Annotated in this window: 32 protein-coding genes and 2 pseudogenes; 14 read left to right on the forward strand and 20 right to left on the reverse strand. The window is 72.0% G+C overall.

Going from position 1 to position 46,073, the window contains the following annotated elements; translation table 11 throughout:
- Positions 1-240: pseudogene (locus ACFVH0_RS15250) on the forward strand (hypothetical protein); the annotation flags it as partial.
- On the opposite strand, the gene ACFVH0_RS15255 reads toward ACFVH0_RS15250, so the two are convergent.
- Positions 224-844 carry an L-threonylcarbamoyladenylate synthase gene (locus ACFVH0_RS15255; protein WP_266692419.1) on the reverse strand — a complete coding sequence of 207 codons (621 nt, stop codon included), beginning with the start codon at positions 842-844 and terminating at the stop codon, positions 224-226. The pseudogene ACFVH0_RS15250 and the gene ACFVH0_RS15255 sit on opposite strands and share 17 nt — an antisense overlap.
- Positions 845-1,024: 180 nt before the next feature.
- Here ACFVH0_RS15255 and ACFVH0_RS15260 point away from each other — a divergent pair, with 180 nt between their 5' ends.
- The gene (locus ACFVH0_RS15260; protein WP_385820236.1) at positions 1,025-1,495 is read left to right on the forward strand and encodes a GreA/GreB family elongation factor; all 471 of its coding nucleotides are present in this window, start codon (positions 1,025-1,027) and stop codon (positions 1,493-1,495) included.
- Between the two features lie 24 nt (positions 1,496-1,519).
- Here the strand turns inward: ACFVH0_RS15260 and ACFVH0_RS15265 are convergent, their stop codons facing one another.
- Positions 1,520-3,571: a DUF4157 domain-containing protein gene (locus ACFVH0_RS15265; protein ID WP_385820238.1), complete on the reverse strand. Its 2,052-nt coding sequence runs from the start codon at positions 3,569-3,571 to the stop codon at positions 1,520-1,522.
- An 80-nt stretch (positions 3,572-3,651) separates the two neighbouring features.
- On the opposite strand from ACFVH0_RS15265, the gene ACFVH0_RS15270 reads away from it, so the two are divergent.
- Positions 3,652-3,936 carry a hypothetical protein gene (locus ACFVH0_RS15270; protein WP_385820240.1) on the forward strand — a complete coding sequence of 95 codons (285 nt, stop codon included), beginning with the start codon at positions 3,652-3,654 and terminating at the stop codon, positions 3,934-3,936.
- A gap of 4 nt (positions 3,937-3,940) precedes the next feature.
- Here ACFVH0_RS15270 and ACFVH0_RS15275 read toward each other — a convergent pair whose 3' ends face one another.
- Positions 3,941-4,576 (reverse strand): DUF1345 domain-containing protein, encoded by a 636-nt coding sequence (locus ACFVH0_RS15275; RefSeq protein ID WP_385820242.1) that lies wholly within the window; start codon positions 4,574-4,576, stop codon positions 3,941-3,943.
- 243 nt (positions 4,577-4,819) lie between these two features.
- Here ACFVH0_RS15275 and ACFVH0_RS15280 point away from each other — a divergent pair, with 243 nt between their 5' ends.
- Entirely contained in the window at positions 4,820-7,132 is a 2,313-nt protein-coding gene (locus ACFVH0_RS15280) for an FdhF/YdeP family oxidoreductase (RefSeq protein WP_385820244.1), read from the forward strand.
- Positions 7,133-7,201: 69 nt separating this feature from the next.
- On the opposite strand, the gene ACFVH0_RS15285 is transcribed toward ACFVH0_RS15280, so the two are convergent.
- The 7 genes and pseudogenes from ACFVH0_RS15285 to ACFVH0_RS15315 form a co-directional block, all read right to left on the reverse strand.
- Positions 7,202-8,980: an FUSC family protein gene (locus ACFVH0_RS15285; protein WP_385820246.1), complete on the reverse strand. Its 1,779-nt coding sequence runs from the start codon at positions 8,978-8,980 to the stop codon at positions 7,202-7,204.
- 208 nt (positions 8,981-9,188) lie between these two features.
- The gene (locus tag ACFVH0_RS15290) at positions 9,189-9,434 is read right to left on the reverse strand and encodes a MoaD/ThiS family protein (RefSeq protein ID WP_385820299.1); all 246 of its coding nucleotides are present in this window, start codon (positions 9,432-9,434) and stop codon (positions 9,189-9,191) included.
- Between the two features lie 119 nt (positions 9,435-9,553).
- A complete protein-coding gene (locus ACFVH0_RS15295; RefSeq protein ID WP_385820248.1) occupies positions 9,554-10,105 on the reverse strand; it encodes a molybdopterin-binding protein in 552 nt (183 codons plus the stop codon).
- 1 nt (position 10,106) lies between these two features.
- A pseudogene (locus tag ACFVH0_RS15300) lies at positions 10,107-10,648 on the reverse strand (GTP 3',8-cyclase MoaA); the annotation flags it as partial.
- Positions 10,649-10,712: 64 nt separating this feature from the next.
- The gene (locus ACFVH0_RS15305; protein ID WP_385820250.1) at positions 10,713-11,771 is read right to left on the reverse strand and encodes an NAD(P)/FAD-dependent oxidoreductase; all 1,059 of its coding nucleotides are present in this window, start codon (positions 11,769-11,771) and stop codon (positions 10,713-10,715) included.
- Positions 11,771-11,935 (reverse strand): hypothetical protein, encoded by a 165-nt coding sequence (locus ACFVH0_RS15310; RefSeq protein WP_385820252.1) that lies wholly within the window; start codon positions 11,933-11,935, stop codon positions 11,771-11,773. The genes ACFVH0_RS15305 and ACFVH0_RS15310 overlap by 1 nt, the downstream gene beginning before the upstream one ends.
- Positions 11,936-12,015: 80 nt before the next feature.
- The gene (locus ACFVH0_RS15315) at positions 12,016-12,582 is read right to left on the reverse strand and encodes a YciI family protein (RefSeq protein ID WP_385820254.1); all 567 of its coding nucleotides are present in this window, start codon (positions 12,580-12,582) and stop codon (positions 12,016-12,018) included.
- On the opposite strand from ACFVH0_RS15315, the gene ACFVH0_RS15320 reads away from it, so the two are divergent.
- On the forward strand, positions 12,565-13,353 hold the full coding sequence (locus ACFVH0_RS15320; RefSeq protein WP_385820256.1) for a LysR family transcriptional regulator substrate-binding protein: 789 nt from the start codon (positions 12,565-12,567) through the stop codon (positions 13,351-13,353). The genes ACFVH0_RS15315 and ACFVH0_RS15320 overlap by 18 nt on opposite strands.
- A gap of 29 nt (positions 13,354-13,382) precedes the next feature.
- Here ACFVH0_RS15320 and ACFVH0_RS15325 read toward each other — a convergent pair whose 3' ends face one another.
- From ACFVH0_RS15325 to ACFVH0_RS15360, 8 genes are all read right to left on the reverse strand, one after another.
- Positions 13,383-14,804, reverse strand: coding sequence for an MDR family MFS transporter (locus ACFVH0_RS15325; protein WP_385820258.1), 1,422 nt, complete (start codon positions 14,802-14,804; stop codon positions 13,383-13,385).
- Positions 14,801-24,769 carry an amino acid adenylation domain-containing protein gene (locus tag ACFVH0_RS15330; RefSeq protein ID WP_385820260.1) on the reverse strand — a complete coding sequence of 3,323 codons (9,969 nt, stop codon included), beginning with the start codon at positions 24,767-24,769 and terminating at the stop codon, positions 14,801-14,803. Before ACFVH0_RS15330 ends, ACFVH0_RS15325 begins: the two co-directional genes overlap by 4 nt.
- A gap of 1 nt (position 24,770) precedes the next feature.
- Entirely contained in the window at positions 24,771-25,556 is a 786-nt protein-coding gene (locus ACFVH0_RS15335) for an ABC transporter ATP-binding protein (protein ID WP_385820262.1), read from the reverse strand.
- Positions 25,553-26,482, reverse strand: a complete 930-nt coding sequence (locus ACFVH0_RS15340; RefSeq protein WP_385820301.1) for a FecCD family ABC transporter permease — start codon at positions 26,480-26,482, stop codon at positions 25,553-25,555. The genes ACFVH0_RS15335 and ACFVH0_RS15340 overlap by 4 nt, the downstream gene beginning before the upstream one ends.
- 62 nt (positions 26,483-26,544) lie before the next feature.
- Positions 26,545-27,567, reverse strand: a complete 1,023-nt coding sequence (locus tag ACFVH0_RS15345) for a FecCD family ABC transporter permease (RefSeq protein WP_385820264.1) — start codon at positions 27,565-27,567, stop codon at positions 26,545-26,547.
- Complete coding sequence (locus tag ACFVH0_RS15350; RefSeq protein ID WP_385820266.1) at positions 27,564-28,562, reverse strand: ABC transporter substrate-binding protein; 999 nt, start codon at positions 28,560-28,562, stop codon at positions 27,564-27,566. The genes ACFVH0_RS15345 and ACFVH0_RS15350 overlap by 4 nt, the downstream gene beginning before the upstream one ends.
- 103 nt (positions 28,563-28,665) lie before the next feature.
- Positions 28,666-29,517, reverse strand: a complete 852-nt coding sequence (locus ACFVH0_RS15355) for a siderophore-interacting protein (RefSeq protein ID WP_385820268.1) — start codon at positions 29,515-29,517, stop codon at positions 28,666-28,668.
- Complete coding sequence (locus ACFVH0_RS15360) at positions 29,514-29,753, reverse strand: phosphopantetheine-binding protein (protein WP_385820270.1); 240 nt, start codon at positions 29,751-29,753, stop codon at positions 29,514-29,516. Before ACFVH0_RS15360 ends, ACFVH0_RS15355 begins: the two co-directional genes overlap by 4 nt.
- Before the next feature lie 404 nt (positions 29,754-30,157).
- On the opposite strand from ACFVH0_RS15360, the gene ACFVH0_RS15365 reads away from it, so the two are divergent.
- The 6 genes from ACFVH0_RS15365 to ACFVH0_RS15390 all read left to right on the forward strand — a co-directional run bounded on the left by ACFVH0_RS15365 (position 30,158) and on the right by ACFVH0_RS15390 (position 38,306).
- Positions 30,158-30,988, forward strand: coding sequence for a 2,3-dihydro-2,3-dihydroxybenzoate dehydrogenase (locus tag ACFVH0_RS15365; RefSeq protein ID WP_385820272.1), 831 nt, complete (start codon positions 30,158-30,160; stop codon positions 30,986-30,988).
- Positions 30,989-31,056: 68 nt separating this feature from the next.
- Positions 31,057-32,262, forward strand: a complete 1,206-nt coding sequence (gene dhbC, locus ACFVH0_RS15370) for an isochorismate synthase DhbC (RefSeq protein WP_385820274.1) — start codon at positions 31,057-31,059, stop codon at positions 32,260-32,262.
- Positions 32,259-33,896 (forward strand): (2,3-dihydroxybenzoyl)adenylate synthase, encoded by a 1,638-nt coding sequence (locus ACFVH0_RS15375; RefSeq protein ID WP_385820276.1) that lies wholly within the window; start codon positions 32,259-32,261, stop codon positions 33,894-33,896. The genes dhbC and ACFVH0_RS15375 overlap by 4 nt, the downstream gene beginning before the upstream one ends.
- A 39-nt stretch (positions 33,897-33,935) precedes the next feature.
- Positions 33,936-34,568: an isochorismatase family protein gene (locus ACFVH0_RS15380; RefSeq protein WP_385820278.1), complete on the forward strand. Its 633-nt coding sequence runs from the start codon at positions 33,936-33,938 to the stop codon at positions 34,566-34,568.
- Positions 34,569-34,653: 85 nt separating this feature from the next.
- The gene (locus ACFVH0_RS15385; protein ID WP_385820280.1) at positions 34,654-36,735 is read left to right on the forward strand and encodes a DUF4139 domain-containing protein; all 2,082 of its coding nucleotides are present in this window, start codon (positions 34,654-34,656) and stop codon (positions 36,733-36,735) included.
- 8 nt (positions 36,736-36,743) lie between these two features.
- Complete coding sequence (locus ACFVH0_RS15390) at positions 36,744-38,306, forward strand: mucoidy inhibitor MuiA family protein (protein ID WP_385820282.1); 1,563 nt, start codon at positions 36,744-36,746, stop codon at positions 38,304-38,306.
- A gap of 40 nt (positions 38,307-38,346) precedes the next feature.
- Here the strand turns inward: ACFVH0_RS15390 and ACFVH0_RS15395 are convergent, their stop codons facing one another.
- Together ACFVH0_RS15395 and ACFVH0_RS15400 are read right to left on the reverse strand one after the other, a co-directional pair.
- Positions 38,347-39,444, reverse strand: coding sequence for a hypothetical protein (locus ACFVH0_RS15395; protein WP_385820284.1), 1,098 nt, complete (start codon positions 39,442-39,444; stop codon positions 38,347-38,349).
- Complete coding sequence (locus tag ACFVH0_RS15400) at positions 39,435-40,694, reverse strand: hypothetical protein (RefSeq protein WP_385820286.1); 1,260 nt, start codon at positions 40,692-40,694, stop codon at positions 39,435-39,437. The genes ACFVH0_RS15395 and ACFVH0_RS15400 overlap by 10 nt, the downstream gene beginning before the upstream one ends.
- Before the next feature lie 241 nt (positions 40,695-40,935).
- Between ACFVH0_RS15400 and aspT (ACFVH0_RS15405) the strand changes: the two genes are divergently transcribed.
- Genes aspT (ACFVH0_RS15405) through ACFVH0_RS15415 form a run of 3 tightly spaced genes read left to right on the forward strand, consistent with a single transcriptional unit; the run spans position 40,936 to position 46,024 of the window.
- Positions 40,936-42,612: an aspartate-alanine antiporter gene (gene aspT, locus ACFVH0_RS15405; protein WP_385820288.1), complete on the forward strand. Its 1,677-nt coding sequence runs from the start codon at positions 40,936-40,938 to the stop codon at positions 42,610-42,612.
- A gap of 21 nt (positions 42,613-42,633) precedes the next feature.
- On the forward strand, positions 42,634-44,337 hold the full coding sequence (aspT, locus tag ACFVH0_RS15410) for an aspartate-alanine antiporter (protein WP_385820290.1): 1,704 nt from the start codon (positions 42,634-42,636) through the stop codon (positions 44,335-44,337).
- A 37-nt stretch (positions 44,338-44,374) separates the two neighbouring features.
- The gene (locus tag ACFVH0_RS15415; protein ID WP_385820292.1) at positions 44,375-46,024 is read left to right on the forward strand and encodes a bifunctional aspartate transaminase/aspartate 4-decarboxylase; all 1,650 of its coding nucleotides are present in this window, start codon (positions 44,375-44,377) and stop codon (positions 46,022-46,024) included.
- Positions 46,025-46,073 lie beyond the last annotated feature (49 nt).

Here is a 46,073-nt window from a genome sequence, read left to right on the forward strand (position 1 = left end):
CCTCCCCGGGGGGTGGCGGTGCGTCACCACCGGGGGCGGGCCACCCGGGGGGGGCGGGGGCCCCGCCGCCTGATGGCCCCCGGTCACTTCGCCCGCCGCGCCCTGGAGGCCGGGGGCTGTTTCGTCTCGGCGCCGCTCGGTGCACACCCCGATGTGGCGCGCCTGGTCCCGGAGCGCTTCGACGGGGCGTCCGCGGAGCCGGTGCGGCGTACGGCCGTGGCGGCTACTCGAACCGCGTGACGTCACCGGCGCCCCGGCGGACGATCTCGGGTTCGCCGCCGGAGAAGTCGATGACCGTGGTCGGCTCGGTGCCGCAGTCACCCGAGTCGACCACGGCGTCCACCACGTGGTCGAGGCGTTCCTTGATCTCCCAGCCCTGCGTCATCGGCTCGTCCTCGTCGGGCAGCAGCAGGGTGCTGGAGAGGAGCGGCTCCCCGAGTTCGGCGAGCAGCGCCTGAGTGACCACATGGTCGGGGATCCGGACTCCGACCGTCTTCTTCTTCGGGTGCAGCAGCTGGCGCGGCACCTCTTTCGTCGCGGGAAGGATGAAGGTGTAACTGCCGGGCGTCGCCGCCTTGATCGCACGGAACACATCGTTGTCGACCTGCACGAACTGACCCAGCTGGGCGAAGTTCTGGCAGACGAGCGTGAAGTGGTGACGGTCGTCGAGGTTCCGGATCGAGCGGATCCGGCCGATCCCGTCACGGCTGCCGAGTTGGCATCCCAGTGCGTAGCAGGAGTCCGTCGGATACGCGACGAGCGCCCCGGACCGGATGCTGTCGGCAACGCTGCTGATGGTGCGCCGCTGAGGATTCTCGGGGTGCACGTCGAAGTACTTCGCCATTCGCGGAGTCTAAGGGCTGTCCGGTATCCGTCCCTCGCTTGGAGGCGGACACCGCCGTATCGGGTGAGTGGCGGGCCGCTCCCGGCTCACCTCCACAGCGTGTGGATATGCCTGATATCTTACGAATGTCACTTATGACCTGCGGTGCTGGACCGTGCCGCCCGCGCGACGGGAGCAGGAATGAACGGTGGACCCGAACCCATGAGCGCTGCCGCCCGCAGGGCCCTGGAACAGGAGCTCGCCGACCTGCGCACCGAGCGCGCCACCGTCGCCGCCACGCTGCGCGGCGGGGAGCAGGTGGGCGACCGGGCGGACGAGGCGGACGAGTTGCAGCGCGGCACGGATCTCGACCATCTGGACACCCGTATCGCCGAGATCGACGGCCGGCTCCGCGAGGCGGACGTCGCGGGGCCGCCCTCGACCGACACGGTCGGCGTGGGCAGCACGGTGAAGGTGCGGTTCGCGGACGCCACGGAGACGACCATCCGGATCAGCGAGTTCCCCGAGGCACTGGACCTGACGCTGGTCACCGCGGACAGCCCGCTCGGCAGCGCGCTGCTCGGCCGTCGCGCCGGCGAGACCGTCACCTATGACGCGCCCGGGGGACGTACGACCGCTGTCGTGGTGTCGGTGGGCGACGAGAGCGCCTAGGTTCCTCGGCGGAACCGGAGGACCCTAGCGGTTGGTTCGATTCGAAGACCGCTCGGACAGTGCCCGCCAGGCCTGGGTCATGGCATGGAGCAGTGTGATCCTGCTTCGGACCGCCATGTCCACCACCTGATCGCCGAGGCCCGCCAGTTCCGCGGTCTCCTTGATCTTCTTCTTGAGGCCGCTGGCGTACTTGGGGTCGTCGGCGCCGAGGTTCATGGCGGCCAGCTTCCCGAGCACGCCCACGTCGGTCACCTTCCCGTAGACGAGGTCGGCCAGGGCCAGTTTCTGACCGGGGGCCAGTCCGTACGCCGCGGCGACGCGGTCCCGCCACTCCTGCTTCCTGGCGTGGCTCTGGGCGAGGTCGAAGAGCTTCTTGAGGGTGGCTTCGGTGACGGCCGCACCGCGCTCGTGTCCGCCCACGCTCTCGCCGACCCGGCTCATGTCGGTGGTGATCGCGTAACGGGAGTCGAAGCCCTGCGTCACGTCCGAGCGCGTGGAACGCAGCGACTCCACCAGCTGCTTGCCCTCCAGCTTGCCGGTTCCGAAGGAGATGCCGTCCTCCAGCTCGTGCATGTCCCAATCCGTCTTCACCTTCACGAAGGTGTTCGGCTCGGGGTAGTAGACGGCACTCGGGTCCACCTCGGCCATGGCGTCCCGGACGGCCAGGTCCACCTGGCCGGCGTGCCAGATCAGGATGCCGTCGTCGGTGTCCTTGATGCTCCCGGGAGCCGTGTAGCCGCCGCTGAAGAGGTCCGTCTCACCCGTGCCGAGGGCCGTGGCGGCCGCGGAGAAGAGCGGTCCCGCCGCCGTGGCGAACGACTGGGTGTCGGAGTCGCCGATGTGCAGGTAGACGTGTTCCCTGCCCCGGTTCTTCAGCCCCTCGACCAGTTCGGCCACCTTGGGGTCGCGCTGGATCCGGTCCCTTATCTCGCCGTAGGGGATGGTGGCCTGGTTGATGCCCGCGGCGGAGGTGACGCGGTGGTCGGCCCAGGTGAATCCGATGATCTCGACCCGGAACCGGGTGTTGTCCCAACGGCCCGTGAAATTGCTGATCTTGTTCCTCAGCAGGGTTTCCGGGTCGGTCCCCGGGGCGCGCCAGCAGTTCACCCCGATCACCAGGGCGAAGCTGTCCACCGGCGAGGTGTCCTCGTCGAATCCCGTGTTGTATGTGTCGGCGATCGCGAAGAGGTCCAGGTCGTCGCTGAGCACGGCGGGGACGAGCGCCACCGTCCCGACACCGCCCTCCTCCGCCTGGTCCTGCCCGAACGCCCCGGTGCTCGCTGACGCGTTGAGGGCAGTGAGCGTCGCTGTCCGCTGTACTGCCGCGGGCCCCGCCGCCGTCGCGGACCGGGGAGCCGAACGCCCGGCCGTCCGTTGGATCCGTGCCGCCGGGGTGGTACCGAGACCCATGGCGTACGTGGCACTCGCCTCGGCCTCGCGCTCGAAGCGGTCGGACGGGTCGCTGACCTTGAGGCCGTCCCCCCGGTCGGTGCCGGCTACGGGGCCGTGGCGTTGCTGGATGACATGGGTGAGTTCGTGGGCGAGGGTATGGCGGTCGCCGCCGCCGGTGCCGATCACGATGTGGTTGCCGCTGGTGTAGGCGTGGGCGCCGACTTCGGCGGCGGAGGCCCTTGCCGCGGCGTCGGTGTGGATGCGGACGTCGGAGAAGTCCGCGCCGAGGCGGGCCTCCATGTCGGTGCGGGTCTCCTCGTCCAGCGCCCGGCCCGAGGTGCGCAGCACGTCGTGGACGGTGGACCGCTGCACCGCGGGTCGTACGGGGCTTCGGGGCGTACCGGGTGGCCGAGGCCGGCTCGGCCGTTCGGACTGCTGCGGCTGCTCGGCATGCCGGTGGTCGTCCTCGGCGGTGTACGCGGGCGGCTCCTGGGCCCAGGGGTGACCGGCCGCACGGAGCATCCGGACGACCATCGCGTTGCCCGGACCGGCCTGGAGTGCCGCCAGTCCGGTGGGCGGTGCCTCGGTCCGGGTGCTCGGCGTGGTGCGGACCGCGGTGATGACGGGCGTAACGGCCGACTTCTCCGTGCTCCGAGGGGTGTTGTGGCGGTGCGCGTGTGTCATGCCGCTGCTTTCCCTGTCCATGGCCGCCTTCCGGTCCTTGCCGAGCATAGGGGCCGGTCCGTCGTCATGGCGACGCGTTCGTGTCACGTGCCGTGGAGGACCCGTGGACCGCCGCGAGAGGGTTCCGGCCCGCCGGGGCCCCGCCCTCGCGGCCGGACGGTGTCCTCCGCATCGGTCCGGGCGGCGTGGACACGGAGAAGACGGTGATGCGGCACCCCGCACCGGCCAGGTCCACGGAATCCAGGATGTTCGCCGGGAACCCGGCCTGCGTGAACGGCCGGATCGTCGTCACTCCGTCGGGTGTGAACGGCTCCGGCAGCGAGCACGAGGCCCGCATGCTGTCCTTCGCCCCCGCGAAGCCGTGAGGAATCAGCCGGTGACGATCCCGGTGACGAGGTTGATGGTGGTGGCCAGGATGCTGGCGCCGAACACGTACGACAGCAGGCAGTGCCGGAGGGCGATCGCGCGGATCGTGGAACTGGAGACGTCGGTGTCGGAGACCTGGTACGTCATCCCGAGGTTGTAGCTGAAGTAGAGGAAGTCGACGTACTTCGGCCGGTCCTGCGAATTGAAGTCGATCCCGCCCTCGGAGGGGAGGTAGTAGAGGTACGCGTAGCGGGTGGCGTACATCAGGTGGAGCGACGCCCAGGCCATGAACACGCCGCACAGTGCCGTCGCGGCCGCGGCGTGGCCCAGGTCCGACTGGCCGACGAGCAGCATCACCACAATGCCGAACAGTCCGCACACGGCGGCCGCCACGACGACCAGCTCTTCGAGGACCGGCCGGAACTCCTCGCGCCGGACGTTGCGGTGGGTGGTGTCCGCGTCCATGGGCCACAGCGCGATCCAGCCCGCCACGACGAAGATCGTCTCCGCCGCCGCGATCCCGGCGAGGATGCCCAGCGGCCCGTTGGCCAGTACGCCGGTGACCGCACCGATCACCGCACCGACGACCACCGAGGCGACGAGCCGGGGAACGGCGGAGAGCTTCGGCAGACGGTTCATGGACGTCAAGGGTGACCACCTCGATGGCCCGGTGGATCACCGTGCCCGGCCGGAATGCCGCCCTCGGTGAACGGGGCGGGCTGCGCCCCAGGCTAACCGCGCGGGCATCGCGGTGCAGCCCGGTCGTGCCCTGCGGACACACCGGGCACCGGGAGCCGAGTGGCGGGTGCCGATCGGGCTGCATAGCCTGCCCGAAAAGGATCGTTTTTCACCCGTGCCCGAACGGTGGAAGGGTTGAAGGCCTTGAGCACCAACCAGGACGAGCAGCAGCCACTGGAGCCCGCGGTCGGCCCCGCACCCGAGGGAGATCCGGAGTTCCACCCCTACCACCACCCCGCGGCGGGCTGGGGCGCGGCGAAGAGCGTGACCGGTTTCCTGGTGCGCGAGGGTGCTCTCGTCGACGGTCCGCGGGCCATCATGCGGATGAACCATGAGAACACCGGGTTCGACTGTCCCGGGTGCGCGTGGCCGGACGACACCAAGGGCCTGCACCTGGACATCTGCGAGAACGGGATCAAGCACGTCACCTGGGAGATGACCCGCAAACGGGTCGGGCGCGAGTTCTTCGCCGGCCACTCGGTGACCGAGCTGTCCGGGTGGAGCGACTACGACCTGGAGAACCAGGGCCGGCTGACCGAGCCGATGGTCTACGACCCCGAGTCGGACCACTACGTCCCGATCAGCTGGAAGGACGCGTTCGAGCTGGTCGGCAGCACCCTGCGCGGGCTGGACGACCCGAACCGGGCCGCGTTCTACACCTCCGGCCGGCTCGGCAACGAGGCCACGTTCCTCTACCAGTTGATGGCCCGTGAGCTGGGCACGAACAACCTGCCGGACTGCTCCAACATGTGTCACGAGGCCAGCGGCCGCGCCCTCCAGGCGTCCCTGGGCACCGGAAAAGGCACCGTCGACCTCAAGGACTGGGAGAGCGCCGACGCGCTGTTCATCATGGGGGTCAACGCCGCCTCCAACGCGCCCCGGATGCTCACCGCCCTCGCCGAGGCGTACCACCGCGGCGCCCAGATCGTGCACATCAATCCGCTCGTCGAGGCGGCGGCCACCCGCACCATCGTCCCCCATGACTTCACGGACATGGCGCTCTTCAGGACGACCCGGACCAGCACCCTCAATCTGCAACCGCGCATCGGCGGTGACATGGCTCTGCTGCGTGGCATGGCCAAGTCGATCCTGGAGCAGTCCGAGTCCGATCCCAAGGCGCTGGACCGGGAGTTCATCGACCGGCACACCGCGGGCTTCGAGGAGTACCGGGCGCTGTGCGAGGCCACACCGTGGGAGGAGATCGAGACCCAGTCCGGGCTGAGCCGCGCCGACATCCTCAAGGCGGCGCGGGTGTACGGCGAGGCCGACCGGTCCATCGTCAGCTGGTGCCTGGGGCTCACCCAGCACGAACACGGGGTCGACACCGTCCGGGAGATCGTCAACCTGCTGCTGCTCCGCGGCAATCTGGGGCGGGAGGGCGCGGGCCCCTCCCCCGTACGCGGGCACAGCAACGTACAGGGCAACCGCACCTGCGGCATCGATCACCGCCCCTCCGACGAGTTCCTGGACCGTCTCGCCGAGGTCTGCGAGATCCGGCCGCCACGTGAGCACGGCCTGGACACCGTCGACACGATCAAGGCGATGCAGCGCGGCGATGTGAAGGTGTTCATCGGCATGGGCGGCAACTTCGCGCTCGCGGCGCCCGACACCCCGGCCACCTACGCGGCGCTGCGCACCTGCGAACTCACCGTCCAGGTGAGCACCAAGCTCAACCGCAGCCACCTCGTCCACGGCCGCCGGGCGCTGATCCTGCCGTGTCTGGGCCGTACCGAGAAGGACCATCAGCGCAAGGGCGTCCAGAGCACGTCCGTCGAGGACTCGATGAGCATGGTCCACCTGTCCATCGGCATGAAGCGCCCCGCCTCCCCGCACCTGCTGTCCGAGCCGGCCATCGTCGCCGGCATGGCCCACGCGGCGCTGCCGGACAGCAGGACGCCCTGGCACTGGTACATCGAGGACTACGACCGGATCCGCGACACCATGGCCCGGGTCCTCGACGGCTTCGAGGACTTCAACCGCCGGGTGCGCCTTCCGCTCGGCTTCCGGATCAAGCAGCCGGCCCGTGAACTGGTCTTCCTGACCCCGTCCGGACGCGCCGAGTTCTCCGCCGCCGCACTGCCCGACGTCGTGCCCGCCCCCGGCACACTGGCGCTGGGCACCATGCGGTCCCACGACCAGTGGAACACCACGATCTACTCCGACAACGACCGCTACCGCGGCATCAAGAACCTGCGCACGCTCGTGTTCATGAACCGGGCCGACATGCGTGAACGCGGCATCGCCGATCTCGGTCCCGTCGACATCACCAGCACCGCCGGGGACGGCAGTCGGCGTTCCGTCACCGGCTACCTCGCCATCCCCTACGACATCCCCCGGGGGTGCGCGGCCGGCTACATGCCGGAGATGAACGTGCTGTGCGCGCTCGGTGACTACAGCACCCAGAGCGACCAGCCGATCATGAAACACGTCAAGGTCACGATCGACCCCGCGGCCTGAGCGGGTGGTGAAGCGGTCCTCGCCGGGGACCGCTTCACCACGTCACAGCGTCACCACGTCACAGCGCCGTCACCGCCACCGGCCGAACCGCTCCAGGAGCAGGTAGGCCCGCTGTTCCGCGGCGGCGAGTTCGGTGGGGTCGATCTCGGCCGGCCAGAGTTCGCCCGCCGCGGCGTCATCGGCCTCGCGCAGTTCCACCACCGCTGCCGCCAGATGCGTCTGGACGACCGGGAACGACGGCTCCACACGGTGGTCCAGGGTGTGCTCCGCATGCTCGGCCGCCTGCGTGCACGCGGCGAGCGCGCGTTCCGCCCGAACCGCCGCGTGGTCGTGGACCACCAGCAGCGCACAGCCCAGCGCGATGACGATCCCGAGGACGCTGCCCAGCGCCCGGTCCAGGACCAGGGCCCCGGCCGGCGAGGGCGCGGCCAGGTCGGCCAGCAGCAGCGCCAGCGGGGTGAGGAAGACGACGCCGAGGCCGTAGTTGCGGGCCACCACGTATTCCAGCAGGAACTCCAGCAGCACGATGACCAGGACGAGCACCAGCGGATCGGGGCGCAGTGCCAGCACGCCGAGTGCGAGCAGCAGTCCGGCGACCGTGCCCAGGGTGCGCTGCACCGCCCGCTGGGCCGCCGTACGGACGTTGATCGAGTGCAGAACCGCGGCGGCCGAGATCGCCGCCCAGTAGCCGTGGCCGAGGCCCAGCAGAAGGCCCGTCGATCCCGCCAGACCGGTGCCGAGGGTCATCCGCAGGGCGGGCACGTACAGGACCGATCTGTGGCCCTGGCGCCCGTGGTGCCGCCCCGTCACCAGTTCCGCGGCGCGCAGCTCCGCGGCGCGCCGGGTGGCGGGATCGGCCGAAGCGGGCTCGGGGCCGGCCACGGGGACCGGCCCGGCCCTGGGGGTGACGGGCGGGAGCGACAGTTCGGGCAGCAGGTACGGATCGCGGCGACGGCTCACCAGCAGCCGGACCTGGCGGCGCAGATGGCGCTCCAGTCCGGCGGGTACGTCGGGAGGCCGGCGGGCGGAGCCGATGAGCAGCGACCAGGAGAAGTCGGTGAGGCGCAGGCAGGTGCCACCCCGGACGCCCCGCTCGGCGGCCGTCGGAGGCAGCACGCCGAGCGTCCGGTACGCCTGGAGCACGGCGGCGGTCGCCCGGTGTCTGCCGGGGCCACCGCCGTACCCGGCGTCGGCCGCCCCGCGCAGCTCGGCGAGTTCGCGGAGTGCCGCGGCGACGGCGAGGCGCTGCGGGCGGTCCGGGTGCACGAACCAGCCCGCCACGGCCAGCGTCCAGGCAACGGCCGCCCCCGATGCGGCCAGCGCGGTCCGCGGAAGGACGTCGGCGGGGGTCGGGGAACCGTTGGCCGACACGGCGAAGGAGAAGAGCAGCAGCACGGCGCCCAGCCCGCTCAGACGTGCCGCGTCACAGGCGAGCTTCGCGGCTCCGGCCACCACGGCCATGGCCACGACCACCACCGCGGCGCCCGCTCCCCCATCCCGTGGATGGGCCCACGCGGCAAGCGCCGAACCGCAGCCCACACACGCGGTCATGGCCACCGCGACCAGGGCGAGGACCCGGGCCCGGCGTGCGTAGGGCAGATTGCGGCCGAACGTGGTGGTGAAGGAGCCCAGCATGGCGTAGACGGCCTGGTCGGCCCGCCCGGCGAGTGCCATCGGCAGCGCCGGCAGCGCCATGGCCAGCGCGGCACGCAGGGCGAAGGAGAGGGCACCGTCCACGGTGTGCAGGGCGAGCGCGCCGCGCGGGGAGAGCGCGCGCCCCAGACGGGCCGCCGAACGCCGCACTCCGCCCCCGGTCACCACGGGGAACGGAATACGCGAACGGGGCATACGCGGTGTATACCACCTGCTCCTGCGCCCGGCCGGGTCATTGATCCGTGCATCCGCCCACGCGTCCATGCGTGCGTCCGTCGGTGCGTCCGTCTGCGCGCGCATCCGGGGGCGCAGGAGTGGTGGACGGAGGTGTCCGGGGCGAGCGTCATGGTTCAGGTCCTCGGGGAGGGGCGGGCGTGGGGCGGGTCCGGTGTCGCGCGGGGCGTCAGCCGCCCGCGAACGGGGGCAGTACCTCGACCGTGGCCCCTTCGCGCAGGGGCACGGCGGCGTGGTCCCGGTCGCCGGCCTGGTAGCCGTCCACCAGGAACGAGCAGTGTCCGAGCACCTGGGCGAAGCGCGGCCGGCCGGCGTGGCGGGCCCGGGCCTGTTCCATCGCCTCCGCGAGCGTGCTCGCCCGGCAGGGTTCCTGCTCCGTGCCGGCCGCCGCCTTCGCCGCTGCCCAGTAGCGGATGGTGCCGGCCGGTGTCGGTGGTGTTGGTCGTGTCTGAGGTGTGGGCGGTGACTGCGGTGTCTCCATGGCTGTGTCCGATCGCTTCCTCGGGCAGACGCTCGTGGTTCCCGGGTGTGCGGTCACGGTCCGCTGATCTCCAGAACCCCGACGTGGGTTGTGGCGGGCACGCCGCCGGGCGGAACCACCGCGAGTCCGTCGGCGCAGGCCAGCCCGCACAGCATCGCCGGTCCGTCGATCGGGAGCGGCACGACCCGGTGCCCCGTGCGGCGCACCGGCAGCAGTCGGGTGTCCCGCGGGTGCCCGGGCACTGCCTCGGCGACGGCCGTGCGCGACGGCTCCGCGTCCGTGTGTCCGCCGAGGCGTCGCAGCAGCGGTACGGCCAGGGTCACCGCTCCGGCCACGGCTGCCGGGCGGTTGCCGGGCAGGCCGGCCAGTCGGCGGCTGCGGCCGTCGGCCGCCGGTGGCAGCTCGGCGAGCAGCATGGGGTGGCCCGGACGTACGGCGACCGAGTCGACCAGCGGCCCGGCGCCCACCTCGCGGAGGACGTCGCGCAGGAAGTCCACCGGTCCGGCGGCGGTGCTGCCGGTGGTCACGACGACATCGGCACGGGAGTCGCGTACGGCTGCCCCCAGCGGTCCGGAGTCGTCCGACACCATGCGGCGTCCGGTCACGTTGCTCCGGGCGCCGGAACTCCGGGCCGTTGGTGGCGTGACCGGGCCCTTTCCGCGCGACGGAGGTCCGCCGGGCCGCCTCCAGGGCCGCATCGTCGGCGCCGCCGCGGACAAGGGCCCGTGGATCGGACTCCTCGGTGGCGAAGAGGCAGTTGCGCAACTGCCCGTCCGCGGTGAGCCGGACCCGGTCACAGCTGCCGCAGAACGGGCGGGTGACACTGGCGATGACCCCCATCACCGTGTCCGTACCGGCGATCCGCCACTCCTCGGCGGGCGCGTTGCCCCGCCGCCCGGCCGGGACCAGCTCGAAGCGTTCGGAGAGGTGGCCCAGGATCTCCTCGGCGGTGACCATCCGGCCCGGTCCCAGGCGCCCTGCGCGTCCAGTGGCATCGACTCGATGAACCGCATCCGGTGGCCTTGCTCGACGGCGAAGGCGGCCAGATCGGCGATCTCGTCGTCGTCGACGCCGCGTACCGGCACCGCGTCGACCTTGACCGGGGCGAGGCCGGCGGCACACGCGGCGCGCAGTCCGTCGAGCACGTCGCCGTGGACAGGGCCGTCGGCCACGCCCTGCGACCGGGGCTCCTCCCGCTGCGCGGGACGGTCCTCATACCGGGCGGTTTCCCGGGATGACGAACCGCTGCTCGGGGTTTGCGAGTTGTTCGGCCGCGCGCAGCGCCAGCAGGGCCGCGAGAGTCACCCCGGGGTGCGCAGCCAGTGCGACGACCCCCGGAGCACTCGCCAGCGGTGCGCAGAGCACGCCGTCGCCCGCCGGTATCGGGCGGACCCCTACGGCCAGGTCCCCCAGCACCGGTTCCCGCGGCAGTCCGAACGCCTCCCTCACCGCGCCCAGGGACTCACGCACCCGCGACCGGGTCGCCGCCTCCGGCTCGCCCGGGACCACGTCCTCAGCGCCGACGAAGCCGTGCCGGTCGGACGGCCGGATCTCGAAATCCGGCGTGGACACCACCCGGTCCAGACGTAGTTCCGGCGCGGAGAAGGTGAAGCGCGCGGCCGGGACACCGGGCACTTCGATGTGCTCGCCGAGCTGCTCCGCGAGGGTGGGCAGGCCCGTCCCGCAGGCGAGCACGATCCGGTCGACGACGAGTGCCTCTCCGCCGCCCCGCAGCTCGTAGCCGCCCGCCCGCCGCGCCCGGATGCGATCCACCCGAGCGGCGAAGACGGTGGCCCCGCCGGCCCGCGCGCGGGCGAGGAACCCGTGCCGCAGGGCGTCCGGCTCGACCATGCCCTCGTCACTCGCGTACGCGACGACCGGTGGCGGTGCCGACAGGCCGGGAAGGATCTGCCGCAGAGCCTCCGCCTCGACGGTCGCGACGCCGGGGCCCGATCGCACGGCGAATCGATCCGTCCCGGCGGCGGTCGATGCCCAGCTCACGGCGCCGTTCCAGGTGATGACGCCGCGCAACGGCGGCGTCGCCGTGACATCGCGCAGCACGCCGAGCGACCGGGCGAGCTCGCCCCGGTCGCGTGCGCCCGACGGCGGCTCCGCCGCCGACCCGTGCGAGTTGAGCCAGCCGAACGCCACATCCGTGACGGGTGGCCGGGACTTCTCCGCCGTGCAGACCACGACGGACAGGCCGCGGCGCACGAGCTCGTCCGCCACCGCCGCTCCCAGCACGCCCGAGCCGACCACGGCGACGCGCATCACCGACGGGCCTCCCGCCAGGTGCGGGTGAGGCGGGCCGCCGGCGGGCAGGCGGCAAGGGCGACGGTGTGGCCGAGGGGCACAGGGCAGGCGGCAACGAGCGCCGGCTCACCGTGGAGCCGGGCCATACCGACTTGGCCGTCGACGGCCGCGGGGATGGTCATGAAGCCTCTCTCCTCACTACCTGGGTGGCGCGGACAGAGCGTTCGACGCGGGGACCGAGATCCGCTTTCACCACGGACCCTCAGTTGCGTCCGCCGCGCTGCCAGCGCTGGGCCGTGAGGGGCGTGGGGCCGTCGGCGATCCGGTCCGCCAGCCCCTGGACCAGGCTCTGCGCCTCGTCCGGGAGCGCTCGCACGGCCGCGACCATGCCCGTCGTGCTCTCCTGGTCGTCATCGACCAGGACGGCCACGAAGCTCAGTCGGCCGTCCGGTTCCGCCCCCAGCAGCCGCTGCTCGGCGTCGCCCGGGGTGCGGGCATGCGGGGGCCACTGGGCGGTGACGAGCGTGTACGGGGCATCCGCCGCCGGCTCGCGGCTCAGCAGCACCACCGCCGGGACGGCTGTGAACTCCCGGTAGAGGCCGGCCTTCCAGTACGGCTCCTGAGTCGCGAACCGCTCCGCGGCTGCGCGGTCGGCGAGGTTGACGATGTGGACGCTGCCCGTGTGCTCTTCGCCGTCGTCGGACAGGGTGGGGCCGCGGAGTATCAACCGGCCGTCGAACCGGTCCATGTAGGACCAGTGCTCCTCGGCGAACTCCAGCAGTTGGTCGGCGACGCCCGGCTTGTCCTGCGCATGAACGTAGAACGGCATGCCGAGACGGTACCGGAACGCCCGGGATGGGGGCTCAGCAGCCATCGACGCCCGCCCGGCGCCCGGCACGCGCTCCGGAGCGAGGTCGGCGCGCTGCGCACTGAGCTGAGCGGCCGGATGCGGATCGGCTCGGTGCCGACCTCGTCCGGCGCCGTCGCCCAGCTGACCGGCCCGTTCTGTGCGGCGCATCCCCTGGTCACAGTGGAGGTGATGGCGGACCTGCGGTCGGAGGAGATCCTCCGGCAGTTGCAGAACTTCGAGATCGACGCCGGGATCACATATCTGCGCAAGGGTCTCTCCGACGCCTTCCAGTCGGTCCCGCTGTACGAGGAGCGGTACGTACTGCTGACCGACGCCGCCGACAGCCTCGCCCACCGGACGACCGCGACCTGGGCGGAGGCCTCGCGGCTGCCGCTCTGTCTGCTGACCGAGGCCATGCAGGGGCGCCGGGTGCGGGACGAACTGTTCGCCGAGGCCGGGGTGCGGCCGTCGCCCCGGGTGGAAACGGATTCCGTGGCGGCGCTCTTCGCCCATGACAGGACGGGCCGGTGGGCCGGCATCGTGCCGCACACCTGGCTCCATGTCTTCGGGGGGCCGCACGGGATGCGGGCGGTGCCGATGACCGAGCCCGCCCGGACGGTCCAGGTCGGTCTGGTGACCACCGCCCGGGAGCCGGGCTCCGTCATGGCCCGCGCGCTCACGGAGGTCGCCCGCCGCACCGATGTGGCCGCCGCTCTGGAGCACCTTCCCGCAGCCCCCGGATCCCAGTAGCGGTCAACCGGAAAGCAACTGCTCGGGGCTCATGGCTTCCTGCCCTCGGTCCGGGGCAGCCGTGTGGCCCCGGCCGCGGCGACCAGGCAGAAACCGAGCACCCACCAGAAGGTGTCGCCGAACGCCGCGGAGATGTCCGGGCCGCGGGCGGACAGCCGGCTCTGCAGGACCACGGCGAGGGCGGCGGTGCCGACCGAACCGCCCACCGTGTTGAGCAGGTTGAGCGCTCCCGAGGCGCGCGGGAGCTGCGCGGGCTCGATGCGGCTGTAGACGATGTTCATCACGGGCGCGCCGACCATGGCCATCCCGAAGCCGCGTACCACCAGCGCCGAGACGATCGCGAGGTCCGGGAGCCCGTGGCCGAGCCGGGTGAACGGCACCGTTCCGGCGAGGATCAGCACGACGCCGGTGACGACCAGGGTCCGCGGCGCGACCTTGTCGATGGTCCGGTTGACCAGTACCGACCCGGCCGCCGCGCCCAGCCCCTGGGGGGCGAGCAGCAGCCCGGCCTGCCATGCCGACATTCCGCGGCCGGTCTGGAAGTACAGCGGCAGCAGGAACGTCGTCCCGAAGACCGACGCGCCCAGTACGAGCAGGGCGACGGCGGCTGCTCCGAAGGGTGGCCGGGCGAACAGCCGGGGGTCGACCAACGGTGTGCGGCGGGTCCGCAGCCCGTGCAGGGTGAATCCGGCCAGCATCGCCAGCCCCGCGGACACCCCGATCACGGCCGGGACGGTGCGGTGATGGGCGACCTCGGTCAGCCCGAACACCAGCACGGCCAGGCCGGGCGAGAGCAGCAGGGCGCCGCGCAGATCGAACGCCGTCCGCCGCGTCGACGGCGGCACCGCGGGCACATGGCGGCGGGCGAGCAGGGCCGCGACCGCTCCGATCGGCAGGTTGACCAGGAACAGCCAGGGCCATGGGGCCACGCCGAGGATCGAGCCGCCGACGAGTGGCCCGAGCACCGGTGACAGCAGCGGGACGACCGCGACGACGCTGATCACCCGCCCGGTGCGGGCGGGTCCTGCGACACGGGCCAGCAGCGCCTGCCCGGTCGCCGGCAGCAGCCCACCGCCGAGGCCCTGGATGGCCCGGAACACGACCAGGCTGGTCACCGACCAGGCCGTCGCGCACAGCACCGAGCCGAGCAGGAACACCCCCACGGCGGCGAGCCAGGTCCGCCGGCCGCCGAACCGGTCGGCCAGCCAGCCGGACGCGGGCACGGCGGCGACGACGGCCAGCAGGTAGGCGGTGGTCACCCACTGGATCCCGGCGACGGAGGCGTCGAACTCCTCGCTCAGGCTGTCGATGCCGACGCTGACGATCGTGGCGTCCAGCGTCGCCATGAAGGTGCCGAGCACCAGGATGAACGCGATCCGCAGCAGTTGTCCGTCCACCCGCCGGTCCGGCGGGTGGACGGTCCCGTCCTTCGGTGCGGTGTCCCCGCTCATCGGCCCTCCAGGAGATCCAGCACGTCGTCGTCCAGGTGCTTGTCCAGGGAGCGGAGCAGGTCGAGCAGTTCCTCGGCGAGCCCGTCGACGGCCGCTCCGGCCCGGTGGGCGAGCACGCCGGTCCAGCCGTCCCCGTCCGGCATGACGGTCAGGGTCACCGGGTGGTGGGTGGCCTCGCGGAAGCGGGTCGCGAGGACCGTGAGCCCGGGGGCGGGTTCACGGAGGCGGTCCGGGTCGACCGGGTAGTTCTCGAACACCACCAGGCTGTCGAAGAGCCTGCGCCGCCCGGTCAGCCGCTCCAGGTCGGACAGAGCCACGTGGTGGTGGTCGACCAGTGACCGCTGCCTGGACTGCAGGTCGGTGAGCGTCTCGGCGAGCGTGCCGTCGAGCCGTGCCCGTACGGGGACGGTGTTGGCCAGCAGCCCGATGATCTCCTCCACACCTTCGAGCTCCGGGGGACGGCAGGAGACCATGGCGCCGAAGCAGACGTCCGTATGCCCGGACCGCCGCGCGAGCAGCACCGCCCAGGCGCCCTGCACCAGGGTGTTCCGGGTCAGGCCGCGCCGGGCGGCGAGGCCGGTGAGCTCGGCCACCAGTGCCGCGTCGAACTCGATGACCTCGGGTTCCTGCCAGGCCGGGCCGGGTTCGCCGGTGCCCAGGTAGTCGCCCTCGGGCAGGCCGTCCAGTTCCGCCGCCCAGGCGCCGAGGTCCGGCTCGTGGTCGGCGTACCAGTTCAGGTAGTCGGCGAACGGCACGGGGGCGGGCAGGCCGGGGTCCTCGCCGCGGACCCTCGCCGTGTGGAGCGCGAACAGTTCGGTGAGGATGCGCGGCGCCGACCACCCGTCGGAGAGCACATGATGGCTGGTCAGGACCAGGTCGGCGCGTTCGGGTCCGCGCCGGATCACGGTCAGGCGCAGGAGCGGGCCCCGGGCGAGGTCGAACGGTTCGGCGAGGTCGGCCGCCAGCGCCTCATCGGCTTCCCCGTCGACCACGCGGAACTCCGGCCGGGACGAGGCGGGGATCACCGCCAGATCGGCGGGGAACACGGCGCCCAGGTTCGGGTGACGGGCCAGCAGGTCGGCGCCCGCGGCGCGCAGGGCGCCGATGTCGAGCGGGCCGGCGAGGGTGAACGCCGACTGCACGGTGTACGGGTCGGGGAGCTCGGTGCGCGAGTGCCGCAGCATCACCTCCTGCAACGGGGTGAGCGGTTGTACGTCGGCGACCGGGCGGTCGTGGTCGAGCGCCCCGATCTCCGGTGCGGCGGCGACCCGCAGCAGCGCGGCCCGCAGCTTCTCGGCCAGGTCCTCGGCCTCGGCGGCGGTGTACAGCGCGGACGGCCGGGTGATCCGGACCCCGAGCAGGTCGTCGCGTACCAGGGCGTTGACCATCAGGCCGTACGGCAGGGGCATCGCGTCGGAGCCGCCCGAGCCGAGCGGGTCGGCGTCCGGGGGTGTCTGCCAGGGCGTCTCCCGGTCCGGGGCGCCGGGGTAGCGGCCGAGGTAGTTCCAGGCGATCTCCGGTGCCACCGGGTCCAGGAGCCCCGCCGAGGTGAGGATGGCGTGGCCGAGGCCGTCGCCCTGTGCCCGAAGCCGGTCCGCGACCGCCCGCACATCGTCGTCCGCTTCGAGCCGGACGGGGTGCACGGCGGTGAACCAGCCGACGGTCTGGGAGAGGTCGACCTGGCGCGGGCGGCCGTGGCTCTCCAGCGCGACCAGCACCTCGGAGGTCCCGCGCCAGTCCCGTACCGCCCTGGCGAGTGCCGTCAGCAGCACGGCGTCCGGTGTGGTGCGGTAGGCGGCCGGCAGGGTCGTGATCAGGGCGCGGGTCGAGTCGGCGTCGAGCCGGATCTCGTGGTGCGTGGCGGTGGCCACGGTGTCCCGGGCGGGGTCGAGCGGGCGGGTGGCCGGTGCCGGGGTGGCGTTCATCCGCCGCCAGTGCGGCAGTTCGGTCCGCCGGTCGGCTTCGCGCAGCGAACGCGCCCAGCCGAGGAAGGACTGCCCGTGCCGGGTCAGCGAACCACCGGAGTACGCGTGCTCCAGGTCGTCCAGCAGGACGCGCCAGGACACCCCGTCGACGATCAGATGGTGGGCGATCAGGACGAGCCGGCCCGGCCGGTCCGGTCCGGCGTCCACCCACACCGCGCGCAGCAGCGGACCGGTACGCGGATCCATCGCGTCCTGGGCGTCGGCGATCGCGGCGTCCACCGGGGCCCGCAGGTCGTCCGGGGCCCGTACGCATGTCAGTACCTCGGTGCCGGTCACCGTGCCGGCCGGCGGGATGCGCAGCGCGTCCCCGGCCAGGTGGGCTCGCAGTACGTCGTGCCGGGCGAGCAGCGCGTCGAGCACCGCCCGCCAGGTCCTGGCGTCGCCGCCCGGCGGGACGCAGATCTCCACCCACTGGCAGAAGCCGTCCGCGGCGGCCCCCGCCCGGCGCAGCAGGTCCCGCATGATCGGAGTCAGCGGCGCGTCCCCGACGGCCGGTGCCTCGTCGGCGTCGAGCGCGCGGGCCCGCGCCGCGATCCCGGCCACGGTCGCTCCCTCGAACACGTCCCGCGCGCTCAGGCCGAGCCCGCGGCGGCGGGCCCGCGACACCACTTGCAGCGACACGATGCTGTCCCCGCCGATGGCGAAGAAGTCGTCGTCGGGGCCGATCCCGTCGGTGCCCAGGACGTCCCGGAACACATCGAGCAGCAATGCCTCGGCCTCGGTGGCGGGTTCGCGCCGTGCGGCGGCGACGGTCTCGGGGGCCGGCAGCGCGGCGGAGTCGAGCTTGCCGCTGGGGCTCAGCGGCAGCCGGTCGATCGGCACGAGTGCCGTGGGCACCATGTGGTCGGGCAGTTCGCCGGCCAGGTACTCGCGCAGTCGCGCGGTGTCCGGGTGGGCGCCGTCGGTCGGGATGACGTAGCCGACGAGCCTGCCCTCGCGCATGATCACGGCGCAGGCGCGCACCTCGGGGTGGCCGGTCAGTGTGGACTCGATCTCGCCCAGCTCGACCCGGAAGCCGCGGACCTTGACCTGGTGGTCGGCACGGCCGAGGAACACCAGCTGTCCGTCCGGCCGCCACCGCACCAGGTCGCCCGTGCGGTACATCCGCTCGCCCGACGGGCCGAACGGGTCGGCCACGAAGGTGCCGGCGGTCAGAGCGGGGCGGCCGAGGTAGCCGCGGGCCAGGCTCGGCCCGGCGAGGTACAGCTCGCCGGTGACGCCGACGCCGACCGGCTGGAGCCCGCCGTCGAGGACGTAGGCGCGGACGTTGGGGTCGGGGCGGCCGATCGGCAGCGGTCCCTCGTCGTCCGGGTCGTAGTGCCAGGTCGTGGAGTTGATGGTGACCTCGGTCGGCCCGTAGGCGTTGAACAGCGCCCTGCGGCCCTCGCCCCAGCGCCGTGCCAGCTCGGGGTCGAGCCGTTCGGCTCCGACGACGAAGAACACATCGGGGTCGACGGTGCGGTCGTCGGGCATCGCGGCCAGGAACGACGGGAGCAGGTTCACCCCGGTCACCCGGTGCTCGACGATGTAGTCGAGCAGTTCGTCGCCGGGTACGCGCACCTCCTCGGGCGCGATCACGGACGTACCGCCGGAGAGCAGCGGCACCATGGTCTGCCAGAACGCGACGTCGAAGCCGGTCGACGCGAAGTGCAGGTACCGGTCGCGCTCGGTGACCCCGACGACCTCCTCCTGCAGTGCGATCAGATCGGGCACGCCGCGGTGGGTGACGCCGACCCCCTTGGGACGCCCGGTGGTTCCCGAGGTGTAGATGACGTAGGCGAGGGCGTCCTCGGTGAGCGCGGCACGGGCCTCGGCCGGGTCGGTGTCCGGTACGGACGCGAGGGTGGCCGGGTCATCGAGGCGCAGGACCGGTATCTCACGCTCGACGGGCAGTTCGGCGCCGGTCGACACGACGGCGGCCGGTGCGATGTCGTCGAACATGTATGCGAGGCGCTCCTGCGGGTAGCTCGCGTCCATCGGCACGTACACCGCGCCCGCCTTGACCACGCCGAACAGGGCCACGGTCATCTCGATGTCGCGGCCGAGCAGGACCGCCACCGGGTCCTGGGGGCGTACCCCGCGCGCGATCAGCGCATGGGCGAGGCGATTGGCCTCGCGGTCCAGCTCCGTGTAGCTCAGGCTGCGTTCCCGGCAGACCAGGGCCTCGGCGTCGGGCCTGCGGTCCACCTGGGCGGCGAACTCGTCGAGCCAGTGGCCGCGTTGCCCGGCGGGGACGGCGGCGGTGCCGGTCCGCAGCATCCGCGCCCGCTCGTCGGGGTCGAGGGCGGGCAGCCGGATCGCGGGCCGTGCCGGGTCGTCGACGATCTCCCGCAGCAGGTTGTGCAGCCAGCGGCCGTAGTCGCGCACGGTCGCCCCGGTGAGGGCGCGCGGCTGGTGGCCGAGGCCGATGGTGATCTCCTCGTCCGGGATCACTATGACGGTCAGCGCGTAGTGCGTGGCGTCGGTGATGTCCACCCCTGCCAGGTCGAGCCCGGGGGCGAGCGGGGTGCGCTTCCGGCTGGAGAGCGGGAAGTTCTCCATGACCAGCATCGTGTCGAACAGTTCGCCGATGCCGGCCGCCCGCTGGATCTCGGGCAGGCCGACGTGGTGGTGCTCGGCCAGTACGACGCTCTCGGCGTGCACCTGTGCCATGAGGTCCAGCGCGGTCGCGTCCTGGGTGTGCCGTACGCGCACCGGGATGGTGGTGCCCAGCTGCCCGATCATCGACTCCACACCGTCGACCTCGGCGGGCCGCCCGGAGACCGGGCAGCCGAACACCACGTCGCGGCGGCCGGTGAGCCTGCCCAGCAGCAGTCCCCAGGCCGTCTGGAACACCGTTGTCAGGGTGACGCCGTGGTCGCGGGCGAACGCGCGCAGCCGGTCACTGAACTCACGGCCCAGACCGACGGTCTCCCGCCCGGGCCGCTCGACGGAGGTGCCGGTGCTCGCGGGTGCCAGCCGGGTCGCGTCGTCGACGCCGGCCAGCGCCTCCCGCCACGCGGCGAGCGATGCCTCCCGGTCGCGGCCCGCCAGCCACCGGAAGTACTCCGACAGCGGCGGGGCGGCGGGCGCGGCGGGGCCGCCGCCCAGTTCGGCGTAGACGGCGAGCAGGGTCCGGCCGACCAGCGGCATCGACCAGCCGTCGAGCAGGGCGTGGTGGTTGGTGATCACCAGCTTGTGCTCGGCGGGCCCGACCCGGGAGAGCAGGAAGCGGATCAGCGGCGGCCGGGCCGGGTCGAACGGGCGCTCCAGATCGGCGCGGGCCGCTTCGGGGAACCGGTCGTCCTCCCGCCAGTCCAGGGCGACTTCGGCGGGGATCACCTGCACCACCGTGTCACCGGCGGTGCTCAGGTGGACCCGCAGTGCGGGGTGGCGGCGCAGCAGTTCGCGCGCGGCCTCGGCCATCCGGTCCGGCTCCAGCTCGCCGACCAGGGTGGTCACGGCCTGGACGACGTAGACGTCGGTGTCGTGGTCGTCGCGGACCTGGGTGTGGAAGGACAGCCCGATCTGGAGGGGGGTGGCGGGCAGTACGTCGGCGATGCGGCCGGTGCGTTCCAGGGTGTCGATGGCCCGCTGGTCGAGTCCGACCAGCGGGAGGTCCGACGGGGTGAGCCCGCCCTCGGTGTGGAGCGCGTGCGCGGCCAGCGCGTCCAGCGCCGCGGCCCAGGACTGCTGGAGGGCGGCGACGGCTTCGGTGCCGAGCACCCCGGTCGCGGCGGTCCACTCGACGGCGAGCCGGGGCGCGCCCTCCTCGTGGATGAAGCAGTTGAGTGCCAGCACCTGTTCCAAGGCCTTGGCGCCGGGCTCGATCACCGAGAAGGCGTCCTGCTCCGGCAGGCGCCATCCCGTTCCGGGCAGGGGGGTGAACCGGCCCAGGTAGTTGAGCAGCACGTCCGGTGGCGGGGTGGCCGCGAGTTCGCGGCCGGCCGCCGGGTCGAGGTGGCGCAGCACGCCGTAGCCGACGCCGCCGTCGGGGACGGCGCGCCGGGCCTCCTTGGCGGCCCGCAGTGTCCGCCCGACGTCGTCGGAGGCGGGCACACGCACCGGGTACTCGCTGGTGAACCAGCCGACGGTACGGGCCAGATCGAGGTGTTCACGGCCGTGGCCCTCCATCGACACGGTCACCGCGTCGTCGCGCAGGCCCCAGCCCCGCAGGGCGAGCACCAGCGCGGCCAGCAGCACCTCGTCGACCCCGGCGCGGTACGCGGCAGGCAGGGTGGTCAGCAGTGCCTCGGTGGCCTCGGCCGAGGCCACGGTGACCGACAGGTGGGCGGTCGACACCTTGTCGCGCGACCGGTCCAGCGGTCTGGCGCCCAACCGGGCCGCGGAGCCGAGCGCGGTCCGCCAGTGGTCGAGTTCGCCGCGTCGCGCGCCGGATTTCCCCTGGTCGGCGAGGAGTACGGCGTGCCGCCGCCAGGACGCCCCGACGGGTTCGAGCGTGCCGCCCGTGCAGGCGGTGTGCAGGTCGGGCAGCAGGACGCGCCAGGACACCCCGTCCATGGCGAGGTGGTGCACGACGACGACCAGCCGGTCCGGTGTGTGGTCGCCGGTACGGAGCAGGGCCGCGCGCAGCAGGTCGCCGGAGCGCGGGTCGAGTTCGCCCGCCAGCCGCCGGGCCAGGGCGGTCACGCCGTCGCCGTGCACCTCGTCGACGACGGCCCGCACGAGGCCGCGCGGCAGTACGTCCAGCCCGTCGCCGGCCCGCAGCCGCAGCGCGTCGTGGTGGTCGAGCACGGCCTGTACGCCGGTGACCAGTTCGTCGTGGCCGAGTCCGTCGACGTACAGGGCGGTCCACTGCGCGTATCCGGCGACGACGTCCACGTCGGAGTGCGGGTCGAGCAGTCCGCGCACGATCGGTGGGGCGGGCACCGGTCCGGTCGGGTCGTCCACCGGTTCGGGTGCCTGTGCCAACAGCTCGGCGGAGGCCGCCAGGGCGGCGAAGCTGCGGCGCGCCAGCAGGTCCCGGGGCCGCAGTCCGAGACCCGCCGCCCGCAGTCTGCTGCTGACGGTGATCGCGGTGATGCTGTCCCCGCCCAGCGCGTAGAAGTCGTCGTCCACGCCGACCCGTTCGACGTCGAGCGCCTCCGCGAGGACCGCGCACAGCAGCCGCTCCCGCTCGGTGCTCGGCTCCCGGCCGCCGCTGTGCAGCGCGGGCGCGGGCAGGGCGGCGCGGTCGAGCTTGCCGTTGGGCGTGACCGGCAGCCGGTCCAGTACCACGACCGCCGCGGGCACCATGTGTTCGGGCAGCCGCTCGGCCAGGTGGGCACGTGCCTCGTCCCCGGTGACCGAGGCGGACACGACGTAACCGACCAGTCGGGACGACCGCACGGCGGCGGCCGCGGCGGTGACCCCGGGCACGGCGGCGAGCGCCGTCTCCACCTCGCCGGTCTCCACCCGGTGGCCGCGGATCTTGACCTGTCCGTCGCCCCGGCCCCGGTACTCCAGGCCCCGGCCGGGCACCCAGCGGGCCAGGTCGCCGGTGCGGTACATCCGCTCGCCCGGCGCGCCGAACGGGTCGGCGACGAAGCGCTCCGCGGTCGCCCCGGGCCTGCCGAGGTAGCCGCGGGCCAAGTGCGGCCCGGCCAGGTACAGTTCGCCCGCCGTGCCGTGCGGCACCGGTTGCAGCGCGCTGTCCAGCAGGTAGATCCGGGTGCCGGCGAGCGGGTGGCCGATCGTCGGCTCGTCGCCCTCGATCCGTGCGGTGGTGCTGTCCACGGTCGCCTCGGTCGGTCCGTAGATGTTGCGCGCGGTGATCCCCGATCCGGCGACCCGCCGCCACAGCGCGGGCGGGGTGGCTTCCCCGCCGAGGACCAGCAGGGTGGGCCGCAGCTCCAGCAGGCCGCCGTCGATCAGCGGAGAGGCCATCGACGGTGTGGTGTCCACGATGTCGATGCCGTCGCGGGCGTACACGGCGAGCAGCGCGTCGGCGTCGCGGGCGGTCTCGGTGTCGTAGACGTGCAGTTCGTGTCCGCACAGCAGCCACACCAGGTGGTCGAGGGCGGAGTCGAAGGCGAAGGAGTAGGTGTGTGCGGCGCGCAGCCGCCTGCCCGCGGTCCGCTCGGCCTCCGCGACGACCGTGGACCGCTGGTGGTGCAGCAGCGCGGCCAGGCCGCCGACCCGTCCGAGTACGCCCTTGGGGCGGCCGGTCGAACCGGAGGTGTGGATGACGTAGGCGAGGTGCTCGGGGTGCCGGGGCGCGGCCAGTTCGCCGGTGGTCAGGGGTTCGCCGGACAGCCCGGCGGCCTCGCCGAGCAGGGTGGTCCATGGCAGTCCGTCGACCGCGCCGGCGGTCAGTACGAGCGCGGGGCGGGTGTCGTCGATCAGCTCACGCAGCCGCTCGGGCGGGTACGCGGCGTCCAGCGGCTGGAACGCGGCGCCCGCGTCCAGCACGGCCAGCAGGGCGATCACCGAGTCGGCCGAGCGCGGCAGCGCCAGCGCCACGACGTCGTCGGCGCCGATCCCGCGGGCCCGCAGGGCGCGGGCCGACCGGTGCACCCTGTCCGCCAGTTCGGCGGCGGACAGCCGGTCCTCGCCGCAGACCAGGGCGGTGTGCCCGGGGCCGGCGGCGGCCATCGCGGCGAAGGCGGCAGGCACGTCCACCGGGGTTCCGGGCAGCGCGGGCGGGCACCAGTCGGTGAGCAGCCGCTGCACGTCGTCGGTCAGGGCGATCCGCCCGACGGGCAGGCCGTCGGTCAGTCCGGACAGCAGTGCCCGCAGCCCGGAGAGCAGGTGGTCGACGGCCGTCTGGTCCTTGGACCGGGCGTCGACCTCGAAGCCGAGCAGCAGTCCGCCGTCACGGGTCGGCAGGACGCTGAGGCCCATGTCCTCAGGCGGGCCGCCCGCGACATTGCGCATCACACCGCCGGCCCCGGCGAAGTCGAGGGCCAGGTCGAACGCCTTGAGGTTGATCCCGCGCCCGTGCAGCAGCGCGCCCGCGCCGGGCGCCGCGAGGTCCCGGGGCAGGTCCTCGCCCCGGTAGCGCTGGTGGTCGCGCATCTCGCGCATGGCGGTGGCGACCCGCCGGCTCAGCTCCACGAGGTCGTCCCCGGTGCGCACGGTCACCCGCAGCGGCAGTACGTTGACGGCCATGGCGGGGGTGCGCAGTTCGGTCGAGCCGGCCCGGCACATCAGCGGCAGTGCGAACACCACGTCGGTGCGGCCCAGCATGCGGTGCAGGAAGGCGGCGTAGCCGGCGATCAGCGCCTCGCCCCAGGTGACACCGATCTGGTCGGCGAAGGCGCGCAGCCGGGCCGTCTCCTCGGGGGTGATGACGGCGCGGGCGGTCAGGGTGCGGCCCGGCGAATCGGCGGCGGTGCCGGGGTCGCCGAGGTCGGGCAGCGGGGTGAACCGCTCGACCCAGTACGCTCGGTCCTCGGCGCACCGGTCGCTGTCCCGGTAGGCCCGGTCGGCGGCGACGAGGTCGGCGAACCGGCCGAAGGCCGACCGCGGCGGTTCGGTGCCGGAGACCAGTGCGGTGTAGCGGGCGGCGGTGCGGCGGGCGAGCATCGAGGCGGTGTAGCCGTCGAAGACAAGATGGTGGCCGAGCTGGGTGTACCAGACCTCGTGGTCGGACAGCTTGATGACGGTACGTGCGTAGAGCGCCCGGTCGACCATCCCCCGGCATGCCTCGGCGGCGCGCTCGCGCTCGGCCTCGACGAGTGCCTGGGCCGCGGCGGCGGGATCCGCCGTGCCGCTGACGTCGACCACCTCGGGCGGTTCGACCGGCTCTGTGCTCACCGTCTGGCGGGGCCCGTCCGGGGTGTCGTACACCCGCAGCCGCAGGGTCTCGGCCTCTTCGGTGGTCGCCCGGACCGCCTCCGCCAGCGCGTCGACGTCGACCGGCTCGCTGCCGGATATCTCCACCACGTCGCCGACCAGGTAGTACGGCGAGTCGGGTTCGAGGCGCTGCGCGTTCCAGATGCCCGTCTGGGCGCTGGTCAGGGCGAGCAGGCCGTCGGAGGAGACGCTTGCGGTGCTCAACTTACTCTCCTAGCAGTGTGGGAACGACCATCGGTGTGCCGGTCACCGGGTCGGGGACGATGACGCTCGGCAGGTCGAACACGTCCTTGATCAGCGCGGCGTCCACGACGTCCCCGGGGTCGCCCTCGGCGACCACGCGGCCGTCCTTCATGGCGATCAGGTGATCGGCGAACCGGCATGCCTGGTTGATGTCGTGCAGGACCGCGACCACCGTGCGGCCCTCGTCGCGCAGCCTGGCCAGCAGGCCGAGCAGTTGGTACTGGTGGGTGATGTCCAGGAAGGACGTCGGTTCGTCGAGCAGCAGGTGGGGCGTCTGCTGGGCGAGCACCATGGCCATCCACACCCGCTGGCGCTGTCCGCCGGACAGTTCCTGCACGGGACGGCCGGCCAGGTCGCCGACGCCGGCGGCGGCCATCGCCCCGTCGACGGCCTCCTCGTCCTCCGGCGACCACAGGGCCAGCATCGACTGGTGCGGGAACCGTCCCCGGCCCACGAGTTGCCGGACCTTGATGTCGTCGGGTGACAGCGGGTCCTGCGGCAGGAAGCCGAGTTGTCTGGCCAGTGCCTTGGTGGCGTAGCGGCCGACCTCGCGGCCGTCGAACTCCACCTGACCGGAGTCCGGGCGGAGCAGCCGGACCAGCGCGCTCAACAGGGTTGACTTCCCGCAGGCGTTGGGGCCGACGATGGCGGTGAACGCGCCGTCGGGGATGTCGATGCTCAGCCGGGTGGAAACGACCCGGTCTCCGTAGCGCAGGGTTATTTCCCGCGCCGTCAGGCGTGCGGTCACGCGCGCCTCACCTCCTTGGTCAGCAGCCAGATCAGGTAGCAGCCGCCGATCGCGGTGCTCACCACGCCGACGGGCAGCGCGACGGGCGCCAGCAGCATCTGGGCGATCAGGTCGGCGCCCAGGAGCAGTACCGCCCCGGTCAGGGCGGCCGGGAGCAGTGGCACTCCGGCGGCGCCCGCGAGCCTGCGGCCGATCTGGGGTGCGGCCAGGGCGATGAACGCGATCGGGCCGGCCACCGCGGTCACCGTGGCCGTGCAGCCGACGCCGACCAGGACCATCAGCAGCCGCAGCCGGTCGATCCCGACGCCGGTGGTCACCGCGACCGCGTCGCCGAGTGACGCCTGGTGCATGGCGTGCGCCCGCGAGGCCATCAGTGCCAGCAGTACGGCGATCACCGTGAACGGGATCCCGAGGTCGGCCCAGCCCACTCCGTTGAGGGATCCCGCGCTCCAGCCGACGGCGGCGATCGCCACCTCCAGCTCGGCGCGCAGCACGATCCAGGAGTTGACCGCGGTCACCATCGCGTTGAAGGCGATGCCGATGACCACCAACCGGAGCCCGGAGAAGCCGCGTTCGAACGACAGCAGGTAGATGGCGGCCGCGACGGCCAGGCCGCCGAGCACCGATCCCACGGCGAGTTGCGCGGAGGTTCCGGAGAACACGGTGAGGGCGACCAGGGCGCCGGTGTAGGCGCCCGCGTCGAGGCCGATGACGTCCGGGCTGCCCATCGGGTTACGGGTGAGGTTCTGGAAGATCGCCCCCGCCACGCCGAGCGCGGCGCCGAAGACCAGCCCGGCCAGCACGCGTGGCAGCCGCCAGTCGCGGATCACCACGGAGTGGTCCGTCCCGGTCAGTGCGGCGAACACCTCGCCGGGGCTGGACCATGACGCCCCGTAACACAGCCCGAGCAGGCCCAGGCCCAGCATCAGGGGCACCAGCACGGCGGGGAGCAGCACGGTGCGGCGCTCGACCCTCAGTCCGAGTACGGTCACAGCGACCCCGCCCCGTATCGGCGGACGGCCCAGATCAGCATGGGGCCGCCGAGGAACGCGGTCACGATGGCCACCGGCACCTCACCGGTGGGCAGCAGCACTCGCGAGCCGATGTCGGCGATCAGCAGCAGGATCGGCCCCAGCACCATCGTGTAGAGGATCAGCCATGGCACCGAGCCCGCCGCCGGCCTGCGTGCCAGATGCGGCACGATCAGTCCGACGAAGAGGATCGGCCCGGCCACGGCCGTGGCCGCCCCGCTGAGCACGGTGATCAACACCAGTGCGCCGGCCCGTACCCGGCCCACGCCCGCACCCAGTGTGTGTGCCACGTTCTCCCCCAGCGTCAGGGCGTTCAGTGCCCGGCTGAGCAGCAGCGCGCCGAGCAGGGCCACGGCGATGGCGGTCAACGGCAGGGCCGACGGCGCCTGTTCACGGCCCGCCAGTGACCCGACCGACCAGAACCGGTAGGCGTCGAAGACGTCCGGGAGCATCAGCCGCATGCCCAGCGCGACGCCGCCCAGCACCGCGGTCAGGGCCACGCCGGTGAGTACCAGGCGCAGCGGTGAGCGCTGCCCGACCGCGGCGACCAGCAGCGCAGCGAGCACGGATCCGGCGATGGCGAAGCCCAGTTCGCCCGCCTGCCCGGTGGCCGGCCCGAGCGCCGAGCCGACGGTGACGGCGAACCCGGCGCCCGCGGTGACCCCGAGGATGCCGGGCTCGGCCAGCGGGTTGCGGGCCAGCGTCTGGATGAGCGCGCCGGCCACCGCGAGCGCGGCGCCCACCGCGATGGCCAGCACCGCGCGCGGCGCCCGGATGTCGCGCACGATCACCTGGTCGTCGGTGCCCTGGTGGTCGAACAGTGCCCGCACGACCTCGGCGGGCGGGACGTGGCGGGCTCCGACGCCCATGCTGAGCACGGCGATCGCTGCCAGCAGCAGCAGTCCGCCGACGAGCAGGCCGAACTGTGGCCCGGCTCGCCCGGTTCCCGCCGTCCGGGACGCGCGGCCCGCGACGGTCACCGGTTCAGCAGCGGAGCGAGCGACTTGTCGATCGCGTCCAGGGTCTGCATGGCCTCGCCGTAGGTCGCGGCCTCGGTGTAGCGGAACGGGAAGGTCTTCCCGGCCTTGACGGCGGGCAGGTTCTTCCAGAGCTTCGAATCCAGGACGTACTGGACGGACTTGGGGACGCTGCCGTCGGCGTTGACCGAGTACGTCATGACGTCGGCCTCACGGAAGGCGGCCGGAAGTTCCTCGATGGAGGGGTACTCGCTGACCGCCTGCGAGCCGGGGCCGGGCTTCTTGACCTTGCCGTAGTAGTTCACGCCGAGGTCCTCGGCGATGTTGGTGCCCCACGAGCCGTTGAATTCGCGCTGGAAGGTGCCCTTGGCGGCGTCACCGTACGCGCCGACGTGGCCCGGCTTGAGCCGGGGCAGCACGTCCTTGTACTTCTTGGCCAGTTCCGCGGCCTTGGCCTCGTACTTGTCCTTCGCGGCGTCGAACTGCTTGAGCGAGCCGGCGGCGTCGGACTGCTTGCGGGACAGTTCGCGCCAGGCGGACGGCACGGTCGGGCCGATCGCCACGACGGGGGCGATGGACTCCAGCCGCTTGACGTCGATGTCGCCGAGCACGGGGGCGGGCACACCGATGACGATCAGGTCGGGGTCGGCCTCTGCGACGGCCTCGTAGTTGGTCTCGGCCGCCTGCTCCCCCGCCACCTTGGGGAGCTTCTTGTACTCGGCCAGGTCCTCCTTGGACATCATCGGCTCGCCGCGCTTCCAGGACGAGATCCCGACCAGCGGTGCGTCGGCCTCGATGAGGGCGGGCACGGCGTAACCGGTGGCCACCACGCGCTTCGGGGCTGCCGGGATGGTGATCTTGCCGTTGTCCGCGGCGAACACCCTGGTCCCGCCCTTGTCCGAGGCGTCCGACCCGCTCTCCGAGGAGAACCCGCAGCCGGTCAGGATCAGGGCCAGCGAAGCTGCTCCGACCAGGCCGGACGATCTGCGTATGGACATGAAATGCTCCTTGTTACTCAGGTAAGGCTCACCTTGCTTGATGGCCTTTGGTCAGGCCGAAGCGGCGAGCGGCGTCACTCCCGCCCCCTGTTCGGCCGGTCGGTCAGTGGTCGTCCTCGTCGAAGTCGGCGACGCCGCGCTTCCAGTAGCCGGTGATGTCGCTGTCGGCCTTCTCCAGCCGCAGCTCGTCGCGGGCCCAGCGGCGCAGCGGCTTGATCTGCCCCGCCTCACCGGCGGCCCACACGTACACCCGCTCCCCCTCGGGCACGGTCACCGTGGTCACGGCCCGCGCCAGCGCGTCGCCGGTTCCGGCCGGCCGGTCACCGCGGTGCAGCCAGCACACCTCGACACCCTCGGGTGCGGACAGCTCGATCTCCTGCTTGGCGTCGACGACTTCGACGAACGCCCGGCCCTTCGCACCCCGGGGCAGTTCCTCCAGCCAGCGTGCGATCGCGGGCAGGGCCGTGATGTCACCCGCGAGCAGATAGCGGTCATAGGTGTGCGGAACGATCACCCCGCCGGGCGGACCCGCGAGGTGCATGATGTCGCCGGGCCCGACCCCGCACGCCCACTCCGACGCGAGGCCGCCGTCATGCAGGGCGACGTCGATGTCGATCTCGCCCGCGACCGGGTCGTGACGGCGCACGGTGTACTCCCGCGAGACGGACGCCGGCCGCGGCCAGCTCAGCATCAGCCCGTTCCGCTCGGGCAGCCGCAGCGAGCCGTCCGGATCCGGGAAGAGAAGTTTCACGTGCTCGTCCGGCGCGTGGGCCTCGAAGCCCTCGGCGCCGGGCCCGCCCAGGGTCACCCTCAGCAGACCGGCGCCGACCATGGCGGTGCGTACGACCTCGGTCGCCCGGATCCCGATCGGGTAGCCCACCTTCTCGGCATGGAGGCCCGCCCGGACCTCCGCGATCCGCTCCAGGTGCCGGTGCCGGTGGTCGACGCGGGTCATGCGGAACCGCCCGTCAACAGTGCGGTCCAGTGCCCCAGTTCGGGCCGCTCGGCCAGATCGGCGAACTCCAGCGTGGCCGCCCCGGCGGCCCGCCAGCGGTCGACCAGGACCATGATCCGCACCGAGTCCAGACCGAGGTCGACAAGGTTCTCCTCGGGCGCGATCCCGGCGGGGTCGCAGTCGAGCAGTTCCGCGACATCCGCGCGGAGGCGTTCGGGGGACAAGGTCTGTTTCATCGGGTTGCTCCTGCGGGAGTGGATGCCGACAGCGCGGTCGGCTCGTCGGCGGTGATGGGGTACGACGCCACGGCACGGGGCGACGTCCGCGCACGCCTGGTCAGGGCGTTCACGGGAGGGGCCGGCGACCGCACCGGCCGCCTTCGCGGCGGTGCGGGCCGGTTGGCCACGGTCCATGACGAGTCACACCGGAACACCGGCGACCCGCCTCAAACTAAGGCAAGGCTAACCTAACTTACGGACAGCGGACGCGAAACAGCGACCTCGACACCGCGCAGCAGCCGCACCTTCCAACTCCCCCCGCACGGAAGCCCGTCAGGTCATCACACACACCCGCCCCGCACCCTCACCGTCGAACTCAAGTTAGGTTACCCTTACCTAACTTTCCCGAACGGAGGTTGCTCATGCCTGAGCACATACCGGACAGAAACGGTGAGTTCGACGGCCGTACTGTCCTGGTGACCGGTGCCGCACAAGGCATCGGGGCGGCTGTCGCCGAACTGTTCGCCACCCTCGGCGCCCAGGTGGCCGCCACCGACCGCGCGCAGGACGGCATCGACGCACTGGCCGCGAAGTGGGGCCGGCGGCAGGCGGAGAAACCGGGGAGCGAGCGGCCGGCCGGCCGTCTGGAGCCGTACGTCATGGACGTCACCGACCGGCCGTCGGTGGAGCGCACCGTGGCCCGCGCCGAGAGCCGACTCGGCCCCATCGATGTGCTCGTGAACGTCGCGGGCGTCCTGCGCACCGGCCCCGCCGCCGAACTGTCCGCCGAGGACTGGTCGGACACCTTCGCGGTGAACACCAATGGCGTCCTCCACACCTCGCAGACCGTCGCACCGCTGATGGCCGGCCGGGGCAACGGCTGTGTCATCACCGTCGGTTCCAACGCCGCCGGAATCCCGCGCACGGGGATGGCCGCCTACGCCGCCTCGAAGGCCGCGGCGGTCATGTTCACCAAATGCCTGGGGCTCGAACTCGCCCGCAGCGGCGTACGGTGCAACGTCGTCGCACCGGGATCCACCGACACGGCGATGCAACGCGCCCTGTGGAACGGCCCCGGCGCCGAGCAACGGGTCATCGACGGAGACCCGGCGGCCTATCGCACCGGCATCCCGCTGGGCCGGATCGCCGCCCCCGAGGACATCGCCGACGCCGTCGCGTTCCTCGCCTCGGACCGCGCCCGCCACATCACCATGCAGGAGCTGTACGTCGACGGCGGCGCGACCCTGCGCTGACCCGACGTCAGTTCCCCCGCAGTCTCTCCCAACCTCCCACCGGCAGAACCTTCGAGAATGGAGTCACCGTGCCGACGGCTTCCCAGGTCGCCACGCACCTACCCCCGGCCGATCCGGCCCACCCCGCCGTAGGCGCCGCCACCTCGCTCCTGGACGCCTACACCCCGGGCGACCACTTCCTCGCCACCCCCGGCCGCACCCTGCTGGCCCACGGTGCGGCACGCCGAGTACCGCACGACGCACGGCCCTTGGGCGAGCGGGTGAACGACACCCTGGCCGAGGCCGGTGCGGCCGGGCAGGAATCGCCCGTGGTCATCGGCGCCATCCCGTTCGACCACGAGGCACCGGCCGCCCTGAGCGTGCCGGCGGCACTGCGCATCGCTCCCCCGCTCGCCTCCGATCCGCTGATCGCCCTGCCCGCCGACGTGACCGGCCCGGCGGACTGGCGGATACGCCCGGTACCCGAACCCGAGGTCTACGGAGCGGGTGTCGCCTCGGCCGTGGAACGCATGTGGCGCGGGGAGTTCAGCAAGGTGGTGCTCGCCCGCACCCTCGAACTCACCTCCGCCGCCCCTCTCGACCTGCCCGGGATGCTCCAGCGTCTGGCCCGCCGCGACCCCGCCGGCCACACCTTCGCCCTGCCCACCGGGCCCGGACGCACCCTCATCGGCGCCAGCCCGGAACTGCTGGTCTCCCGGCGGGGAAAGCAGGTGGTCGCCAATCCGCTCGCCGGGTCCACCCCGCGCAGCACCGACCTCGCCGAGGACGTCCGCCGCGCCGCCGCACTGCTGGAGTCCGCGAAGGACCTGCACGAGCACGCCGTCGTCGTGGACGCCGTCCACCAGGCCCTGGCCCCGCACTGCACGGAGCTGACCGTCCCCGCCCGGCCGACCCTGATCCGCACCGCCACCATGTGGCACCTGTCCACCACGGTCACCGGCACGCTCACCTCCCCCGGCATCTCGGCCCTGGCCCTCGCCTGCGCCCTGCACCCCACCCCCGCCGTGTGCGGTACCCCCACCACCACGGCCCGCCGGATCATCGCGGAGACCGAGCCGTTCGACCGCGGCTTCTTCACCGGGATGGTGGGCTGGGGCGACGCCCGGGGCGACGGCGAGTGGGTCGTCACGATCCGCTGCGCCGAGGCCGAGGAGCGCACACTGCGCCTCTACGCGGGCGCCGGCATCGTGGCGGCGTCCGTGCCCGAGGCGGAGACCGCCGAGACGGCCGCCAAGTTCCGTACCTTCCTCAGCGCCGTGGGGGCCGAGCTGTGAGCCCGCACGACGCACCCACCTGGCCGTCCGACTTCGCGGAGCGGTACCGGGCCGCGGGCTGGTGGCGCGGCGAGACGTTCGGCTCCATGCTCCGGGAACGCGCCGAGGCGCACCCGGACCGGATCGCCGTGGTCGACCCCGCCGCCAGAGCCCGGTGGAGCTACGCGGAACTGGACCGGCGCGCCGACCGGCTGGCGGCCGGCCTCCTCGCCCGGAACATCACCAAGGGCGACCGGGTGGTGGTCCAACTGCCCAATGTCGCCGAGTTCTTCGAGGTCGTCTTCGCACTGTTCCGGATCGGCGCGCTGCCCGTCTTCGCACTGCCGGCCCACCGCGAGACGGAGATCTCGTACTTCTGCGAGTTCACCGAGGCGGTCGCGTATGTCGTCGCGGCGGAACACGACGGCTACGACTACCGCGAACTGGCGGCGCGCACCCGGGCCGGTGCGCCCGCACTGCGCCACGTGTTCGTCGCCCGCGGAGAACCGGGCGAGTTCGAGGCGCTGTCCGACGTGTCGCAGGAGCCGGTCGGATACGGTGCTCCGCGCCCGGACGATCTGGCCTTCCTCCAGCTCTCCGGCGGCAGCACCGGCGTACCGAAACTCATTCCGCGCACCCACGACGACTACATCTACTCGCTCCGCGGCTCCAACGAGATCTGCGGCGTCGACGAGAACAGCGTCTACCTCTGCGCACTGCCGGCTGCCCACAACTTTCCGCTCTCCTCACCCGGTTCGCTGGGCACTCTCTACGCCGGAGGGCGCGTGGTGCTGTGCCCGCAGCCCTCTCCCGAGGTGGCCTTCCCGTTGATCGAGCAGGAGCGGGTCACTCTCACCGGACTGGTCCCGCCACTGGCCCTGCTCTGGACCCAGGCGGCCACCGCCACCCCGCACGACCTCAGCAGCCTGGACGTCCTGCTGGTGGGTGGCGCCAAGTTCAGCGAGGAGGCGGCGCGGCGGGTCCGGCCGGCGCTCGGCTGCACCCTGCAGCAGGTCTTCGGCATGGCCGAGGGCCTGGTCAACTACACCCGGCTGGACGACCCGGTCGAGGTGATCGTCACCACCCAGGGAAGGCCCATCTCCCCGGACGACGAGATCCTGGTCGTCGACGACGAGGACCAGGAGGTCGCACCGGGCGGAACGGGCCACCTGCTGACGCGCGGCCCGTACACGATCCGCGGCTACTGGCGGGCGCCGGAACACAACGCCCGCTCGTTCACCGAGGACGGTTTCTACCGCACGGGCGATGTCGTCCGGGTCACCCCGAGCGGCCACATCGTCGTCGAGGGCCGCGCCAAGGACCAGATCAACCGGGGCGGCGAGAAGATCGCCGCCGAGGAGGTGGAGAACCACATCCTCGCCCACCCCTTCGTCCACGACGCCAACGTGGTGGCCGAGCCCGACCCGTACCTGGGCGAACGCACCTGCGCGTACGTGATCCTGCGCCCGGGCGCGGGTCCGCTGAAGCCGGTGGACATCAAACGGTTCGTACGGGAGCGGGATCTGGCCGCGTACAAGGTGCCGGACCGCGTCGAGTTCGTGGACACGTTCCCGCAGACCGGCGTCGGGAAGATCTCCAAGAAGGCCCTACGGACCGCCGCGGCCCACGGCACTTCCGCATCCACACCGGCCTGACCCGCCGAACTCCCCTCCCCTGAACGGAATCCCCGCAACATGGCACTGCCCGCCATCGCCTCGTACCCCATGCCGACCGCCGACGAGCTGCCCGCCAACCGGGTCGAGTGGACCGTCGACCCGTCACGAGCGGTGCTCCTCGTCCACGATCTGCAGAACTACTTCCTTTCCGCCTACGACCGCTCGTCCTCTCCCATTCCCGAACTGCTCGCAAATGTGGCGGAGTTGAAGAGGACCGCCGCGCGACTCGGCATCCCGGTGCTCTACACCGCGCAGCCCGGCGGCCAGAGCCCGGACGAGCGCGGACTGCAACAGGACTTCTGGGGCCCGGGTCTGCCTGCCGATCCGCACGCCGCCGCCATCGCGGAGGCCGTCGCACCCGACGAGGGCGACGCGGTGCTCACCAAGTGGAAGTACAGCGGCTTCGTCCGCACCGACCTCCTGGAACGCCTCCGCGAACAGGGCCGCGACCAGATCGTCGTCACCGGCGTCTACGCCCACATCGGCGTTCTCATGACCGCGTGCGACGCGTGGATGCAGGACATCCAGGCCTTCGTGGTGGCCGATGCGGTGGCCGACTTCTCCGCCGGGGACCATGCGATGGCGCTGCGCTGGGCGGCGGGCAGATGCGCCGTCGTCACGAGCACCCGAGCCGTACTCGAAGGGAACTGATCGCCGTCCTCCCGATGTGACGCGGACACGCGGACCCCCCGGGCGTAAGCTGCGCTCAGCATGGACACGGCGGGGGGCGGAGCACATGACGGATGAGGCGGCACGGCGGTGGGGGTCGACTCTCGATTCGGTCGTGGTGTACGCGCAGGGCGCGGTCTGCCGGCGCCTGGCCCGGGGCAGTGTGCCGCCCGACGGCCGGGTGCGGGTGACGGGGCTGCCCCGTTCACTGGACCCGGGCTCGCTGCGGGCCCGGGTACTCGGCGCCTCGGGGGTTCGCGTCACCGAGGCCCGGGTGGAGGTCGAGGCCGAGCCGGCCGGGACGCGTGCGTCCGATGAGTTGCGACGCGAGGCGAAGCGGCTGAGCGACGAGCACGCGGCGGCGCAGGGGCGCCGGGACCGGCAGCTGAGCCTGATAGAGGAGGTCAGGGCCCTCCACCCCGTCCCGCCCGCCCGCAAACGCGAGGACCCGCACCGCCGCACCCCGGTAGACGCCTGGCTGGAACTCGCCGACTTCGTCGACGAGCGGCTGGCGGGACTGCACGAGCGCCTCGTCGAGTTGGAGGAGGCGCTGCGCAACGTCGAGCACGAGCTGAACATCGTCGACGACAAGCTCGCCCGCGCCTCCACCGACGCACCGTCGGCACATGTGGAGACCACGGTCTGCGCGGTACTGACCCTCGACGGCGCCGGCGAAGCGGAAGTGGAGCTGGAGTACGGGGTGCCGGGCGCCGTCTGGGCGCCGGCCTACCGCCTGACCTACCGTCAGGGGGACGGCAGCGGCCGTCTGGTACTGCGCGCCTCGGTCGCCCAGCGGACCGGCGAGGACTGGACCGGCGTACGCATCGCTCTGGCCACCGCCGATCTCCGGCGCCGTACCGACCTGCCGAGGCTCCGCTCGATCCGGATCGGTCGCGGTCAGCCCGCCCCCGCGCCCTCCGGCTGGCGCGAGCCCCCGGCCGGGCTCGTCGATCTGTTCACCGGGTTCGACTCGGCCGGCCCCGGCCCCGCCCCGACCGCCTCGCCCGCGGCTCCCGGAGCCGGCTACGCCCTCGCGGCTGCCGCGTCCGAGCCCGCTCTGCCACCGCCACCACCGCCACCGCCGCCTCCCCCGCCCGTACCACAGGGTTACGGTGCTCCGCCGGGTGCGTTCCCGGTGCCCGGCGGCGTCCCACCGGAGACCTTCGGCGGCGGGATGCCCGCGCCCGCTCAACCGGCCGGGCCGCACCACATGCGGCGTGCCGGTGGCTCCTTCGCGGGTGCGCCCGGCACCATGATGCCCGCGGCTCCCGCCGGGGCCGTGCCGCCGCCCCCTCCGGTACCGGCAGCCGGTCCGCCGCGGCCGAGCGGCGCCGAGCTCGACTATGCCGACCTCGTCCTGTGCGGCCCCGAGGAGACCGGCGGGCGCAGGGGCCGGCTGTTTCCCGGCTCGCCCTACGACCCGGTGGCGGCCGAGTACCGCCGCCGCGCCGAGGCGGTGGCCGCGCTGCCGTTGCCCGGACGGGCCGTGCGACCCCGGGAGTCGGCGGGCTCCTTCGATCACCGCTTCGATGCCGCCGCCCGCGCCGACATCCCGTCGGACGGCACCTGGCACACCGTCACCGTCGGCGAGATCCCGGTCGGTCTGCGTACCGAGTACCTCTGTGTGCCGTCCGTGGAGCAGACCGTGTACGCGACGTTGGTGCTCTCCAACTCCACCGGTCAGGCGCTGCTGGCCGGCCCGGTGGAGATCACCGTCGACGACGACTTCCTGCTGACCACCGCACTGCCCACGCTCGCCCCCGGCGGGGTCCGCCGGGTCGGGCTCGGGCCGGCCGAGGGCATCCGGGTCACCCACCGTACGAACGTGAACGAGTCGACCTCGGGCCTGCGCAACAACACCACCGTGCTCGACCACCGCGTCCGCGTGGAGCTGGCCAACCGGCTCGCGAGGCCCGTCATGGTGGAGGTCCGCGAGCGGGTGCCGGTCACCTCCGATCCGGACGTCCGGATCGAGGAACGGGCCGACTGGACGGCCCCCGACGAAGGCGCGGGCCCCGACCGGCACTCACCGGGCACCCGTCTCTGGCGGCTGGACCTGCCCGCAGGCGCCACCGCCGCCCTCGACGGCGGTTTCGAGATCCGCATCCCGACCGGCAAGGCCCTGGTCGGCGGCAACCGCAGGAGCTGACACACACCATGTCCACGGCCCAGCAGCCGATCGCTCTCCCCGTCACCGCCGTCACCTGCCTGGAGGACCGCGCCCACGTCGAACGCTCCGTCGTGCTCGACCTGGAGTCCGGCATCCAGCGGCTGCGTCTCGGTCCGGTCAGCGCGCTGGCCGTCGACCGGACCCTCCATGCCGAACTGACCGCCGAACACCCCGCGACGGTGCTCGACGTACGGATCGTCCGCAGCTGGACACCGCGCGCGCCGCTGCCGCCCACCGAGGACGACTCCGCCCTGCGCCACCGCGTACACGGCCTCGAAGAGGAGCAGCTGCTCCTGGGGCAGCGGCGCGACCGGCTGAAGGCCCGCCTCGACCTGCTCGGCCGCCTCGCCGCCGATGTACTGCGGGAGATCGGTGAGGGCGCCGGCTCCGGGGAGACCGAACAGCACCGCTGGGCCCGAGAGCTGGACCGGGTGGACCAGGAGCGCGACGCACACAGTGAGCAACTCCGCGCCGTGGAAGCACGGTTGTCCGACATCGCTGTCGAACTCGGGGAGGCCCGGCGGGCCATGCAGCTCGCCGAGGAGGAGCCCGCCGAGCTGGTCGGCCATGTCGAGCTGACCGTGGAGAGCGCGGCGGCGGGGCCGGTCGGGCTGCGTCTGAGCCACCTCACCCCGTGTGCGTTGTGGCGGCCGGCCTACCGGGCCGTGCTGGACGGGGACTCGCTGACGCTGGAGACCGACGCGATGGTCTGGCAGCGCACCGGGGAGGACTGGTCGGACGTACGGCTGACCCTGTCCACGGCCCGCTCGGCGCTGGCCACCGATCCGCCACGGCTGGGCGAGGACCGGCTTGCGCTCAAGGACCGCTCCGCGGCGGAGCGCCGTACGGTCGACGTCGAACTGCGCGAGGAGGAGATCGCGGACCTCGGCCCGGCCGCGGTGCTCGGTCTGCCCGGGGTGGACGACGGCGGCGAGGCACGCGTGCTGAGAACCCCCGCACCGGTCTCGGTGCCCGGTGACGGCCGCGCCCACCGGGTGCCGCTCTCCGCGTTCACCACGGCCGCGCGCAGTGAGTACGCCTGCTCACCGGAGTTGTCCCCGTTGGTCACCCAGGTGGTGCGGTTCGACAACGGCTCCGGACACGCACTGCTCGCCGGGCCCGTCGACCTGGTCCGCGGCAGCGGATTCAGCGGCCGCGGCACACTGGACTTCACCGCCCCCGGCGCCCCCGCCGAACTGGCCTTCGGCAGCTGCGACGACTACCGGGTGGTGCGGCGGTCCGAGGAGTCCCGCGACTCCACCGGGATCACCCAGCGGACCGTGGTCACCCGCACGGTCCGGCTGCACCTGTCCCGGTTCTCCGCGCCCGGCGAGCACGACGAGCGGGTGGTCGTCCTCCGGGAGCGGATCCCGGTCTCCGAGGTCTCGGCGGTGGAGGTCCGGCTGCACAAGAACTCCTGCTCCCCGGCCCCCGACACGGTCGACACCGAGGGCATCGCCCGCTGGGACATCCCCCTCCCGCCCGGCAGCCACCGCACCGTCACCCTGGCCTACGAACTGTCGGCGAGCGCCAAGGTCACCGGGTTGTGAGACCGGTGGCCCGGGCGACGGCCGCACGCCCGGGGTTGCGTCAGGAGGTGGCCGGCGCGGCGCATCCATGGGATTTCGCCGAGCGCTCGGCGAAGGCCCGGAGTGCGGCACGTTCGTAGGCGAGGTCCGCGTCGCTTCCGGGGTACTCGCGCCTCTCGCCCGCCTCGGACGTGGGCCGCAGGGTGAACAGGGCCACGCCGTCGGAACACTTGGCCGTCGTCCAGCTCATCCGGCCGTCACGGTCGCGGTCGTGCGCGGGTGTGTCGCCGTTCGGTATGTCCTCCATGGGCCCCTCCTCGTAGCGGAGCAGCCGCTCTCGCGCGTAAGGGCCGTAGTCCGCTTCGAGTACGTAGCGTTTCCTGCGGTCCGCGTCAGCGAGCCGGCACGTTTCGTGCGGGGCGCCCCCTCGGGCGGTTTCGGTGGCGATCGCCGTACCGCGGCCGGCGGGTATGCCGGAGCAGGTTCCGTCCGCCGTGCCGAGCGGCTCGTACTCGTCGTCGTTCACCGGCAGGCCGAGGCTCGTGACGGGTCTCCCGAGCCTGCCGCACTGCCGGGCCTCCGAGGCCCTGGCCGCGGTGGAGGTGGCGATCCTGGCGAACCCCGGCCTTTCGGCCGGGTTGTCCAGTGTCCTGCCGACGGATGCCTCGACACTGACGAACAGGCCCTTGGCACTGCTTTCCCCTGTGCACGGGAGAACCAGGGTCGTGGTCACCTTCTCGTAGTCGTCCTCGAAGGGGTCTCCCCATCCGAAGTGGCCCGGATCCGCCCCGAAGAGCCCCGTCCATCCGTGGCCGACCGGCACGGGGAGGGCACCGGGCGAGCCCGTGTAAAGGGAGTCCGGGCCCCGTCCGACCTGTGCCGTGTCGAGGATGCGGATCTCGACGGTGCCGCCGTCGTGGACATTCACCTCGCAGCCCACGACGCCCGCGCCGCTTGTTCCGTCCTCGACCTCGACGGCTCCCGGCCCGAGGACGCCGCGCACCGCGTTCCGGTCGAGCAATCCGTCGCAGGCCCCGTCGAGCGCCGAGTCGTCGCTCCAGCGCTGGAAGTCGCCGTGCACCAGGAGATATCCGGCGACAGCAGCAGCCGCTGCGACCAGGGCCACGACGGACCGCAGGACGATCCGCCTCACCGCCATCCCTCCACCTCTCCGAGGATCCTGCTGCCATGGCACCGCTGCTGCCCGGGCCAGCCGTCGGGGTCGGCGAGATAGCTGTCCATCAGCTCGCGGGCGTCCTTGGAGAACTTGGTCCGTTCCGCCTCACTGAGTGTGTACTCATCGACGCTGGAGGTCTCCGTGCGGACGGTGACACGGTGGTATGCGCTGCCCGCGGCGCACTCCGACCGTGCCCACAGGGCGAGTTCGTGCGGCTCCGACTCCGGGATGGCTCTGGTCCGTACCCCTGCGCGGAATGCGACGTTGTCACCGGAGCGGTAATACTGGGCGTCGGCCGACTCGCTGAGCGGCCCGGCCCAACTCGCCGCGGTGACCTCGACGACCGCGCCGTCGGGTGGTGCCGGATCGGTGTCCATCGGGTCCTCGCGGTCCAGGACGGTGGCACTGCAGACGCTCAGCAGCCGTGAGTCCTGCAGATCACCGGCGGCGGTCCACTTGCCGGGGAAGCCCGCACGCCTGCCGAGCCCACGGCACTTCTTCACGCCCCGGCCCGGCTCGTCGATCCCCACGACCTTCATGTTGCCCCCGTCCGCGTCCTTGCTGACATGGGCCTCGTACGTGTCGAGGACCCGCGTGGGCAACTCCAGCGGGGTGCCGCCGCATTTCTGGGCGGCGGTGATCCCGTTGGCGACCTGCACGGCGGTGCGGAAGTCCGGCAGATACGCGGCCGGCTTCCCCTTGCCGGGAACGGGCAGATCGACCGCCGCCGTGACGTACATCCCGGACACCTCGCGGACCCGCCCCTCCAGCCCATCGGGGCACTCGGCGACGACCCACATCCGCCCGCCCTTGTCCACCCTGCCGGTGATGCCGGGCGCCTCGTACCCCAACTCGTCGGCGCCGGGCAGGATGTCCTCGGCCCGCACCGTCATCGGCAGCCGCGAGATGAGCGCGACGGCCCGCACCCGCACCGATCCGTGCCCGGGCCAGGTGATGGAGCAGTTCACCAGTGAGTGGCTGTCCTCATCGGGGTCGAGCATGGTGCCGTACTGACTCACCGTGCCGGCGACATCGTCGGGCACGAGTCCCCGCAGCTCCTCGTACGGCAGCAATCCCGCGCAGGCGCGCTTCAGCTGCGCCCGGTTCGCCGCCGAATGACCGCTGCCGTCCGAACGGTCGGTGCCCAGGAAGAACACCGCCCCGGTGACCAGCAACACGAACGGCAGCCCGATGAACAGCGGCTTGCGCCACCTCGACGGCACCCGGCCCACGGAGTCCCCTCCCCCAGTACCACCGGTGGATTCAGGCCATCACCGGCGGATCAAGGAATGGAACCTATCAGAGCCGTTGGACAAGCGGTCGTCCTCGGAAGGTTGCGTGCAGACCCGTTCACCGTGGTGCGGCCGAACACGCCGCGGCGACTGTCACGTGCGCCGCATGGCGATGCCACGCATCGTCACTTATTGTCCAGCCATGCCCCATATTTCTTTAGACGAGATTCGCTGAGCCGCCGTGGGAGTACTCAAGGACCACCCCGAGCTCGTCCTGTTCGTGAGCCTCGCGCTCGGCTACCTCCTCGGGAAGCTGCGTGTCGGGCCGCTGACACTGGGCGGCATCTGCGGAACGCTCATCGTGTCCCTGCTCCTCGGCGCCTGGACCAAGGCCCACGTCTCCGACGACGTGAAGACCGTGTTCTTCGCGCTGTTCATCTTCGCCCTCGGCTACATGGCCGGGCCTCAGTTCTTCCGCAACCTCAACAGGAAGAGCCTGCGCTTCTTCGTACTGTGCGGGATCGAACTGGTCTGTGCCCTCGGCATCGCCTTCGGCCTCGCCAAGTGGTTCGACCTCGATGTCGGCACCGCCTCCGGCATCCTGGCCGGTGCCGCCACCGAGTCCGCCGTGGTCGGTACGGCCACCGAGTCCATCGGCAAACTGAGTGGCCTGACCGCCCAGCAGGTCTCCGAGTACCAGGGCAACGTCGCCACCGCGTACACGGTCTGCTACCTCTTCGGCCTGATCACGATCGTCCTCTACACGAGCCAGATCATGCCGATGATGCTGCGCATCAACCTGCGCGACGCCGCCCGGGAACTGTGGGAGCGCACCCGCAGCAGCGGCACCCTGGCGTCGGACGAGCGCCCTGCCCTGCCGACCATGGTGGGCCGTACGTATCTGGTGACCACCGCCGACGGCCGTACCGTGGGAGACCTTGAGTCCGCCCTCGACGAGCGGATCACCATCGAGTCCGTCAAGCGCGGCAGCAAGGTCCTCACACCCTCACCCGACCTCCGGCTCACCCTCTCCGACCTGGTCCTCGTGGTCGGCCGACGCGCACAGACCATCGAGGCGGGGCGGCTCATCGGCCCGGAGACACCGGGCGTCCCCGGCCTCGATTCCCCTCTCGCGACCGAGCAGGTGTCGATCACCCGCAAGTCCAACGACGGCAAGACGATCGACCAGATCCAGCGCGAGAATCCCGAGTTCCTCTCGGCAGGCGTGTACGTCACCGACGTCACGCGCACCGGCCAGGAACTGCCCGCGAACGGCGACACGGTCGTGCACCGCGGTGACGTGCTGACCCTGGTGGGTGCCCGCTCGGGCCTCAGCAGACTGGTCGCGAAGCTCGGCTCCGTGGTCAAGAACGACGCCACCGACTTCATCTACCTCGGGCTCGGCATCGCGGCCGGTTCGCTGCTCGGACAGGTCGTGGTGAAGTTCGGCGACGTACCGCTGTCCCTCGGCACCGGTGGCGGGTGTCTCGTCTCGGGTCTGCTCTTCGGCTGGTTCCGCTCGCGCAGCCAGACCTTCGGGGCGTTCCCGCCGCAGGCCGCCGCCACCATCAAGGACATGGGGCTCGCGGTCTTCATCGCCTGCACCGGTCTGGTGTCGGGACCGCAGGCATGGCCACTGCTCAAGCAGTACGGGGCGCTGCTGCCGTTCGCCGGGATCGCCATGGTGCTGATCCCCGCGACGATCTCGCTCGTCGTCGGTCTCAAGCTCCTCCGCATCGAGAAGCCGCTCCTCATCGGTGCCATCGCGGGCCAGCAGTGCTCCACGCCCGCGATCACCGCCGTCACCCAGGTGGCGCAGTCATCGGTGCCGATGCTCGGCTACACCATCACCTACGCCCTCTCGAACTTCCTGCTGCCTCTGACCGGCCCGGTGCTCGTCGGCATCCTCGGTTCCTGAGAGATCGGAGAGCCCAGGGAAATGATCGATTTCCTCAATCGCAACATCTTCCAGCCCCACCCCGAGCTGCTGGTCTTCCTCACAGTGGCGATCGGCTTCCTCTTCGGGAAGCTGCGTTACCGGGCCATCGCGCTGGGCGCCGTCACCGGCTGTCTGGTGGCGGGGCTGCTGCTCGGTGCCCAGTTCAAGGTCACCATCGACGGAACGGTGAAGAATCTGTTCTTCACGATGTTCCTGTTCGCGCTCGGCTACAAGGTGGGCCCGCAGTTTTTCCGCGGCCTGAAGAAGGACGGCCTGCCGCAGGTCGTCAATGCCGTCGTCGTCTGCGTCACCGGCCTGCTGGTCTGCTGGGGCTTCGCGGCCGTGCTCGGTTACGGACCCGGCCTCAGCGCCGGCCTGCTCGGCGGCGCTCTCACCCAGTCCGCGGTGATCGGTGTCGCACAGGACGCCATCGGCAATCTGCCGGGGCTCTCCTCCGGACAGGCCAAGACCGAGGAGAACCTCGTCGCGATCGGCTACGCGGTGACGTATCCGCTCGGCACGATCCTGTGCGCGATGCTCCTGGCGAACGTACTGCCGAAGCTCTACCGCAAGGACCTCGCCGCCGAATCGGCCGCGCTCGCGAAGGAGTTGGACGCCCCGGAGGACGACCCCGACCTCCACGAGGGCTACTACGAGGTGGTGCTGCGGGCGTACACGATCCAGCGCCCCGACATCGTCGGCCGGACCATCGACGACTTCGAGCAGCAACAGCAGGAACTCGGCCACCGCATCTACATCACGCGGGTGCGCCGTGACGGCGTGGTCCTCGACCACACCCAGCAGACGGTGCTGCGCGAGAGCGACGTGGTGGCGCTCAGCGCGCTGCGCGGCTCGCTCGTCGACTTCGACGCCCGTACCCACCTCGGTGCGGAGACCGACGACGTCGAACTGCTCGGCTACCAGACCGAGACGCTGCACGTGGTCGCTTCCGAGAGGGCGCAACTCGGCAAGTCGGTGGCCGAGTTGCGCAAGGAACCCTTCATGGTGGGCGTCTACATCGACAAGATCTACCGGTCGGGGGCGGACTTCCCGTACCGCCTGTCCACGAAGATCGAGCGCGGCGACACACTGATCCTCACCGGCCCGAAGCGGCTCGTGGACCCGGCGGGCCGGGCGATCGGCAAGCCGGTCCCGACGTCCTTCGCCACCGACATGATCTGGGTCGGCCTGGGCATCTTCCTCGGCGGCTGCATCGGCATCCCCGCGCTGACCGCGGGCGGCGTCCCGATCTCGCTGTCCACCTCCGGTGGCGCGCTCATCATGGGCCTGGTCTTCGGCTGGATCCGCGGCAAGTACCCCACGTACGGCAATGTGCCGCCCGGTGCCCAGTGGTTCATGGACACCCTCGGCCTGTGCCTGTTCGTCGCGGTCGTCGGCATCAATGCCGGGCCGAGCTTCACCTCCGGTCTCTCCACGGCGGGTTGGGGCCTGTTGATCTTCGGTGCGGTGGCCACGGTGGTACCCCTGATCGTGGGGTTCCTCGTCGGTCACCACATCCAGAAGATCCGCTTCCCGATCCTGATGGGCGTCCTCGCGGGCGGCCAGACCACCACAGCCGCGATCGGCGCGATCAATGAGGCGTCCAGATCCCAGGTTCCCACGCTCGGCTACACGATCCCGTACGCCGTCGGAAACGTACTGCTGACCATCTGGGGCGCCGTGATCGTCCTCCTCCACCACTGAGCGCCACTCACGGACACAAGGACGTAAGGAAAACACCATGCACAGGACGAACCTGACCCGCGAGCAGATCCGGCACTACTCCCGGCTCTCCCCCTTCGAGCTGAAGAACGTCTTCATCGAACTCGCCGAGGAAGCGCAGGCCGACAAGCCCGGCCAGAAGGAAAAGTCGAGCGTCCAGATGCTCAACGCGGGCCGCGGCAACCCGAACTGGGTCGCCACCGGGCCCCGCGAGGCGTTCTGCGCACTCGGCTATTTCGCGATCACCGAGTCCCGCCGGGTGTGGACGGCCGACAACCTCGGCGGCATGCCGGAGCCGGTGGGTTCCGGCGACCGCTTCGACGCATTCGTACGGCAGCACCCCGATCTGCCCGGAATCGAACTCCTGCAGAAGTGCGTGGAGTTGGCTGTTTCGCGCTTCGGCTTCGACCGGGACGCCTTCGTCCACGAACTGACCGACAGCTCGGTCGGCGACAACTATCCGGTGCCGGACCGCATCCTGCACCACACCCAGGAGATCGTCCGCGGCTACATCGCGGACGAGCTGTTCGCCAAGGAGCCGCCGGCCGGGGACTTCTCGTACTTCGCGACCGAGGGCGGCACCGCCGCCATGTGCTACATCTTCGACTCGCTCATGAAGAACGGGATCCTGCACAAGGGCGACAGGATCGCGTTGATGGTTCCCGTGTTCACCCCGTACATCGAGATTCCCGAGCTGGACACGTACGAGTTCGACGTGACGTACGTGGAGGCCAACATGTTCGCCGAGGCGGGCGTACGCGAGTGGCGCTACCCGACCGAGGAGATCGACAAGCTCGCGGACCCGGACATCAAGCTGGTCTGCCTGGTCAACCCCTCCAACCCGCCCTCCCTGGCGCTCAGCCAGCGGGTCGCGGACCAGATCAAGGACATCGTCGCGACGAAGAACCCGAACCTGCTCATCGTCACGGACGACGTGTACGGAACGTTCGTGGACGGCTTCCGGTCCCTGGCCGCCGACCTGCCCCGCAACACCCTCCTCGTCTACTCGTACTCGAAGCACTACGGCTGCACGGGCTGGCGACTCGGCGTCATCGGACTGCACGACGACAATGTCATCGACGAGCAGATCGCCGCCCTGCCGCAGGCGGAGAAGGACGGCCTGAGCAGGCGGTACGAAACACTGAGCCTGGAGCCGGAGAAGATCAGGTTCATCGACCGGCTGGTCGCCGACTCCCGCCAGGTCGCGCTCAACCACACTGCGGGCCTCTCGCTCCCCCAGCAGGTCATGCTCGGCCTGTTCTCCCTCTTCGACATGCTCGACGAGGGCCAGGCATACAAGGAACGGATCCGTGCCATCGTCCAGCAGCGCCTCCAGCTCCTCCTGGAGGGCGCCCGGATGAAGATCGCCAACGACCCGCACCGCGCCGGCTACTACATCGAGCTGGACCTGATGGCACAGGCCCAGCTCGAACACGGCGAGTCGTTCGCGGCCTTCCTCGACAAGAACTACGAGCCCATCGACCCGCTGTTCCGCCTCGCCCAGCAGACAGGTGTGGTACTGCTCAACGGAGGCGGCTTCGAGGGCCCGGAGTGGTCGGTCCGCGTCTCTCTCGCCAACCTCGACGACCTGGACTACCTGAAGATCGGGCATCACCTGCGGGAGATCTTCAACAACTACGCGGAGGAATGGCGGGCGTCGGAGTCCTGACCCACGTCGGTGCCCTGGGAAGGCGCGTTCGGGGGGCGCGGCCGGGCCG

Source organism: Streptomyces sp. NPDC127117, assembly GCF_042677325.1.
Taxonomy (GTDB): domain Bacteria; phylum Actinomycetota; class Actinomycetes; order Streptomycetales; family Streptomycetaceae; genus Streptomyces.

Excerpts from the sequence above, each read along its gene's own strand:
- ACFVH0_RS15255 (WP_266692419.1), bottom strand. The coding sequence starts at position 844 with ATGGCGAAGTACTTCGACGTGCACCCCGAGAATCCTCAGCGGCGCACC.
- ACFVH0_RS15260 (WP_385820236.1), top strand. The coding sequence starts at position 1,025 with ATGAACGGTGGACCCGAACCCATGAGCGCTGCCGCCCGCAGGGCCCTG.
- ACFVH0_RS15265 (WP_385820238.1), bottom strand. The coding sequence starts at position 3,571 with ATGACACACGCGCACCGCCACAACACCCCTCGGAGCACGGAGAAGTCG.
- ACFVH0_RS15275 (WP_385820242.1), bottom strand. The coding sequence starts at position 4,576 with ATGAACCGTCTGCCGAAGCTCTCCGCCGTTCCCCGGCTCGTCGCCTCG.
- ACFVH0_RS15285 (WP_385820246.1), bottom strand. The coding sequence starts at position 8,980 with ATGCCCCGTTCGCGTATTCCGTTCCCCGTGGTGACCGGGGGCGGAGTG.
- ACFVH0_RS15305 (WP_385820250.1), bottom strand. The coding sequence starts at position 11,771 with ATGCGCGTCGCCGTGGTCGGCTCGGGCGTGCTGGGAGCGGCGGTGGCG.
- ACFVH0_RS15310 (WP_385820252.1), bottom strand. The coding sequence starts at position 11,935 with ATGACCATCCCCGCGGCCGTCGACGGCCAAGTCGGTATGGCCCGGCTC.
- ACFVH0_RS15320 (WP_385820256.1), top strand. The coding sequence starts at position 12,565 with ATGAACGTAGAACGGCATGCCGAGACGGTACCGGAACGCCCGGGATGG.
- ACFVH0_RS15315 (WP_385820254.1), bottom strand. The coding sequence starts at position 12,582 with ATGCCGTTCTACGTTCATGCGCAGGACAAGCCGGGCGTCGCCGACCAA.
- ACFVH0_RS15325 (WP_385820258.1), bottom strand. The coding sequence starts at position 14,804 with ATGAGCGGGGACACCGCACCGAAGGACGGGACCGTCCACCCGCCGGAC.
- ACFVH0_RS15340 (WP_385820301.1), bottom strand. The coding sequence starts at position 26,482 with ATGCTGGGCCTGGGCCTGCTCGGGCTGTGTTACGGGGCGTCATGGTCC.
- ACFVH0_RS15350 (WP_385820266.1), bottom strand. The coding sequence starts at position 28,562 with ATGTCCATACGCAGATCGTCCGGCCTGGTCGGAGCAGCTTCGCTGGCC.
- ACFVH0_RS15355 (WP_385820268.1), bottom strand. The coding sequence starts at position 29,517 with ATGACCCGCGTCGACCACCGGCACCGGCACCTGGAGCGGATCGCGGAG.
- ACFVH0_RS15360 (WP_385820270.1), bottom strand. The coding sequence starts at position 29,753 with ATGAAACAGACCTTGTCCCCCGAACGCCTCCGCGCGGATGTCGCGGAA.
- ACFVH0_RS15365 (WP_385820272.1), top strand. The coding sequence starts at position 30,158 with ATGCCTGAGCACATACCGGACAGAAACGGTGAGTTCGACGGCCGTACT.
- ACFVH0_RS15380 (WP_385820278.1), top strand. The coding sequence starts at position 33,936 with ATGGCACTGCCCGCCATCGCCTCGTACCCCATGCCGACCGCCGACGAG.
- ACFVH0_RS15385 (WP_385820280.1), top strand. The coding sequence starts at position 34,654 with ATGACGGATGAGGCGGCACGGCGGTGGGGGTCGACTCTCGATTCGGTC.
- ACFVH0_RS15390 (WP_385820282.1), top strand. The coding sequence starts at position 36,744 with ATGTCCACGGCCCAGCAGCCGATCGCTCTCCCCGTCACCGCCGTCACC.
- ACFVH0_RS15395 (WP_385820284.1), bottom strand. The coding sequence starts at position 39,444 with ATGGCGGTGAGGCGGATCGTCCTGCGGTCCGTCGTGGCCCTGGTCGCA.
- aspT (WP_385820290.1), top strand. The coding sequence starts at position 42,634 with ATGATCGATTTCCTCAATCGCAACATCTTCCAGCCCCACCCCGAGCTG.
- ACFVH0_RS15415 (WP_385820292.1), top strand. The coding sequence starts at position 44,375 with ATGCACAGGACGAACCTGACCCGCGAGCAGATCCGGCACTACTCCCGG.